Origin of the sequence: Macrococcus sp. PK (genome assembly GCF_022501545.1) — a bacterium.
GTDB lineage: Bacteria > Bacillota > Bacilli > Staphylococcales > Staphylococcaceae > Macrococcoides > Macrococcoides epidermidis.
Genome location: NZ_JAEPRF010000018.1, coordinates 57672 through 114611, shown reverse-complemented (window position 1 = coordinate 114611; position 56940 = coordinate 57672). Strand labels below are relative to the sequence as shown.

59 protein-coding genes and 1 pseudogene (1 of these 60 cut by a window edge) are annotated in these 56940 nt (G+C 33.7%); 16 read left to right on the top strand and 44 right to left on the bottom strand.

Features of this window, described 5'->3' with window-relative positions:
- The first annotated feature begins 286 nt into the window (after positions 1-286).
- Complete coding sequence (locus JJJ02_RS12340; RefSeq protein WP_099581132.1) at positions 287-709, top strand: YgzB family protein; 423 nt, start codon at positions 287-289, stop codon at positions 707-709.
- Positions 710-736: 27 nt separating this feature from the next.
- Here JJJ02_RS12340 and perR read toward each other — a convergent pair whose 3' ends face one another.
- The 3 genes from perR to JJJ02_RS12325 form a co-directional block, all read right to left on the bottom strand.
- Entirely contained in the window at positions 737-1195 is a 459-nt protein-coding gene (gene perR / locus JJJ02_RS12335; RefSeq protein ID WP_096075961.1) for a peroxide-responsive transcriptional repressor PerR, read from the bottom strand.
- A 130-nt stretch (positions 1196-1325) separates the two neighbouring features.
- Positions 1326-2276 (bottom strand): phosphoglycerate dehydrogenase, encoded by a 951-nt coding sequence (locus JJJ02_RS12330; protein WP_240839210.1) that lies wholly within the window; start codon positions 2274-2276, stop codon positions 1326-1328.
- 12 nt (positions 2277-2288) lie between these two features.
- On the bottom strand, positions 2289-2744 hold the full coding sequence (locus tag JJJ02_RS12325; protein WP_099581126.1) for a peroxiredoxin: 456 nt from the start codon (positions 2742-2744) through the stop codon (positions 2289-2291).
- Positions 2745-2824: 80 nt separating this feature from the next.
- Between JJJ02_RS12325 and JJJ02_RS12320 the strand changes: the two genes are divergently transcribed.
- Positions 2825-4123 carry a glutamate-1-semialdehyde 2,1-aminomutase gene (locus JJJ02_RS12320; RefSeq protein WP_240839208.1) on the top strand — a complete coding sequence of 433 codons (1299 nt, stop codon included), beginning with the start codon at positions 2825-2827 and terminating at the stop codon, positions 4121-4123.
- Between the two features lie 54 nt (positions 4124-4177).
- Positions 4178-5263, top strand: coding sequence for an FUSC family protein (locus tag JJJ02_RS12315; protein WP_239243182.1), 1086 nt, complete (start codon positions 4178-4180; stop codon positions 5261-5263).
- 28 nt (positions 5264-5291) lie between these two features.
- Here JJJ02_RS12315 and JJJ02_RS12310 read toward each other — a convergent pair whose 3' ends face one another.
- The 5 genes from JJJ02_RS12310 to mutY form a co-directional block, all read right to left on the bottom strand.
- The gene (locus JJJ02_RS12310) at positions 5292-5897 is read right to left on the bottom strand and encodes a DNA-3-methyladenine glycosylase (RefSeq protein ID WP_240839205.1); all 606 of its coding nucleotides are present in this window, start codon (positions 5895-5897) and stop codon (positions 5292-5294) included.
- Between the two features lie 131 nt (positions 5898-6028).
- Positions 6029-6328 (bottom strand): glutamate synthase-related protein, encoded by a 300-nt coding sequence (locus JJJ02_RS12305; RefSeq protein WP_396614748.1) that lies wholly within the window; start codon positions 6326-6328, stop codon positions 6029-6031.
- A 90-nt stretch (positions 6329-6418) separates the two neighbouring features.
- Entirely contained in the window at positions 6419-8164 is a 1746-nt protein-coding gene (locus JJJ02_RS12300; RefSeq protein ID WP_239243181.1) for an ABC transporter ATP-binding protein, read from the bottom strand.
- Positions 8165-8211: 47 nt separating this feature from the next.
- Positions 8212-8760 carry a nucleoside tri-diphosphate phosphatase gene (gene ntdP / locus JJJ02_RS12295; protein WP_096075953.1) on the bottom strand — a complete coding sequence of 183 codons (549 nt, stop codon included), beginning with the start codon at positions 8758-8760 and terminating at the stop codon, positions 8212-8214.
- Between the two features lie 72 nt (positions 8761-8832).
- A complete protein-coding gene (mutY, locus tag JJJ02_RS12290; RefSeq protein ID WP_111715889.1) occupies positions 8833-9876 on the bottom strand; it encodes an A/G-specific adenine glycosylase in 1044 nt (347 codons plus the stop codon).
- Positions 9877-9972: 96 nt separating this feature from the next.
- On the opposite strand from mutY, the gene JJJ02_RS12285 reads away from it, so the two are divergent.
- A complete protein-coding gene (locus JJJ02_RS12285; protein WP_240839203.1) occupies positions 9973-10965 on the top strand; it encodes a metal-dependent hydrolase in 993 nt (330 codons plus the stop codon).
- Positions 10966-10997: 32 nt separating this feature from the next.
- On the opposite strand, the gene JJJ02_RS12280 is transcribed toward JJJ02_RS12285, so the two are convergent.
- The 8 genes from JJJ02_RS12280 to JJJ02_RS12245 form a co-directional block, all read right to left on the bottom strand.
- On the bottom strand, positions 10998-11861 hold the full coding sequence (locus JJJ02_RS12280; RefSeq protein ID WP_111715886.1) for a hypothetical protein: 864 nt from the start codon (positions 11859-11861) through the stop codon (positions 10998-11000).
- 9 nt (positions 11862-11870) lie between these two features.
- Positions 11871-13403 carry an ATP-binding cassette domain-containing protein gene (locus JJJ02_RS12275; protein ID WP_240839201.1) on the bottom strand — a complete coding sequence of 511 codons (1533 nt, stop codon included), beginning with the start codon at positions 13401-13403 and terminating at the stop codon, positions 11871-11873.
- Between the two features lie 11 nt (positions 13404-13414).
- Entirely contained in the window at positions 13415-13735 is a 321-nt protein-coding gene (locus JJJ02_RS12270) for a YfhH family protein (protein ID WP_240839199.1), read from the bottom strand.
- On the bottom strand, positions 13732-14526 hold the full coding sequence (gene recX / locus JJJ02_RS12265) for a recombination regulator RecX (RefSeq protein WP_239243177.1): 795 nt from the start codon (positions 14524-14526) through the stop codon (positions 13732-13734). Before recX ends, JJJ02_RS12270 begins: the two co-directional genes overlap by 4 nt.
- Positions 14527-14583: 57 nt before the next feature.
- On the bottom strand, positions 14584-15303 hold the full coding sequence (locus JJJ02_RS12260) for a glycosyltransferase (protein ID WP_240839196.1): 720 nt from the start codon (positions 15301-15303) through the stop codon (positions 14584-14586).
- Between the two features lie 314 nt (positions 15304-15617).
- Entirely contained in the window at positions 15618-16136 is a 519-nt protein-coding gene (locus JJJ02_RS12255; RefSeq protein WP_240839214.1) for a type 1 glutamine amidotransferase domain-containing protein, read from the bottom strand.
- Between the two features lie 90 nt (positions 16137-16226).
- The gene (gene rlmD / locus JJJ02_RS12250) at positions 16227-17606 is read right to left on the bottom strand and encodes a 23S rRNA (uracil(1939)-C(5))-methyltransferase RlmD (RefSeq protein ID WP_111715878.1); all 1380 of its coding nucleotides are present in this window, start codon (positions 17604-17606) and stop codon (positions 16227-16229) included.
- Positions 17607-17617: 11 nt separating this feature from the next.
- Positions 17618-17776 (bottom strand): SE1561 family protein, encoded by a 159-nt coding sequence (locus JJJ02_RS12245; RefSeq protein ID WP_096075943.1) that lies wholly within the window; start codon positions 17774-17776, stop codon positions 17618-17620.
- A 134-nt stretch (positions 17777-17910) separates the two neighbouring features.
- Between JJJ02_RS12245 and yfkAB the strand changes: the two genes are divergently transcribed.
- Positions 17911-19035, top strand: a complete 1125-nt coding sequence (gene yfkAB / locus JJJ02_RS12240) for a radical SAM/CxCxxxxC motif protein YfkAB (protein WP_239243175.1) — start codon at positions 17911-17913, stop codon at positions 19033-19035.
- Between the two features lie 129 nt (positions 19036-19164).
- The gene (locus JJJ02_RS12235) at positions 19165-19683 is read left to right on the top strand and encodes a helix-turn-helix domain-containing protein (RefSeq protein WP_239243174.1); all 519 of its coding nucleotides are present in this window, start codon (positions 19165-19167) and stop codon (positions 19681-19683) included.
- 33 nt (positions 19684-19716) lie between these two features.
- On the opposite strand, the gene JJJ02_RS12230 is transcribed toward JJJ02_RS12235, so the two are convergent.
- The 4 genes from JJJ02_RS12230 to JJJ02_RS12215 all read right to left on the bottom strand — a co-directional run bounded on the left by JJJ02_RS12230 (position 19717) and on the right by JJJ02_RS12215 (position 22073).
- Complete coding sequence (locus tag JJJ02_RS12230) at positions 19717-20235, bottom strand: acyl-CoA thioesterase (RefSeq protein WP_111715874.1); 519 nt, start codon at positions 20233-20235, stop codon at positions 19717-19719.
- Between the two features lie 149 nt (positions 20236-20384).
- Positions 20385-20558: a hypothetical protein gene (locus tag JJJ02_RS12225; protein ID WP_165983398.1), complete on the bottom strand. Its 174-nt coding sequence runs from the start codon at positions 20556-20558 to the stop codon at positions 20385-20387.
- A 55-nt stretch (positions 20559-20613) separates the two neighbouring features.
- Positions 20614-21849, bottom strand: coding sequence for an aminopeptidase (locus tag JJJ02_RS12220; RefSeq protein WP_240839194.1), 1236 nt, complete (start codon positions 21847-21849; stop codon positions 20614-20616).
- Between the two features lie 26 nt (positions 21850-21875).
- A complete protein-coding gene (locus JJJ02_RS12215; RefSeq protein WP_133447018.1) occupies positions 21876-22073 on the bottom strand; it encodes a DUF1128 domain-containing protein in 198 nt (65 codons plus the stop codon).
- 181 nt (positions 22074-22254) lie between these two features.
- On the opposite strand from JJJ02_RS12215, the gene JJJ02_RS12210 reads away from it, so the two are divergent.
- Genes JJJ02_RS12210 through JJJ02_RS12200 form a run of 3 tightly spaced genes read left to right on the top strand, consistent with a single transcriptional unit; the run spans position 22255 to position 24214 of the window.
- A complete protein-coding gene (locus tag JJJ02_RS12210; protein WP_096075937.1) occupies positions 22255-22560 on the top strand; it encodes a YtxH domain-containing protein in 306 nt (101 codons plus the stop codon).
- 33 nt (positions 22561-22593) lie between these two features.
- A complete protein-coding gene (locus JJJ02_RS12205) occupies positions 22594-23619 on the top strand; it encodes a YihY/virulence factor BrkB family protein (RefSeq protein WP_239243172.1) in 1026 nt (341 codons plus the stop codon).
- A 22-nt stretch (positions 23620-23641) separates the two neighbouring features.
- A complete protein-coding gene (locus JJJ02_RS12200; RefSeq protein ID WP_111715866.1) occupies positions 23642-24214 on the top strand; it encodes a beta-class carbonic anhydrase in 573 nt (190 codons plus the stop codon).
- Positions 24215-24261: 47 nt separating this feature from the next.
- Here JJJ02_RS12200 and JJJ02_RS12195 read toward each other — a convergent pair whose 3' ends face one another.
- The 5 genes from JJJ02_RS12195 to map form a co-directional block, all read right to left on the bottom strand.
- Positions 24262-24885 carry a response regulator transcription factor gene (locus JJJ02_RS12195; protein ID WP_111715864.1) on the bottom strand — a complete coding sequence of 208 codons (624 nt, stop codon included), beginning with the start codon at positions 24883-24885 and terminating at the stop codon, positions 24262-24264.
- A gap of 1 nt (position 24886) precedes the next feature.
- On the bottom strand, positions 24887-25909 hold the full coding sequence (locus JJJ02_RS12190; RefSeq protein ID WP_111715862.1) for a sensor histidine kinase: 1023 nt from the start codon (positions 25907-25909) through the stop codon (positions 24887-24889).
- Positions 25906-26601 (bottom strand): cell wall-active antibiotics response protein LiaF, encoded by a 696-nt coding sequence (liaF, locus tag JJJ02_RS13480; RefSeq protein WP_240839192.1) that lies wholly within the window; start codon positions 26599-26601, stop codon positions 25906-25908. Before liaF ends, JJJ02_RS12190 begins: the two co-directional genes overlap by 4 nt.
- A gap of 15 nt (positions 26602-26616) precedes the next feature.
- Positions 26617-26967: a hypothetical protein gene (locus tag JJJ02_RS12180; RefSeq protein WP_111715859.1), complete on the bottom strand. Its 351-nt coding sequence runs from the start codon at positions 26965-26967 to the stop codon at positions 26617-26619.
- A 102-nt stretch (positions 26968-27069) separates the two neighbouring features.
- Positions 27070-27825, bottom strand: coding sequence for a type I methionyl aminopeptidase (gene map, locus JJJ02_RS12175; RefSeq protein ID WP_240839190.1), 756 nt, complete (start codon positions 27823-27825; stop codon positions 27070-27072).
- A 167-nt stretch (positions 27826-27992) separates the two neighbouring features.
- Between map and JJJ02_RS12170 the strand changes: the two genes are divergently transcribed.
- Positions 27993-28988: an FUSC family protein gene (locus tag JJJ02_RS12170; protein WP_240839188.1), complete on the top strand. Its 996-nt coding sequence runs from the start codon at positions 27993-27995 to the stop codon at positions 28986-28988.
- Between the two features lie 29 nt (positions 28989-29017).
- On the opposite strand, the gene scdA is transcribed toward JJJ02_RS12170, so the two are convergent.
- From scdA to murT, 4 genes are all read right to left on the bottom strand, one after another.
- Positions 29018-29695, bottom strand: coding sequence for an iron-sulfur cluster repair di-iron protein ScdA (gene scdA / locus JJJ02_RS12165; protein ID WP_240839185.1), 678 nt, complete (start codon positions 29693-29695; stop codon positions 29018-29020).
- Between the two features lie 67 nt (positions 29696-29762).
- Positions 29763-30902 (bottom strand): TIGR04053 family radical SAM/SPASM domain-containing protein, encoded by a 1140-nt coding sequence (locus JJJ02_RS12160; RefSeq protein ID WP_240839212.1) that lies wholly within the window; start codon positions 30900-30902, stop codon positions 29763-29765.
- 173 nt (positions 30903-31075) lie between these two features.
- On the bottom strand, positions 31076-31804 hold the full coding sequence (gene gatD, locus JJJ02_RS12155) for a lipid II isoglutaminyl synthase subunit GatD (protein ID WP_240839183.1): 729 nt from the start codon (positions 31802-31804) through the stop codon (positions 31076-31078).
- A complete protein-coding gene (murT, locus tag JJJ02_RS12150; RefSeq protein ID WP_240839181.1) occupies positions 31797-33116 on the bottom strand; it encodes a lipid II isoglutaminyl synthase subunit MurT in 1320 nt (439 codons plus the stop codon). Before murT ends, gatD begins: the two co-directional genes overlap by 8 nt.
- Positions 33117-33291: 175 nt before the next feature.
- On the opposite strand from murT, the gene JJJ02_RS12145 reads away from it, so the two are divergent.
- The 6 genes and pseudogenes from JJJ02_RS12145 to JJJ02_RS12120 all read left to right on the top strand — a co-directional run bounded on the left by JJJ02_RS12145 (position 33292) and on the right by JJJ02_RS12120 (position 38816).
- A complete protein-coding gene (locus JJJ02_RS12145; protein WP_240839179.1) occupies positions 33292-33795 on the top strand; it encodes a ferritin in 504 nt (167 codons plus the stop codon).
- 64 nt (positions 33796-33859) lie between these two features.
- Positions 33860-34171, top strand: coding sequence for a FeoA family protein (locus JJJ02_RS12140; RefSeq protein ID WP_338066927.1), 312 nt, complete (start codon positions 33860-33862; stop codon positions 34169-34171).
- On the top strand, positions 34164-36158 hold the full coding sequence (feoB, locus tag JJJ02_RS12135) for a ferrous iron transport protein B (protein WP_240839177.1): 1995 nt from the start codon (positions 34164-34166) through the stop codon (positions 36156-36158). The genes JJJ02_RS12140 and feoB overlap by 8 nt, the downstream gene beginning before the upstream one ends.
- An 11-nt stretch (positions 36159-36169) precedes the next feature.
- Entirely contained in the window at positions 36170-36343 is a 174-nt protein-coding gene (locus JJJ02_RS12130; protein WP_099581064.1) for a FeoB-associated Cys-rich membrane protein, read from the top strand.
- A gap of 84 nt (positions 36344-36427) precedes the next feature.
- Positions 36428-37081, top strand: a pseudogene (locus JJJ02_RS12125) (3'-5' exonuclease).
- 436 nt (positions 37082-37517) lie between these two features.
- Entirely contained in the window at positions 37518-38816 is a 1299-nt protein-coding gene (locus JJJ02_RS12120) for an IS1182 family transposase (protein WP_396614717.1), read from the top strand.
- A 102-nt stretch (positions 38817-38918) separates the two neighbouring features.
- Here the strand turns inward: JJJ02_RS12120 and JJJ02_RS12115 are convergent, their stop codons facing one another.
- The 15 genes from JJJ02_RS12115 to JJJ02_RS12045 form a co-directional block, all read right to left on the bottom strand.
- Complete coding sequence (locus JJJ02_RS12115) at positions 38919-39638, bottom strand: LytTR family transcriptional regulator DNA-binding domain-containing protein (protein WP_240839033.1); 720 nt, start codon at positions 39636-39638, stop codon at positions 38919-38921.
- Positions 39638-41389 carry a LytS/YhcK type 5TM receptor domain-containing protein gene (locus JJJ02_RS12110; protein ID WP_240839031.1) on the bottom strand — a complete coding sequence of 584 codons (1752 nt, stop codon included), beginning with the start codon at positions 41387-41389 and terminating at the stop codon, positions 39638-39640. Before JJJ02_RS12110 ends, JJJ02_RS12115 begins: the two co-directional genes overlap by 1 nt.
- A 77-nt stretch (positions 41390-41466) precedes the next feature.
- The gene (locus JJJ02_RS12105; protein WP_240839029.1) at positions 41467-43230 is read right to left on the bottom strand and encodes an acyltransferase family protein; all 1764 of its coding nucleotides are present in this window, start codon (positions 43228-43230) and stop codon (positions 41467-41469) included.
- A 208-nt stretch (positions 43231-43438) separates the two neighbouring features.
- The gene (locus JJJ02_RS12100; protein WP_240839027.1) at positions 43439-44797 is read right to left on the bottom strand and encodes a TcaA second domain-containing protein; all 1359 of its coding nucleotides are present in this window, start codon (positions 44795-44797) and stop codon (positions 43439-43441) included.
- Positions 44798-44814: 17 nt separating this feature from the next.
- Positions 44815-45591, bottom strand: a complete 777-nt coding sequence (locus JJJ02_RS12095) for a hypothetical protein (RefSeq protein WP_240839025.1) — start codon at positions 45589-45591, stop codon at positions 44815-44817.
- Between the two features lie 298 nt (positions 45592-45889).
- Positions 45890-46525, bottom strand: a complete 636-nt coding sequence (locus JJJ02_RS12090) for an FMN-dependent NADH-azoreductase (protein ID WP_240839023.1) — start codon at positions 46523-46525, stop codon at positions 45890-45892.
- Positions 46526-46670: 145 nt separating this feature from the next.
- Positions 46671-47042 carry an iron chaperone gene (locus JJJ02_RS12085; protein ID WP_239242111.1) on the bottom strand — a complete coding sequence of 124 codons (372 nt, stop codon included), beginning with the start codon at positions 47040-47042 and terminating at the stop codon, positions 46671-46673.
- Between the two features lie 18 nt (positions 47043-47060).
- Positions 47061-47732, bottom strand: a complete 672-nt coding sequence (locus tag JJJ02_RS12080) for an ABC transporter ATP-binding protein (RefSeq protein WP_240839022.1) — start codon at positions 47730-47732, stop codon at positions 47061-47063.
- A complete protein-coding gene (locus tag JJJ02_RS12075) occupies positions 47729-48658 on the bottom strand; it encodes an ABC transporter permease (RefSeq protein WP_240839019.1) in 930 nt (309 codons plus the stop codon). The genes JJJ02_RS12080 and JJJ02_RS12075 overlap by 4 nt, the downstream gene beginning before the upstream one ends.
- Positions 48655-49782, bottom strand: coding sequence for an ABC transporter permease (locus tag JJJ02_RS12070; protein ID WP_240839017.1), 1128 nt, complete (start codon positions 49780-49782; stop codon positions 48655-48657). The genes JJJ02_RS12075 and JJJ02_RS12070 overlap by 4 nt, the downstream gene beginning before the upstream one ends.
- Positions 49783-49862: 80 nt before the next feature.
- On the bottom strand, positions 49863-51344 hold the full coding sequence (locus tag JJJ02_RS12065) for a DUF6583 family protein (RefSeq protein WP_240839015.1): 1482 nt from the start codon (positions 51342-51344) through the stop codon (positions 49863-49865).
- A 189-nt stretch (positions 51345-51533) separates the two neighbouring features.
- Positions 51534-52844, bottom strand: coding sequence for an MFS transporter (locus JJJ02_RS12060; protein ID WP_240839013.1), 1311 nt, complete (start codon positions 52842-52844; stop codon positions 51534-51536).
- A gap of 116 nt (positions 52845-52960) precedes the next feature.
- Positions 52961-54844: an FUSC family protein gene (locus JJJ02_RS13475; protein WP_240839004.1), complete on the bottom strand. Its 1884-nt coding sequence runs from the start codon at positions 54842-54844 to the stop codon at positions 52961-52963.
- Between the two features lie 180 nt (positions 54845-55024).
- On the bottom strand, positions 55025-56254 hold the full coding sequence (locus tag JJJ02_RS12050) for a carboxylate--amine ligase (protein ID WP_240839002.1): 1230 nt from the start codon (positions 56252-56254) through the stop codon (positions 55025-55027).
- 174 nt (positions 56255-56428) lie between these two features.
- A protein-coding gene (locus JJJ02_RS12045; RefSeq protein WP_240839000.1) for a YdeI/OmpD-associated family protein crosses the window boundary here: on the bottom strand, positions 56429-56940 show its 3' portion. It continues 85 nt past the right edge of the window; the window shows 512 of its 597 coding nt (coding positions 86-597); its start codon lies off the right edge, out of view; the stop codon is at positions 56429-56431.

Here is a 56940-nt window from a genome sequence, read left to right as displayed (position 1 = left end):
TTTTTCACTTTGTTATTTTCGATGTCTTAAAGCTGTGCATCGCTTGTTTTCAGCGACTTTTATATCTTATCAAGATGGATTACTTTCGTCAATACCTTTTATCAAATTTTTTATCTTTATTTAGTCTTTTAAAGTAAACTATAGTAATTCCTTTGAAGATACAATCTTATCTTAGTACTTATTCCATCAGTTTCTTTTGTTCTTTTATAAAGAAGATATAGTTAAATGAGATAATCATGTATTAATATGATATAATGCTTTTCAGTATTATATAGGAGATGATGGTTTGAAATTATTCAATAAAAAACCTACAAGCAAGATTAATCGCATTCGTTCATGGGCACTCGGCTTAATCTTCCTGGCCATGATCGTTATGTATATCGGTTCTGCAATCTTTTACTTTTACCATAGTCAACTGATCTTTTCTCTGTTCTTATTATTAGGAACGATTCTTTTCTTAATTAGTTTCGTTGTTTATTTCTGGATTGGAATGCTTTCAACAAAGACCATTCAGGTGCGATGTCCAAACTGTGAGCACTATACTAAAATGTTAGGTCGTGCTGATATTTGTGCAAACTGCAACCAGCCACTTACGTTAGATCCTACATTAGAAGGAAAAGAATTTAACGAAGATTATAACAACGCAAGAAAGAGTAAAGTATTAGAAGAAAAAGAAAAACAAGAAACTAATAACGATAGTAACTTGTAGAACATTTAATATCAAAAAAGGAAATCGCTATTTGCGATTTCCTTTTTTGTTCATACATTCTGGACATACACCATAAATCTCCATACGATGATGTGTCACTGCAAAGCTTGTAATATGTTGAGCGATATTCTCTACTTCATCAAGTCTAGGATAGTGGAAATCAGTAATCTTACCACATTCACTACATATAACATGATAGTGGTTATCTGTTTCAAAATCAAAACGACTTGCTGCATCTCCATATGTGAGCTCTTTAACTAAACCGCTGTCTTTAAAAACTTTTAAATTGTTATAGACAGTTGCTACACTCATGTTCGAAAACTGTGGTGATAACGCTTTATATATTTCATCGGCAGTAGGATGACTATTAGATTCGATTAAAAATCTAAGTACTGCCTGTCTTTGCGGTGTTATTCTCACGCCAGTTTTTCGTAAACTTTGAATCGCATCGTCAAGCATATGTTCCATATTCAATTCAGCTGACATCATAACACCCCTTTCCTACTTTATATTAATTCTATTTTACATTCTTTTTTTCAAAAATGTCAAACAGACAATTTCGGGATGTAATGATAGTCCTATGCATCTCGCTTATTTATTGCTGTTATCGATGACCTTAATATCCCTTTGAAACATCGACTTTATTTACAAAATCCGCTTTGTTTTCTATACCAACAGACAAATTCTTCTTAAAGATTTCTGTTGCTCGTCGATTATAATGAACACTGTTTCCAGTGATATGCGGTGTCATAATAACATTGTCTAATGCATAAAGTGGATTTGTCGGTTCAAGTGGTTCATTGTAATACACATCTAAACATGCTTTTCTTATTACTTTATCCTGCAAAGCTTTTATAAGCACTTCTTCTTTTGTTATCGTCCCTCTTCCGACATTTATAAATAAAGCATCCTCACCCATCGCCTGAAAATCATCTATTGCTAGTAAATCTATTGTTTTCTCTGTCTCAGGCAATACATTGATGATAATATCTGACTGAGCAAACGCTTTTTCTCTGTCATTTATTGTATATACTTCATCAAATCCTGCGATACCTCTACCATCTGTATTAAGACCAATCACTTTCATACCGAAAGCTTTTGCGATATGTGCTGCATATTGCGGTATTTCACCCGTTCCGATAAAGGTAATCGTCTGTTCAAATAACTCTTTATGGCGAATCTTTGTTTTATATCCTTTTTCTTGCTGTAGTTCATAGTAAGGAATTACATTTTTATAATCCGTCATAATATAGCTGAATATATACTCAGAAATTTGGATTTTATGCACCCCACGTGCGTTAGTTAATGTTATTCCTTTGTCATTGATAAGGGGTAGTGGCAATTTATTAACACCTGCTGCATACCATGCAATCCATTTTAAGTTTTTCGCTTTATTAATGATTGTTTCATTCAACTTAGAATCATAAGTAATGATGACTTCCATCGTTTGAATATCCTCATCTGTTAAACGATCAAATCCTTCACGCTGGATAAATTGGTGTTCTGGATATTGTTCTCTTAATTCGTCTATCAATTCTTTTAGATCAATCGTAGAAATCACTTTCATAGCTTTCTCTCCTTATCGTAAAACTGACTGAATATCATCCATTTGTTGTTTCACCTTAACACCATCAAAATATGCAATAACTTTGTTATCTTCATCCAGAATAATCGTAGTTCTTACAATACCCATTGCTTCTTTGCCAAATGATTTTTTCAAACGATAAATACCAAGTGCTTCTGAATACTGATAGTTATCATCAACAAGTAAATCAAATTTCAAATTGTGCTTCTTAATAAAATTTGTATGTTTCGTTTTACTGTCCCCACTCACTCCGTAAATTTTTGCACCCAGTTCATTCAAATCTTCCAGATGATCATTAAAATCACAAGCCTGTGTTGTACATGTCGGTGTATTATCTCTCGGATAAAAATATAATACCGTCTTTTGTCCAAGTAACGATTCATTCGTTACAACTTCTCCATTTTGATTTTCCATTGCAAATGCAGGTAAATTATCTCCAATTTTCAACATTTTAATCCTCCTAATCAAATTTTTATTAACTCTATGATAGACTAGTAGACGAAAATACTAAACAAAAAGAGGTTGATAAAATGAATTTTACAAATTCTGAAAAAATACAGCAACGCGCAAATGAAGCAATCTTAGGTGGCGTAAACTCACCATCGCGTTCTTATAAAGCAGTTGGCGGCGGTGCGCCAGTAGTGATGGCACGTGGTGAAGGTGCATACTTCTACGATGTTGATGGTAATAAATATATTGATTACTTAGCAGCATATGGACCTATCATTACAGGACATGCACATCCCCATATTACTGAAGCGATTAAGCGTGCAGCTGAAAATGGTGTATTATATGGCACGCCGACTGAACACGAAGTTGTGTTTGCTGAAATGCTGAAAGAAGCGATTCCTTCTTTAGAAAAGGTCCGTTTCGTAAACTCTGGAACCGAAGCTGTAATGACAACAATCCGAGTAGCACGAGCTTTTACGAAGCGTGATAAGATTATTAAATTCGCCGGTTGTTATCATGGACATTCTGATTTGGTACTTGTTGCTGCAGGTAGTGGTCCATCACAACTCGGTACGCCTGATTCTGCAGGTGTACCAAAAAGTGTTGCACAAGAAGTGATCACTGTTCCATTTAATGATATTGAACAATTTAAAGAAGCCTTCCACCATTTCGGTGATCAGATTGCCGGAGTATTAGTTGAACCGATTGTCGGTAACTTTGGTATCGTTGAACCGAAAGAAGGATTTCTTCAAGCAGTAAATGATATCGCCCATGAACATGGTGCTTTAGTAATCTATGATGAAGTAATTACCGCCTTCCGCTTCATGTATGGTGGTGCTCAGGATCTTCTAGGCGTAAAACCCGACTTAACAGCTTTTGGTAAAGTCATCGGTGGCGGATTACCTATCGGTGCATATGGTGGTCGCCAAGACATTATGGAACATGTGGCACCACTCGGTCCAACATATCAGGCAGGTACGATGGCAGGTAATCCATTAAGTATGCAGGCAGGTATTGCGTTACTTGAAGTCATTAAACAAGATGGTGTCTATGAAGAGCTAGATCGTCTCGGTAAAATATTAGAGGACGGTATGTCAGCGCTTATCGAAAAATATAATATTCGTGCAACAATCAACCGTTTAATGGGAGCAATGACCATTTATTTTACAGATGAAAAAGTTATCAACTATGAACAAGCAGAAAACACTGACGGTGAAGCATTTGCGAAGTTCTTTAAATTGATGCTGAACCAAGGTATTAATTTAGCACCTTCGAAGTATGAAGCATGGTTTATCACAACTGAACATACAGAACAAGATATTCATGAAACATTAAAGGCTGTAGAAAACGCTTTTATGTCAATGACGGTTGAAAAATAATTGAAATTCATGTATAAGTGTACTATCAATCAAATAATGAGGTAGAACTAACAAATGAAATTAGGCGCACGTATTTTTAAAACCGGCATCGCTATCATCATTTCTTTATTTATCGCCCATGCAATTAATGCACCTGGTGCAATCGTAGCTGGTATCTCAGCATTATTTGCTATGCAGCCAAACGTCTATCGATCTTTTAAGACTATCATCGAACAGTTTCAAGGAAATCTAATCGGCGCAGTATTAGCTGTTATTATGGCACATTTATTCGGATTTCATATCGTTATTATCGGTATCACATCAATTATTCTAATTTCTGTATTACAAAAACTAAACTTATCTCATGTAACGGGTCTTGCCGTCGTAACACAGCTCATCATAATGGATCATCAGGATGGTGATTTCTTTTTATCTGCTATTTATCGATTCACTTTTGTTATGATTGGCGTAGTAAGTGCATTTGTCGTGAATACATTATTCCTGCCACCTAAGTTTGAAACGAAGATGTATTATAACTGTTTGAATATCAGTAGCGATATCTTTAAATGGATTCGACTTGAAATTAACGGGTCGACAGAATTTCATGCAGTAAAACATGACATCGATGATATTCGAAGCAGAATCGAAAAAGTGGAAGAGCAATATAACTTATATAAAGAAGAACGTGCATATTCAAAAAAAGGAAGTATTCGTAACATCAGGAAAAAAATTATTTTTAAAGAAATTATTTTAGCGACACGACGTGCACATGATGTTTTACGAAAATTGCATCGCTATGAAAATGATATTATCCATTTACCAGAGGAATTAAAAGTCCAGATTAAATTTGAACTTGATGAATTAATGACGATACACGAGGAAATTTTAATGCGCGTAACTCAAAAAGTTCCAGCCACTAAAATTGATGATAACTACATGATTAACGAAGCATTTAAAGAAAATATTCTTGATGCATTCCTAAAAGAAATAGAACAACAGCAATCACCTGAATATAGTAAAGAACATGTTTTAATTGTTATCGGTACTATTTTCGATTATCGAGACCGATTAGAACATCTCGACCGCATTACACATAGTTTCTATAAATACCATAAAGAAGATAAAAAGATCACGATAGCAAACGAAAATATCGATTATTAAAAAGCAGTCTTTCGACTGCTTTTTTAATTTATGCTTTCCAGCCATTTTTCTCTTCAGGTTTAACGCTGTCTTTTGAAACGTAAGGATTGCCCTTTACAGTAAATCGATATAAATATTCTACTGCTTCTTCTTTATTATCGATACCGATGCGTTTGCTTTCTATTATTTGCGCTGGCACCTTACCTTGAGATAACTGAATAGGTCCTTCATTTAACCGTGTCCCATTATGTAAATCGCGCTTAACACCTAAACTTTGTGTTAATTTTCCTGGACCATCAGTAATATTTACTGCTCTGCCTCGACGCTCAATCATTGTATCAATCCCTTCATCAGGTTCAATCGCTCTTATCAATACCCCTTCTGGTCTTGTAGCATCACGTGTTATAAAATTCATGCAGTGATGTCCATGCATCGTATAGACATATACACCACCGTATTCTCGATACATCATTTCATTTTTCTTCGTACGACGTAACTGGTAAGCATGTGCTGCTTTATCCGCTTCTCCTAAATAGGCTTCTACTTCAGTTATATAGCCGCTTGTAAGCTTGCCGTCTATTTTTGTAGTAATTTTTTTACCGAGTAAATTTTTTGCAGCTAAAAGTGTGTCATCTTTAAGAAATGTTAAATCCATTAATATCACCTCATTCTTCATTTACCCTTACAATATCTTGATATGCAAATTTAATTTAGACTCAATTAAGAAATCATTCTAAAAAATAAAGTAAAAAGCGATAAACCCAAATTGAGTTTATCGCTTTATAATTAAACAGCTTCTTTTAAAGCTTTATACATTCTATTTTCGTACTGTTCACCAGTAATAATCTCACCATTTTCAGTACAATATAATAAGTGTTTCGCTGTAATTTGTGTCGGACTTTCTACACCTAAACCTTTCTCTTTATCCGGATCAGTTGTTGCTACTCCTACAGGACAGTCATTCGTATGACATTGTTGGGCCATATTACATCCGACACGCATCATCATCGCACGTGCAACTTGAACTAAGTCTGCGCCAAGACCAAGTGCAATAACAACAATCAGTATCAAAAGAATTGTATCCACAATCTATTGAATCGTTTGTAACAAGTCCACAAAAAATACCCCCCATGTATGATAGATCTATCATACAATAGAGGGCTCAAACACTCCACACTATTCTGCTTCTAAATGCTGAATTGAATATAAATTATAATAGTGTGAGCGGTTGTTCATTAATTCCTGATGCGTACCAATTTCAACTATCTCACCGTTCTGAATCACAACAATTTTATCTGCATGTGTAATCGTAGATAGTCTATGTGCAACAATCACGGTTGTTCTATCTTTCGATAATGTTTCCAGCGCTTCCTGTATAACCGCTTCACTTTCAAGATCAAGTGCACTTGTCGCTTCATCCAGGATTAATATCGGTGGATTCTTTAGGAATACACGCGAAATAGCAACACGTTGTTTTTGACCACCAGATAATTTAACACCACGTTCACCAACTTCTGTGTCGTAACCATCCGGTAAACTCATGATAAAGTCATGCGCATTCGCAAGTTTTGCTGCATAGATCATTTCTTCTTCTGTCGCATTTGGTTTACCGAGTAATATATTTTCTCTGATTGATTCAGAGAACAGTATATTATCCTGCATGACCATTCCAATCTGTGTTCTTAAGCTTTCTATTGAATAATCTTTTAATGGAGTATGATCAATTTCAATTTCACCGCTAGTCACATCATAGAATCTTGGTATTAAACTGATCATCGTCGACTTTCCGCCACCACTCATACCAACAAACGCTACAGTTTCACCGCTATTGATATCCAGATTGACATGATGCAACACTTCTTCATCATTTTCATTATATTTAAATCCTACATTTTTAAATGTAATGTCACCGTGCTGAACTTTGATATCACGTGCATGCGGTTCATCTTTTATATCATATGGTTCATCAAATAGCTGGAACATACGGTCCATTGAAGCTAAACTTTGTGTCAGCGTCGTTGATGAAGATACTAATCGACGTAGCGGTCCGTATAAACGGTCGAGATAGGCGATAAACGCTGCTAAACTACCTACTGTTAAGTTTCCTTCAATCACGAGATAAGCACCAAACCCTACAACAAGCAGTGGACCGATATCCGTAATCGTATTAATGACCGCGAAACTTTTCGCATTCCATTTCGTATGGTCAGTTGCTTTCTTCAGGAAATTTTTATTGCGTTTATTAAAGCGTTCATTCTCTTCCTCTTCAATTGCAAATGTCTTGATCACAGTCATCCCCTGCACACGTTCATGCAAGAAACCTTGTACTTCTGCTAGAGACTGACTTCGTGCACGCGTTAATTTGCGGAGATTACCAAAGAAGTAATAGATACTAAACATGTAGAATGGGAAGACAATCAATGAAATTAATGTTAATTTCACATCCATCGTAAACATGATTGCAAGTGCGATGATGATTGTAACCAGATCCAGCCAGACATTCATCAATCCCGTAACGATGAAGTCTTTCGTTGACTCTACATCATTAATTACACGTGAAATAACTTCTCCAACTTTATTGTTAGCATAAAATCTGACACTTAGTGCCTGTAAATGTTTATATAGTTTCTTTCTAATATCATACAATATTTTGTTACTTGTCCACTGTGCTAAATATTGTCTATAATATTCTACCGGTGGACGGATGACAACGAAGATAAATCCAAAGATTAATATTGCATTCATCAATGCTGACTTTTTCTCTTCAATTGTCAGGGCACCATTACTGATGACATCATCAATCACATATTTAATCAGTAATGGAATCAGTAAAGGTATACCAAACTTCAGAATTCCGATGGCAATGGTTAAAATAATCAACATCCAGTATGGTTTAACAAACTGCATATACCGTTTTATCATATAAAAACTCCCTTAACAAAATTAAATCAACCTAATGATAGGTTGATTTAATCTTTCATTCTTTTCTGGAAATGAAAACGCTCTTGCCAGACCTTTATGAAATCCGGCGCAAATGGTCCCTTTTTCCTCTCAATCCATTGCTGCAAAATATCAACGTTTCGCCTTAGGATTTCATCAATCTCTTTTGGATAGTTCATCTGTTTCATATGCTGTTCATATTCATCTTCATCCAATAAGTGATACTTACCATTAGGATAGACTTTAATATCTAAATCATAATCAATGTATTTAATGGCTTCTGTATCGTAAATAAATGGTGATGATAAGTTGCAGTAATAATACACACCATCTTCTCTAAACATACAAATGACATTAAACCAATACTCTGAATGAAAATACACGATAGCTGGTTCTCTTGTAACCCATGTTCTACCGTCACTTTCAGTTACAAGTGTGCGATTATTACCCCCAATGATAACATGATTCGTCCCTTTTAAAATCGTTGTTTCAGACCAGACTCTGTGGATTTTCCCATTATGTTTATAACTTTGTATCTGCACATTCTGGCCTTCATTTGGTATGGATTCTTTGACCATATTCCACACCACCTATAATTTATAATATTTGCATTTTAAATTATAACACAATAAAGGCCTCAATAAACGAAATTAAACTTGATGATTGTTATCAATATAATAATTAAAGATTTTAGTCATCGATACCGGAAAATTATATAAATTTTTATCTTCAACTGAAATGAGTTGATAGTTTTCAGGTATGATATCTTTTGTATGTGCAATATATACTTCCAGCTGCCATTCCAGATGTGTAAATTGATGCTTCGTCTTAACGATTGGTGTGTCTTCAATAAACAATGACATATCCATTTTTTCTTCAATATCACTGACATGTGTATCTATTTCAAACATCGGAAACTGCCACATCGAAGCAAGTAATCCTGTTTCAGGTCGCTGTTCAATAATGATTTGTCCATCCTTTTGGATGATCAGAACTTTATATTGCTGAACAGTTTTCTTAACTTTTTTCAACTTAACTGGTAAATTCAATACACTTCCTTCTTCAAAAGCCTCGCAGTGACTTTGAACGGGACAAAGCATACATAAAGGGGCTTTCGGAGTGCACACCGTTGCTCCCAGTTCCATCAATGCTTCATTGAAGTCACCTGCTGCTTCCGGCATCACTTCCATTACTTTCGATTCAAAATGACGTCGTGCTTTTGAATTAGATATATCAAAATGATCATTATCGAGTCTTGCAAATACACGATATACATTGCCATCCACTGCCGGTAGTGGATGATTAAATGCAATACTCATCACTGCGCCCTGTGTATATGGACCAACACCTTTTAATGAGAGGAATGTAGTCGGGTCATTTGGTACTTCACTATTGTAATGTTCTTTTACATCACGAATTGCCTGATGGAAATTTCTAATGCGTGAATAATAGCCCAAACCTTCCCAATATTTCGCGACATCTTCAATCGGTGTTTCAGCGAGTATATCAATATTCGGGAATCGCTCGATAAATCTTGTGTAATAGGCACGAACAGTATTAACTTGTGTTTGTTGCAGCATGACTTCAGACACCCATATTTTATATGGGTCTTTCGTCTCACGCCACGGCATCTGTCTTTTATTCTGTTCAAACCAGTTTAATAAATCTTTACTAAACGTTGTTTTATGTTTCATAACAACCAACTTTCTAAATTTATTGTTAATTCGATTATTTTCGTTCATGCTTCTATGAAATTTCGCTTATAATAGTATATGAAAGGGATGATTCATATGGATACAGCTACTCATGTCGTTATGGGCGTTGCACTTGCAGGATTATCAACGATTGATCCGGCAGTTACAACAATGTACCCTGCAATCGTAACAACAGTAATGGTCGGAAGTCAGATTCCTGACATTGATACAGTGTTAAAATTTAAAAATAATGCCGTCTATATCAATAACCATAGAGGTATTACACATTCAATTCCATTTACATTGATGTGGCCAATCCTCATCACAATATTAGTGAGTTTTATCTTTAAAGAAAGTCAATATTTCCATATATGGTTATGGGCACAAATTGCTGTCTTTCTGCACGTATTTGTCGATATTTTTAATTCTTATGGGACACAGGCACTTAGACCGCTGACGAAGAAATGGATTCAAATTGGCATTATCAATACATTTGATCCTATCATTTTCTTATTGCATATTGGTGCAATCACTTTGTGGTACTTTGGTGGCAATCCCGTTTATATCTTTACAAGCTTAATTATTATACTAGTAATCTACTATATCATTAGACGTATACTTCAACAATCGATTAAACGTGCAGCCATCAAATTGATACCGAAAGACGAAAGCATTATCAAAACTTTCGTTGCACCTACGATACGTTTCTTTGAATGGCGTGTCGCCATTCAGACAAACACACATGATTATATTGGTCGTAGCTATAAGCGTTCGGTTAACTTTAATGATCGCTTTAAACGCGTACCTTTTCCTGAAGCAAAATATATGCAGGATGCAAAGAATGACCCTAATTTTAAAGCTTTCATTAATTTCAGCTCAATTTACCGCTGGACAGTTACAAAAACAGAAACTGGCTATGAACTGCGTTTTATTGATTTACGTTATTTAAAGAAAGGACACTATTCATTTGTAGCCATATTAGGACTAGATAAAGATTACAAGGTAACTCATAGTTATACCGGATGGGTGTTCTCTGAAGATAAATTACAAAAAAAATTATTACGTGGCCGCGTAAAAATAATAGAGTAAAAGATACAGGACTGCATCTTTTACTCTATTTTTTACTTTTTATTTTTTATTTTGCTGAAGTTAATATTTTTTACGTTCAGTTTATTGTCTTTATGCTTAAAGTTATCCTCATTAACGGACATCACAGATTTATTGACATTGATTTCATCCTTTAGAATTTTGTAAAGATAGCTAAACCACATGTAGATTAATATTAGTTCGAAAAGGAAGATCATCTGGCTCGGTAAATTAAGAAAAGGTGTTGTTCCTAATACAACAGACTCTTCAATACCATTCACTACAAAGTAAAATGGATTAAGCTTTAATATGTTTACAACAAATTCAGGTAAATCTGATGGAATCCATAAAATAGGCACACTAATAAAAATAACTGCTAAAATGCCTATGATAATCCAGCGCATATTACGAATTAAATGTGATGTTAAAGCAAGTAACGTACATATTGGCATCAATAATAAAAATGTTAATAATGAAAAGTACAATATACACAGAAAGCTTGTATCCATCTCTACTTTGTTTGTCGCTGAAATAAGCAACAACATCAATAAAGATAATATAAACAACAAGAAAAAATTAATAATCTGAACCGTCGTTAATACGTATGTCGGTGTATTTGTAATATTTAACATAAATCCTCTTGTCTGTAACATCTTCATAGAAAAATATACGGAACATGCAATCCAGAAGAATACTAAATAACCAGAAAGCGACCATACTTTGGATAATTTTTCAATCGGCAGACTTTCGGTAATATTAAGCAACAAGAAAGTCGCAGCGATTAATAGTAAGTTAATCAATAACCAGATAGAATAAAGCTTTTGGTTATAGTAAATCTCAATTAAAGCATTTTTAATTGTATGTGGAATATATTTGATTGTGTTTAATAATTCATTCATGATTCACACCTACATTTGAATATATAGCCATTCATTCTTCGAAAAGTCTGCAATGCCATATCCCTCTCCAATTTTTACGATCCATTCATCTGTTTGAATGCCAAATTTCTTTTTTAAACCCGCTGCATTTTCTATCGGAAAACTAATGCCGTTCATATGATTCGTATCGTTAAAATGCAGATTAATTTTATTCTTTGTTAATTTAACTTTATATCTATCTTTTGTTTCCGGATACAACTCTTCATTGATTGTTGCATGACTTTTGCCTAAGTACCCATTAAAGAATTCTCTAAAGTTAACATAATTGCCATACATATAATCTTCAAGCTCACTATACGTATGCTCATCATACAATGCAGCTGGATTGATATAAGTAATATCTTTTTTATTCACATCCATTGCGCTGCCTGCAAAATCTACTCTATAAACCTTTTCGTTCAAGCCGGAGATCGTTAGTACTGTATTGCCTGGTAACTTAACATCTTTAGATTTATTTGTAAGCTTCGTTTCCTTATTTGTTACACCGAATGCATATTTATCGATATATTCTTTCTTCGGTTTTTCGACGATACTATTTTCTTCAGTAGCAGTAATTTTACTTGGTACACCGATATTATTCAGTAATAATACGAACATTAGGGCAATACCAAACAATATTAGTGCACTCGTTGTAAGCAGCTTTTGTAGGCTTTCATCTACAATAAACCCACCATAACGTTTGATACGACTTAATTTATCTCCTTCATCATGATCAAGAGATCTGCCCATCTTATAATTCAAATCAAACAGTTCTCTTTCACTCTCATTACGACAACTATTATATTCTTTAATATATGTATGATATAGTGGAATAATTTCAGCTGGCGTACCAGACTTCCTCACCTGTCCATGACTCATCCAGGTAATATAATTTGCTTTGGAATTAATAAAGTCAATATCTGACTCAATTAATACGATTGATTTGCCTTCCTTAACAAGTAAATCAATCACCATGCCAAATTTCTCTTTAAAAACATCATCAAGATGTTGATATAAATCATCAAATATAATAACTTCCGGTTTTAAAAAATATGCTAATGCTATCATTAACTTAGAGCGGTCAGATGTCGTTAAATCATTCGTTGATTTTTTCTCATGATCTTTTAAATCACTAAATTCCAGTACATGTTTACGCTTTTCATTAAATGAATTTAATGGAAGATTATACGATAAGAAGATAGATTCAATCAGTTGCTTAACTGATGATTCCCCATCAAGAATATGGTTATGACTCGCTAAAAAGGTCGGATGATCGTTTTTTACACGTCCTTCATTTGGTTCAACAACTTTCGATATTAATTTACCGATGACAGATTTCCCAGAGTTGGGTAGTCCGATTAAACCTAAAATTTCTCCTTTGTATAGATGAATCGTAACATCTTTTACTTCAACATGATGATTTTTAGATTCCGGCATAATAATATCTCTAAACTTTGAGAATCCGCTGACATGACGGAAGTATTTTGTTACATTTACCAGTCTTACTAAAATATTATTTGACATTTTTATTCTCCTTAAGCATCAAGCTGTAACAGTGCCAAAGGTATCCCTTCTTCATCTAATTGGGAACCTAATCTGAATCCCCACGCAAATACGCCTTTAATGTGCTCAACTTTAAAGTATTCTTTTTGATTTCCAATCAGTTGATATACTTTACCGATTTCAATCTTTTTTGTATCAACCATATAGCTCTCTGCAATCAAAGCTTTACGCATCCAGACTTCATATTCATTTACAATCCCCATCGTTTCAGCTTTTCTTGCTTTTTCACGATAAGTACCGACAATCTCACGTAGTTCATGTTCATTCATTTCGATTAATTTTTTCTCATTCACTCGAGTCCACTATCCTTTAAACGTTCTATTATTATATCGTATTCAAAACCTTTTCTCATCATGCTTTGTATGACTTTTTGCTTCAGTTCAAAACCTTCATGTTTACGCGCTAAACGATTAACTTCTTTTTCAAGATTTTTTTGTAGTGCGTCTTCGTTTGTTTCTATTTTAACATTTTTTAAAGCATCATTTGCAATATCCAAATTATAACCTTTTTGAATCAGAGTTTGCATTATTTTTTGCTGAATCATACGTGCAGATTGCTTTTTTTCGTACTTTCTTGTTATTTTAGCGGCAATTTTATCTATTCTTTCTTTGGTAACTTCAGTTTCGAATTGATATGAATAATTATCGATTAAATTTTGCTCTACACCAAGTTCCTTTAATTTCTGAGCAAAGATAACCGGACCTTTATCAGTCGTATTTAGCATTGTATTCATAAAGCTAATACAATAATCTTCGTGATTGATATAACCATTTACCTTACAATACTCGATTGCTTTATCAATTGCCTGTGGATTTACTTCTAACTTCATCAAGTAATCTCGTACTTCTTTTTCTGTGCGCTTCTTATATGATAAATATTGAATGGCTTTATTGATCGCTACACGATATCCATCATATTCACCGATTTTAATCAGCATTTCGTCTGTAAGTATTAAATCTTTCTTCAGATTAAAATGAACGTAAGTAGCAGCATCAATACCTGCGAAAAATTCACCATTGATATATAAGTTAAAGCGTTCTTTATTATTTTTCTGTACTTCTATTTTGGTGATTTTTTTCTCCATCATAAAACCTCCATAAAAATAACGCTAAATGAATATTTAGCGTTAACCTTATACATATTATAACCCACTTACAGCTTCATTATATTGCGTTTGATCAATAAATTTCTGATCCAGCATCTTTTGTAGTGTTTCTTTTGTACGTGTCTTTAAAGCAGTGTCTGATTGATAAGCTTCTGGATGGTATACAGATGGTGCGTTAATACTGCTTGCCAGCAAGGCACTTTGGAGTACTGTTATTTGAGGGTAATATTGATTTTCTTTATGTGTACTGACATTAAAATCTGCGTTCGCAGCACTTTCAATATTATAATGATTATTTCCAAAATAGATGGAATTCAAATAATAACTCATAATCTGATCTTTTGTGAAGTTATTCTCTATACGTTTAGCGACTACAACTTCCTTAATCTTTCGTGAAATAGACTTTTCATTATTAAAGAAGTACGTCTTCGCAAGTTGCTGGGTGATAGAACTCCCACCTTGTGAAGCTTCTCCGTTTTTAATGGACACTAGTATTGCACGTCCAGTTCCAAACCAATCGACACCATCATGTGAATTGAAGCGTTTATCTTCAACTGCGATAAATGCATTTTTGACAAAAGGCTGCATATCTTGTGTGGCAACATAAGTTTCCTGTTGCTCAATTGTACGAAGTTCACCGATATCGACTTGAAAGCCTTTATATACATTAAAACCGACATATAACGTTATTAATAGTAATGGAATTAGCAGAATTGAAAAACAACCACAGCCGCATCCACGTTTCTTTCTTCTCAAAACTGATGCACCTCTTTTCTTAATTTCATCTTACCACCACGGTTAAAAGTTTGGAATTAAAAGAAGCAGGATGTGTATAAAATCAGTCCTGGGATGTATGAGGTGATGTTGGTGTCTTTCCTAGCGATATTATAGGTTTGTCGCTAGCATCTCTTTGTTTTCGGTTCTTTTTCGGTACTTGCTAGCGATATTTTACGTTTGTCGCTAGCATCTTTATGATTTCGATTCTTTTTCGGTACTTGCTAGCGATATTCTAGGTTTGTCGCTAACTCAAAAAACCAGCTGACATTTGTCAGCTGGTTAAGTAAACTAATTTATTTTAATAATGCTAATGATTCACGGTTAAAATCTTCTAAGTCATCAGGTGTACGTGATGTTACGATATTGCTATCTACAACAACTGATTCGTCTACTACTGTTGCACCAGCATTTTCTAAATCTTTACGTACAGATAAATAACTTGTTAACTTTTTACCTTTTAATAAATCTGTATCGATTAATAACTGTGGTCCGTGACAGATGGCGAATACAGGTTTTTCGTTTGAAACGAATGCTTTTGTAAATTCACCGAATCGTCCTTGCTCATCTCCACGTAACATATCAGGTGAGAAGCCACCAGGGATAAGTAACGCATCGAAGTCTTCAGGTTTTACATCGCTGATTGCTTTGTCGACTTGAACTTTTGTATCTTCAGATTTACCTTTTACTGTGCTACCCGCTTCTTTACCGATAACAGTAATTTCATGTCCTTCTTTTTCAAAGGCCTCAACCGGGCTCGTAAATTCTACATCTTCAAATAAATTGTCTAATACTACTGCGATTTTCTTAGTTATAATATAAATTCCTCCTAAAATCGTTATAGTATTATTTACCCGTCTTAAAAATGATAAAACATCCATAGCAAATTACTATGGATGTAACTGTTATTTCCCTAACTTTCTTTTTCGTACAAGTCTCACAACTGCTTCTACTTGCGCTGTTTGTGGGAACATATCCACCGGCTGAATGTACTCAACCTGGAACGCTTTCGTTAAATGCGCTAAGTCTTTTGCCAATGTCGAAGGGTTACAGCTTGTATAGACGAATGTCTTCGGTTTGATTTCATTGATTAATTTAATGGTTTCTTCAGATAATCCTGTTCTTGGCGGATCCACTGTTATTACATCTGGATAGAAGCCTTCTTCAATCCATTCATTTAATTTCTCTGATGCATCACCAATTTCAAACTTACAGTTATCTTTATTGTTTGCTGTAGCATTATAGATAGCATTTACGATTCCATCTTCATTCGTATCCATTCCACGCACTTCTTTCGCGTTATCTGCTAACCATATACCAATCGTACCTGTTCCACAGAATGCATCAACAACATTTTCTTTGCCTGTCAATCCTGCCGCACGTTCTACTTCTTTGTAAAGTACAACGGTTTGTTTCGGATTTAACTGGAAGAAGCTTTCTGCTGATAAGTCATACACGTGATCTTGTAACGTTTCACGAATCGTCTCATCACCAGCAATAACGATTGTCTCATTTCCCATTACAATCGATGTCTTCTCTTTATTGATGTTTATTGCAACACCTTTAACACCAGGTAAACGCATCACACGTTCTGCTAACAAGTCCTGCTTCTTTAAATCACGCGTATTGGTTACGAAGACTACTTGTAAGTCCCCAGTCGCAAGTGCTACACGGGTAATAATATGTCGAACTCCAACATCACGCGACGGATTTTTACAAACTTCTATATTCAGCTCACTCATAATCTTCTTGATTTCATTAGTCGTCTTCATCGTACGATCATCTTGTACGATACATTCATGTAAATCAATCAAAGTATTAGAATGCTCTTTATATAGTCCTGCACGAATTTTTCGTCCTGATTTCTCCACTGGGAATTGATTTTTATTTCGATAACCAAATGGATTAGCCATGCCTAAAGTGTCTCTAATTGAATCAAGCTTAACGTGAGGTGCGTATTTAGTAATAGCATCTTCAACGATTTGTTTCTTATATTTCAATTGTCCATTATATGACAGATGCTGTAATTGACATCCACCACATAAATCAAATACATTACACGGTGGTTTCACGCGCTCTCTTGATTTTTCACGAATCTTTACCATCTTCGCTTCTAAATATTTATGATTTATATCTGTAACTTGTGCCACGATTACTTCGCCCGGTAATGCCCCTTTAACAAATGTAATCTTCCTTTTAAAATAACCTATTCCCTCGCCGTTTATACCGAGTCTTTTAATTGTTAAAGGAAACTGCTGACCGATCTTTACTTGTATATCTGCCATAACTTATCTCCTTATTGTTGAATAGATTTTACTTTCTGTTCTAACTGATCAAGTAACGCTAACCATTCATCGATATCATGAATATCTGTTGTCTCAGGGTCTACTGAATCAATCGTCTCCATAAAATCATTTAATTTTACTTTAATTTCTTCTAAAGAATCTTTAGTCATAATGTGCTCCTTTTTTATTCTATGAATGTATTCATTATGTAACAGATTCCTTAAACTTTCAATGTATTTATTATTGACAAACATTCTCACACGTTCATAATAGAAAAAGACGATTACTGGAAAGAAGGCTAAAAATGATACATTTGAAAGACAAAATTTCAATTCACAATGATCCTTGGGAAGCATATAACGACGTTGAAAAATATGGTGAAACGAAACTTTCAAACATTGAATTTACAACGACCACTTTATGCAATATGCGTTGTGCACATTGCGCTGTCGGTTATACATTGCAATTAAAAGATCCGGATACGATTGATATGAAGACCATTTTCAAACGTCTGGATGAAGTTGAACATCTCTCTACTTTAAGTGTTACAGGCGGAGAGCCGATGTTCTCAAAGAAATCAATCAAAGAGACTGTTATTCCAATATTAAAATATGCTCAGGACCGTGGTATCTATACACAGATGAATTCGAATTTAACGATTAATTACGATCGATATGAACCAATTATTGACTTGGTTGATGTCATGCATATTTCTCATAACTGGGGTACAATCGATGAATTTGCAGAAGTTGGTTTCCACGTAATGGATAAGAAACCCCCACTTGCTGCACGTTATAAGCTCTATGAACAGATGATTGAGAATTCGCGCAAATTATCTGAAGCAGGCATGTTCGTCTCAGCTGAGACGATGCTGAATAAAAGCACGCTACCTTATCTTGAAAAGATTCATCATGAAATCGTAAATGATATGAAATGTGCACGTCATGAAGTACATCCGATGTACCCATCTGACTTTGCAAGTGACTTAAATGTATTAACAACTGAAGAAACGAAAGCTGCAATCAGAAAGCTTCTTTCATTTAGAGATCAGGAAACCTGGATGTTATTTGGAACGTTACCTATTCTTCCTTGTTCATTTGATAAAGATGATTTATTATTCCTGGAAGAAGTAAATAAAGCTAAAAATGTTACGGTTCGTAACGATCCGGATGGTCGATCTAGATTAAATGTCAACGTATTTACAGGTGACGTAATTGTAACCGACTTTGGCGATGAGACGGGCACAATTGAAAATATTATTACGACGCCACTTCAAGATATCTATGATAAGTGGAAGGTAAGTGCACTCAATCAATCCCTAAACTGCCACTGTCCAAAAGTGAAATGTTTAGGACCGAATCTACTCGTTAAAAATATGTATTATCCGAATGTTGATTTTAAAGCAAATGAAATTAGGATGAATCAATAATGATATCCCATCAAGACCCACTCTGGGTCTTTTTTTATTAATAATTAGTTTTTTTGAAATATTCTTATTATTCGATGCTAATTTTCATGTATAATGATATATAAAGTATATTTTAGGGGTGTTATTCATATGACAATCGGGGAAAAGATAAGAGAAATTCGAAAGAAGCAGAATAAAACTTTAAAATACATATCGGATGAAACTGGCGTTTCTATCGCTTTTCTTTCACAGTTGGAAACGAATAAATGTAGCGCAACGATGGCATCACTTAGAAAGATTGCAGATGCATTAGAGATTCATCCAAGTTATTTCTTCCATACAACAACTGTTGAAAAGACAGAAGTTGATGCTCCAGAACTTACTAAGTCATTTACATATCAAAACTTATCAAACGGCGTACCTGGCGCATTTACACCGATTCGCGTTGTATTACAGCCTGGTGCAAGTCAGGATGATTCAAGTCAACATGCTGGTGTTGAATTTATTTACTGTATCAAAGGAACTTTGACACTTACGGTTGGTACGAAACGTTTAGAATTACAGCCTGGCGCATCTTATATGTTTGATGCGCACGAACCTCATTACTGGTACAACTTTACTGATGAAGCTGTTGAATTTCTTGTAGTGAATGAGATACACAAACAATAAAACGAATTCGGAAATCAATCCGGATTCGTTTTTCTATACTTCAATATTTTTCTCAAAGAAATTTAATAGTTCTTTACTTTTATCTCTTCTGCTTTTACGAAATTCTGCACGTTCTTTCCCTGTTTCATTCAGCCAAACTTGATCTTCTGTCTCTGCAATGACTTCAGGTACAATAACCGGTTTATTATCTTCATCCAGTGCTACAAAAGTCAGGAAACTAATCGCAGCTAACTGTTTTGTCTGCTGAATTACATTTTCTGAAATGACTTGCACACATACTTCCAGAGATGATGTACCTGTATAGGTTACGACCGCTTCGAGTGTCACTACTTCACCAGGACGTATCGGCTTTAAAAAGTCAACTGAATCTGTACTTGCCGTTACTACTGAACGCGCACAATGCCGTGTTGCCGCAATGCTTGCCACATCATCAATTAAAGCCATGAGTTTTCCGCCGAATAATGTATTATGATGGTTCGTATCAGTCGGAAAGATTTGTTTCGTCTTAACTGTCTTTGATGCATTCATCGTCTTTTTTAATCGTTCTGTCATCGTCATACCTCTATTCTATTACTTTATGTAATGATTAAAGTTTAATTTAGTATATGCATGATTTGATTCTGTTATGCGCTAGCAGTATTCTTTCTTTGTCGCTAGCACAAAAAATAAAAAGAGATAGAAATCTATCTCTTTAAAAGTTATTAATGTAAATCGTCTGCAAAAACTTTCTTTTCTAAAGCTTCTTCAGGTGTATCAATAATATCTGATTCTCTAGAATCAAATGCATTGATTAACGTCATCATAATAAATCCACCGAAAGTAAAGATCACAAATAAGAATGCGATAACTACTAACCACATCATAGGAACTGACATGACCATCCTCCTCTTATATCAATAATAATATAATCATATCACTTTATTTTAAAAATTAAAACGCCCAATTTCCATTTACAAAGATTGCTTCTTCTTGTCCGTCTGCTGTAATACCTGAAATATTCATTTCAGCAGAACCAATCATAAAGTCTTCATGTGTAATGGAATTGTTTAAACCGTGTGCTGCCAGCTCTTCATCGTTCATTTCCTTACCACCTTCGATACAGAAAGGATAGGCAGAACCTAATGCTAAGTGACAAGATGCATTTTCATCAAATAAAGTATTATAGTAAAGAATCTTTGAATTTGAAATTGGTGAATCATGTGGAACTAATGCGACTTCACCTAATCTTTTTGCATTTTCATCTGAGTTTAATAATCCTTCTAAAATGTCTTTACCAACTTTCGCATCAAAGTCAACTACGACACCGTCTTTAAATGTTAAAGTAAATTCATCGATAATATTGCCACCGTAGCTTAACGGTAATGTGCTGGATACTGTACCATTAACTTCATCTTTATGAGGTACCGTAAATACTTCTTCAGTCGGCATATTGGCCATGAATGACGTTCCATCTTTATTGATACTAGAAGCACCACTCCAAATATGTCCTTTCGGAAGTCCAACTTTTAAGTCAGTTCCTGGTGCTGTATAATGCAATGCCACATAAGCTTTTTGGTTTAAGTAGTCTGCTTTAGCATGCAGATTATCATTATGTTCAACCCACGCCTGAACAGGATCTGCTTCATTCATACGTACAGATTCTAATATAGCATCTAATAATTTATCGAACGCTTCAGCTTCCTCTAATTCAGGGAATACTAATTGCGCCCATGCTGGTGATGGATATGCTGCAACTGTCCAAGAGAACTGGTCTGACTGCATCATCTTCATATATTCTTTAAATCCAGCGCCATAAGCTTTCATATTAGCTGCTACTTTCGCAGGATCTGCATCTTTTAAATTTTCAGGACTTGAAGAAATTAATGCTAATTGTGCTGCATAGTCTCTCGCGTAATCCATACGCTCATCGATTAAATATTGTGGTACTTTTTCAAATGCAGACTGATCACGATACTGGAAGTTTAATTGTGCCAGACGGTCATCACCATAAGATACTTTAACATCACTTGATCCTGCTTTATAAGCTTCTTCTACGATTAAATGAACAAAATCTTTTGCGTCAACTGTTGCACGAATAAATACACGTTGGTCCTTTTGAACGTTCATTCCGACTTTGACAAGTAATTCAGCGTATTTTTGTAATTTTTCTTCTTTGTTGTAGCTCATGTGTTATCCCCTTTTCTGTATAAATATTATTTTCTTAGTTGCCCTAATGCATCTGTTAACGCACTCATCTCACTTGGAGAAAAGCTGTCTCTTTTTGTTACCATCTCATGTATCTCTCTTAATTCATCAATTTTGTTATCGTCAATAGATTCAGGCTTTATTACACCGACATTTACTAATTTTAACTTTTGAATGATTTCATTTACCATTTGTTCTTTATTCATCATTAGCACCTTCTCTTTCAAATTTCATACAAATTCTATTTTATCAAACTATTCAAAAAATGAATAATATAAAATTTTTGTATTTTTGATATTTCTTTGTTTATCAATCTCTGCAAATGGCTATATAATAATTAATAGGTGTGAAACACACCATTTCTTACAATATAGGAGGAGAACAATTATGAATAACAAATTAATCCCTGCAACAATTGCTGGTGCTATTATCGGTGCCGCAGTATCAATGATTGATAAAAAGACACGTAGTTCGGTTAAAAATCAAGTACAATCAACAAAACAAAACGGTATCACACCAGCTCCATCTACAAAAGCGAAAGCTAAAAATTTAAAAGATGAGTTATTATACTGGAAAGAAACAATCGATGAAATCCGTCGTAATAACCCAGAATTAGAACGTGCTATTTTAGATGCAAAAGATACATTTATTCAAAAGCGTAACCAAAAGAAAATCTCTGGACCAAACGGATAATTGCTTAAATCAATTTAATAATGAGGTGGAAATATGTCGAAAGCTAAAAAAAGCACCTCTAAATTTCTGACTCAGGCCGCTAAAGGTCCTGAGTCTAATAATTTGGAGGCTGAAGACAAAAACAAATTGTCGAACAAAGATGAGTATTATGTAAACAGTCAACGTTTTAAATCAAAACAAGCAAAAAAAGAAAATGAGACATTGTATGTTTCTAAAATTAACAAACCTGCAAAGTATAAGCATGACGGTAATTTCTTAAACAAATTATTATTTAGAATTGGTAAAGATGACGCTGCTGGTTTATCAGCACAACTTGCTTATTATTTCCTACTGTCTTTATTCCCAATGTTAATCTTCTTATTAACATTAATACCGTTATTTAATGTATCTCCTGATACTATCACTAATATGATTGCAAAGAACGCACCAGGAGAAACTTCAAAGATGATTACAGAAGTTGTTACTGATGTCATGAAAAATGCAAACGGCGGCTTACTATCATTCGGTTTAATCGCTGCACTTTGGTCAGCATCTAATGGAATGACTGCGTTAATGAATGCTTTCAATGTATCATATGAAGTTGAAGATGCCCGTAATCCAATCGTTGCTAAATTATTAAGTGTATTATTTACTCTAGTTATGGTTGTTGTATTTGGTATTGCGCTTGCATTACCAGTATTCGGTGAACAAATCGGTAACTATTTATTCGGTCAGTTCGGTTTAGAATCGCAATTTAAATGGGTTTTCTCTTTAATTAAAGTAGTACTTCCATTAATCATTACATTTATCGTGTTTGTAACACTTTATGCAATTGCACCAAATGTAAAATTAAAGTTTAAATCTGTAATTCCAGGTGCATTATTTGCGACAATTGCATGGATTGGCGCAAGTTTCTTATTCGGTTATTATGTAAGTAACTTTGGTAACTACTCTAAAACATACGGTAGTATCGGAGGGGTTATCGTCTTAATGTTATGGTTATATTTAACTGGATTTATCATTATTATCGGAGCTCAAATTAATGCTATAATACATGAGAAGAAATTATCATCTCAGTAATAATAGTGAAAGAGGGATTACATTGACTTTATTATCTAGTATGCTTGAATACAACAAAAATTTTGTAGAGAACAAAGATTATGAGCAGTATGTGACTTCTAAAGTCCCTGCTATGAAAGCTGTATTGTTAACGTGTATGGATACAAGATTACAGGAGTTATCTACTAAAGCACTTGGCTTAAAAAATGGTGATGTTAAGACTGTTAAAAATGCCGGTGCTACAATTACTCATCCTTATGGATCTACAATGCGTAGCTTACTTGTCGGTATCTATGCATTAGGTGCTGAAGAAATCATTATTATGGGTCATAAAGATTGTGGTATGGGCGCCCTTGACGTTGAAAAAGTTAAATCAACGATGAAAGATCGCGGTATCAAACAAGAAGTGATGGATACTATCATTCATTCTGGTATTGATGTCGATCACTTCCTTGGTGGATTTAACGATGTTTATGAAAACGTCCAAGAAAACGTTAAACTCGTATACAACCACCCACTATTCGATCGCTCAGTACCTGTGCACGGCCTCGTAATCGAACCGCATACAGGTGAAGTAGAATTACTTGTTAATGGATATGATCATGTAGAAAAATAACCTTTTAAAAAAGAGTGAAATGCTAATTACAGCATTTCACTCTTCTTTTATTCAATTAAATCATGCTGAAATGCATAGATGACTGCCTGTGTTCTATCCTGTACTTCTAATTTACTCAAAATATTACTCACATGCGTCTTAACTGTTTTAATTGTAATATGGCTTGCATCAGCAATTTCCTGATTAGAATAACCTTTTGCAATGAGTAAAAGAATCTCTTTTTCTCGTTCAGTAAGCATTTCATGCAGTTCAGCTTTTTGATTCAGACGATATCTCATCTTCGCCATTACTTCTTTTTCAAATACAGATTCACCGGCATAAGTTTTATATATCGCATCACGAATTTCTTCAGCGCTGCTTGTTTTAAGAATATAACTGTCTACACCAGCATCTAAAGCGCGATAAACTTCCTTGTCTTCGATAAAACTTGTCAACATAATCACTTTTACTTCAGGCATCCTGGCTTTAATTTGCATGGTTGCTTCAATGCCATCCATTTCATCCATTACCATGTCCATCAATACAATATCGGGAGACAGCGTTAAGGTCTTTTCAATCCCTTCTTTGCCGTTACTCGCTTCTCCAACAATTTCGATATGCTCCTGCATTGATAAATAACTTGAAATACCGATTCTAACCATTTCATGGTCATCTACAAATAAAATGCGCATGTTATTCCTCCTTGATTGGGACTTTTACTTCTATGCGAGTGCCTGACTGTGGTGCTGAAATAACATGACAAGTACCACCAATCTCTAAGGCTCTTTCTTTCATCGTATGTAAACCGTATCTTGTATCATCTATTTGATTAATATCAAAGCCTAGACCATCATCTGTCACTCTCAATATAACACGGTTACCCGTTTTAAATAATTCAATCGTAATATGCTCTGCTTTAGCATGTCGTAACGTATTGGATATTGATTCCTGAGCAATTCGAAAAAGATGATCTTCTACACCTTTTTCAAGTTTAATCTCTTCAATATCCGCATTGATATTTAATGGTATCTTTTGTTTCAATTCTTTAATAAGCTGAATTAATCCTTGTTCTAACGTTTTGTTTTTTAAACCGACTGGTCTTAAATGTAATAGCAACGCTCTCATTTCTAATTGTGATTCATGAAGCATTTTCTCTAATAGATTAAGTTGTTTGCTTACCTGTTCAGCATGATTTGCTGATTTTAAAGCAGATAGCATCATGCTTGCCGCAAAAAGCTGCTGACTTACCGAGTCATGTAATTCTCTTGCAAGTCGCTGACGCTCCTCTTCTACAATTTGCTTCACCGTCTCTTCGTTTAATGTATGAACATCATTGATTACAAGCTGATTTTGACGTTTAACGTCTTCGATGATTGTACTTACATGTTCTAAAGTTTTCATGATTTCAATAACTTCTAAATCTTGATTTAAATTATCCAGTGTAATCTTCTCTCCGTCACCAAGACGCGATATCATTTCCTGAATATCTGAGTACTGCTCATTTTGGCGATATGCAAGGATCGAACCCATAATAATACAGGCGAGTATTACGATCACATTTAAAAAAAGTATAGCCGGAACGCCAACGATCTGTGTGTAAAACATACCTTGAAAATAGATGATATTTACAAAAATACGGTCAAGCACGAAAAATATTACGGCAAGACTATAAGTAAGTATCAATAAAGAACCAATCATTCTCGTATAGTTATTCATCGGTACTGCACCTCTAAATCTCCGACGATTGATGATACAAAAAGTTTGATCACTACTTTATTAGGATATGCATCTGATTCGTAAGTCAAACGTTCATTTCGTGCCTTCTTAGTATACGCATCCTGAATATTAAGTTGGCCATACATCGTTGTATAATCTACTTTTACCTGGTAGTGATAAGGTACAGTAATAGTCGTTTTACCAATCATATTGCGCACAACTACAATATTAATCTCTTTTAGATTTGCTGCCTGACTTAAATCAATATTTAAATCACCAATCGCATGTTGCAGATTGATATCTTCAAATTTATACACTTTGTCTGGTGTTGACTGAAAGCTAAACAAAGATTGTTTATTGATGATCATCTTATTATTTTCTGTCTGGATGACTTTCATCGGTTGACGTTTATAGATAATATATCTGATTGCAACGATAATAATGAAACTAAACAAGACGATTAAAGTATATGGATTAGATAGTAAACCAAACATCAACATGATTAATCCAATCCACAAAATGATAAGCCCGCGCAGATTTTCTTTCATGTTCTGGCTTAAGTAAATCAGTGCAATTGCTACAACAATAACAAGCAGCATCCCAATTTTAACAAAGAATATGTAATACAGGTTCGATAACAGTATCAATGTAAAAAAGATGATTAATAACTCTGAACTAACAATTTGTTTCACATATACACTTCCTCTTTATTTTACATTGGATAATAATAATATTTCATATTGTATATTTCTTTTTTCTTCTTCTAAGTTTAACAGTAATGATTCAATTTCATCAATATCATTATCAATCGTATTAAGTTTATTAATCAAAGGTTGACGATTGTTCTTTAAATGTTCTGTCGGTTTAATTTCATATGTTTCAAGTACAGATTGTAATTGTTCCTTTTCAGATGTTAACTGCATCATTTCATTTTGTTTTATATTTTTTAATCCATTAATATCGGCTAATCGTTTATAGGCAGATGCCGTTCTAAAGTACATAAAGTTCTGAACGCAGGCTTTGACAGTATTGTTTAAGTAATGTTTTATCTTTTGCATATTCATACCCCATTCGTTCCGTAGTATCACCATTATAAAAAAAATTCCACAAACATATAAGCGTCTGTGGAATGATTATTGACTACAACTAAAGTAGTATGATTAATCTTCTAATTTTGTAAGTAGCAATGGACCATCTTTTGTAACGACTAGTGTATGTTCGATTTGTGCGACAAAACTTCTATCTTTCGTCTCAAATGCCCACTCATCTTTACCGTCAGAAACAATTGTTGCTTTAGACGAGATGAAAGGTTCAACAGCTAATACCATACCTTCTTTTAACAAAGTTTTATCCATTGGATCATAGTAATTCATAATATGCTTTGGTTCTTCATGTAAACTTTTACCGATACCATGTCCAGTTAGGTTTTTAATAACTGTTAAGCCACTTTTACGTGCTGTCGCGTTTACTGCACGTCCGATATTACTTAGTTTCGCACCAGGTTTAATCTTCGTCATCGCTTCATTAAATGCCATTTCAGCACAATCCACTACTTTTTGTTTCATAGGGTCATTTACTTCACCTACAACAAATGAAATACCTGTATCTGCATAATAGCCATCTTTACATGCAGATACATCGACATTTACTAAATCTCCGTCATTGATAACACGTGGTCCCGGAATACCATGTGCTACCTCTTCATTTACACTAATACATGTGTATCCTGGGAAGTCATATTCAGTGATTGGCGCTGATTTAGCACCGTGCACCTCAAATAATTCTTTGGCAATATTATCAAGCTGTTTAGTTGTCATACCAGGTTTCGCCTGTTTCTTAAGTTCATCACGTATAAGTGCTACAATACGTCCAATTTCTTTAAGTCCTTGTAAATCTTTTTCTGATGTTACGATCATGTTTATCTCTTCTTTCAATTAAATTTATGCATATGATATGCGTAAATATCGATTAATTTCATACGAAGGTATTGATTAATTTGATTAATAACCATATCATATATTCGTCACTGTTTATTATAACAAAGATTATGCAGTATACTACTTTTAAAAATTGGAATGATGAAATGAAAATAAAATGGACGAAAAAATTAATCGGTGCCCGCACGATTAAAACCGGGCTTGCAACCTTTTTAACTGCAGTAATATGTCAATTTTTTAATTTACCGCCGATATTTGCTGTAATTACTTCAATCGTATCGATAGAACCGACAGCACGCGCTTCTTTGAAGAAAGCATTTATCAGATTTCCTGCTTCTATACTCGGGGCATTTATCGCTGTAATGAGTACATACTTTTTAGGAGATAGTGCGTTAAGTTATAGTATTGCGGCAACACTGACTTTGTTTGTTTGCTATAAACTTAAGTTATATGATGGCATGCTTGTTGCCAGTCTTACTGCAGTAGCTATGGTGCCTAATATTCATCAGGATTTTGCATTTAACTTCTTTTCACGACTAGCAACGACAACTATCGGTTTAACAACAGCTACTGTCGTCAATTTCTTTGTATTACCACCAAAGTATCATACGCAGATCGCGAGTCTTATGGATATATTGGAATCAAAGTTAATGGCGATGCTTGTAAGGCGTTCGACTGAAATCAATGCTAACCTTGCTGATTTAAGCGGCACTTTGCCGATGATGGAGCAAACAAATAAATTAATCGCAAAGATTGATACTTTACTGGCATATGAAAAAGAGGAATTGCATTTTCATAAAAATTTAGAAATTGAGTACGAATTGACTAAGTTACGTCATCGACTTGATGTTAACCGTCTCATTCAGCTGCATATTAATCATATGATACTCATTCCAAATGGGACGACCTTTGAAATGACAATAGAAGAAAAGAAAGCACTCAATGAACTTATGAAAGCATTTGAATCATTCGGTAAAGATCGCACTTACCATCCAGACAAATCATCGCTGAGTTTACTTAAAAATAGCGTGAAGCATTTAACTGAATTTGATGATAATCAAATGAAAAGTCATTACATTTATGAACTGCTGATGATCAATAGATTACTTGGTGATCATCCAAACAAAAAGAAACAAGTCTAATTACGACTTGTTTCTTTTTATTTGATTATCTATTTAATTCTTTCAAACAATACGTTATTTTCCAGATGTACATGCTGGAAAGTATCACGTTCAAGCATTGCTAAACGTTGATATACCACTCTAAATGTACCACAAGCATCCATCGGTGGTGTAAAGTCGGACGTCATTTCACGCATGCGTTTTAAAATATTACCTGCACCGTCATGTTCTGTTTCAAGTTCAGCAATATGAGGTGCAAGTTTAGTCTTTAAATCTTCTGTCGGATTGTTTGTATATTCGATGACAAGTGGAAATACATTGTCATCTTCATCTTTAGTGTGATCTAATAATTCATCACGTAGCTTCAGTGTGAGTTCTTTTAGTTCTATTAGATGTGGATGACGTTCACCATGCACTTTTGCTACTTTTGTTACATAAGGCATTAAGTTCTTAAATTCTTCTGCAAGTGGTTTATGATATTTATTTTGAATGTAATTGATAAGCGCTGCATTATCTAAATACTGTACATCAAGCGTTCCATCACCACCATTATCTAAAGCGTTAATTTCTTCTAACAATGCATCAAGTGGCTTACTTTTTTCGTTGATAGCCTCTGATAACGGGATATTACCTCCACAGCAGAAATCGATACGATTACTTCTAAAAATATCTGCTGATTTAGGCGATTGTTTTACGATATCTGAAACGAGCATTTCTTTAGTGATCATGTTTTTTCCTCCGATTAATTTTAATTTTTGTTTATTGATTCATTTTATATAAGCATTTTTACTTTTTTTAATTAACTGCTTTCAGCTTTCGTTGTTGCTGTATCCAGGCTTTTGGCTGATAAACACAATAAGGTTCTGACGCCATTAAATCTCCTGTTACGGCATACGCACGACTTCTTGAACCCCCACATACATATCTGAATTCACACATGCCACATTTACCTTTGAATAAATCAGGGTTACGTAAGTTTTGTAATACTGGAGAATTTACGTATATTTCACTGAGTGGTTTTTGTCGGATGTTTCCACATGAAACAGGAAGCAGTCCACTCGGATAAACGTGTCCTAAATGTGATACAAATACAAAGCCATTACCATCATTGACGCCTTTAGGGGCACGACCCAATCCATCAATTGTATTGATATCCATCGTTGTTAAACTGTCTTCATATTTAATTGCATCAAACGTCCCAGCTTTTTTCATTTCACGAATCTGTTCCTGAAGCACGACACGTCTATAATGTTGCGCAGAAGTCGTCTTAATGCCAAATGAAGCTGTCTTACGTAATTTGTTTAAGAAACGAAATACTTCTTCGTGCTGAGCTGGACTAACCATATCACTTTCTTTTCCGCGACCCGTAGGAACTAAGAAAAATACTGACCAAAGTACACATCCTAAATCTTCAACCATCTGAGCCATCTCTTCTAAATAATCGATATTATAACGACTAATCACCGTGTTAATTTGTAATGGCATCTTTAATTCTTTTAAATATTGAATTGCGTTCATCGTTAAATCGAAGCTACCTTCAGTCCCTCGGAAATGATCGTGGATTTGTTTATTCGGTCCATCTATACTGAATGCCCAACGAGATAAACCGACATCTTTTGCACGCTGCATATTTTCTTTTGTGACATTTGGAGTGGCACTTGGTGTCATAGAAACGCGAACGCCTTTTTCAACGGCATAAGCTGACAATTCGAAAATATCTTCTCTCATCAAAGGATCTCCACCAGTGAATACAAGCATCGGTCCGTTCATCTGTGCAATATCATCAATCAATGCTTTACCCTCATCCGTCGTTAGTTCATATGGATTGCGATTAATTTGTGCTTCAGCTCTACAATGCAGGCAATGTAGTTCACAAGCACGTGTTACTTCCCAGATGACGATAAATGGTTTCTCGTTATAATCTATCAAACAAATCCCTCCCCGAACTTATAAGTCGATTATACACCTAAAAGATATATTTTAAATACATCTTTAAAAGAGTTTGATAATTTGTCACAAGATTGTTAGGCGGTTCTCTCTATGAATCGGCTCAAATCAATATAAACGGGGCGATTCCACAACAGAATCGCCCCATAACAATTTCATATTTATTTCTTGTCTTCCATTAATCGCTTTACAATAACTTGTTTCGCCGCTTCTTCCACACTATTATCGAGGCGCATTTCAGGAAATGCCATACCGATACGTTCACAAGATTGTTTCAGAAGATAATCAGTAATCTCATGGTTTTTAGGTAAGATCGGTCCGTGTAAATACGTTCCTAATAAATTCTTGTAATGAATGCCTTCTTTTTTATCTGTGTCGTTATTACCATAACCACTGACAACATGACCTAACGTATTGTAATCATGATATGTTCTCCCACCATGATTTTCAAATCCAACGATTTGACCGAATGTTTCAGATTCAATCACGATATTTCCTGTTAAACGGTCTTTCTTAGATTCAGTATAGAAATCTAAAATATGCAGCCCTTTTAATTCCTGGCCATCTGGCGTAATATATTTTTCACCTAAAAATTGATAACCACCACAGATGGTTAGTGCTGGCATACCGTCTTCAATTGCTGCTTTAAAATCATCTTTAACACGGAATAGATCATCAGTTGCAATCTTTTGTTCACGGTCACTCCCTCCACCGATAAACAATATATCTGCATCGCTGATCTTAATGCCTTGTGTCGTATTAATATCTGTAACATTCACTTCCAGTCCGCGCCATTTGGCACGTTGTTTCAAAGCAATAATATTTCCGATATCACCATATAAATTTAACTTATCCGGCATAAAGTGAAATACTTCGATAGCTCTATTCATTTCCTTTACCTCCTTCAAAGAATTGATTTAATGCCTGATGCATCGGTTCTAAAGATGTATAGTTTGGAATACATACTGTGTACTCAGGTCGTTTTAGTATTGTATGTGTCGCTTCCTTTATATTTTGATTCACATGAATTTCAGCATCAATTTCAGCATACTTCAATCGCAATGCAATCTCTTCAGCTCTATTTCCTGTACACATAATATAAGGTATATTTTGACGTGCTAACTTTTCGAAATCAGCATCCCAAATCCACGAAATGTCTCGTCCATCTGCACCATTATCATTTAATGCGATTAGATAGGATTTCTCACCTTCAATTTTTTCACCGACGGATAAGCTTGCATTCAATCCAGCTGGGTTCTTCGCTAAATTGATAATGGCTTGTTTGTTTCCTTTTTCGAAGTTTTGCATACGCCCATTATCGCTTGTGTAGGTTAAAAATCCTTTTTCAATCGATTTGTCATTTAATCCGAGTTCACGTAAAACTGCGTATGCTGCAATGATATTGAAGACATTAAAATCGCCTGCAATCTTCATATTAAATGTATGCCCGTTAATCGTTGGATTTAAGAATGGTGTCTCAGTTAATGCTTCTACTTCATATTTCGGTGTATTTCTATTAAAGCCACACGTACAAGAATAATGTCCAATCTGATTATAATGAATCCAATCATAATGGAGCATTTTACCGCAATTTGGACAGTATTTACTTTCAATCATTGAACTTTCTTCAAAGTTATGAATATGATTTTTCATACCATAATATGTCACTTTATTACTCGCAATCTTTAAACGTGAAACAAACGGATCATCTGCATTTAAGATGAGTTCTATCCCTCGTCCTTTTATGTTTTCAGCGATTCTATCGACTAATATATCTATTTCACCAAAACGATCCATCTGATCACGGAAGAAATTCGTAAACACCATCTTTGTCGGAGTCATTTCTTTTAGTACACGTGGAATAGAGCCTTCATCGATCTCAATAATCGCTAATTTTGTATCTTTTGAAGATTGTACGATGAAACTTGATGTAATACCAGCAGCCATATTGGCACCTTCTGTATTATGAATAATGCTAATATTATTTTGTTTCAATGTATGTCCGATTAAATTACTTGTCGTCGTCTTCCCGTTTGTTCCTGAAATAAAGACCACTTCATCAACTTCGGCACTTAGTTTCTTTAATATTTGCGGATCAATTTTACGCGCAATCTGACCTGGCAAATCTGTTCCGCGTTTACCTGCCATAATGCTTAAACGTCGTGCAGCTTTCGCTAAATTTTTTGCAGCAAATTTTTTCATAGTAACCTCCTAATTTCAACAATTTATTATATCACTTCATAAATAATTAGTATAAATATTTGTTGCGAATAAAAAAATGTATGGATGAAAATCTATTAATTACCAATGATATTATTATCTAATCTTTTTACATTATATTATAATGAATTTATCTTAGAAAATGGAGGGAATATCTATGTTATCAACAGAATTGACTGCCGCATTAAATAAACAGATGAACGAGGAATTCGCAGCAGCACATGCATACATGGCAATGGCTGCATATTGTGCTAAAGAAAGTTATGACGGGTTTGCTAACTTTTATGAACAGCAAGCTGCTGAGGAAAGATTCCATGGTACAAAAATCTATAATTATTTAAATGACCGCGATCAACATGCCAAGTTCTCAGAAATCCCTGCACCAAAGACAGAATTTTCAAGTGTGTTAGATACCTTTGAAGCAGGACTTGCACAAGAACAACAAGTGACTGCAAACTTTTACAATTTAGCGGAACTTGCTAAGAATGATAAGGAATTCTCAACGATTTCGTTCTTAAACTGGTTCTTAGACGAACAGGTTGAGGAAGAAGCGATGTTTAAAAAGCACATTGATTACATCAGACGCATTAAAGACGATGCAAATGCATTATATTTATATGAGAAAGAACTCGGTAAACGTAACTTCAATGAAGAAGAATAATCAGTTATGCTCTACACCTCTTATGAGGTGTTTTTATTTTGTCAAAATTAGGGTAATCCCCTACTTGTATTATATAAAATGGCGTGATAAGCTATTCGTAAATGATAATCAATATCAATCAATTAAAGAAGGTGTCATAATGATTCATGTCGCAAACGCTACACTCGGCACAACATATAAAATAAAATCGATGCTATTTGACAATGCGATGGTGATGCATCGATTACATGCATTAGGTTTCACTGAAGGTAGTGAAATTAAAGTGCGACAAAAAAGTTTATTTAAAGGTCCCTGCACTTTAGATATCAATGGTCAACATGTTTGTATCCGCAATTGTGATGCTTGTAAAATCATGCTGGAGCAAGTTCATGAATAGTAGAGCATTCTGTATACTAGGTAATCCAAATGTAGGGAAAACTTCACTGTTTAATGCACTGACAGGCAGTTATGAGTATGTCGGTAACTGGAGCGGAGTCACTGTTGAGAAAAAGATGGGTACTTTAAAGAATAAGACAGGTAATCTTATTGATTTACCTGGCATCTATGATTTGTTACCTCTTTCTAAAGATGAAACAGTGGTAACAAATTTTTTATTGAATGAACATTTTGAAGGTATGATTAATATAATCGATGCCGCACAACTGAAACGTAATCTACTGTTAACTGTCCAGCTTATGGAATACGGTGCACCGATGATGATTGGATTAAATATGGTCGATGTTGCAACAAAACGTGGTATCCATATTAACATTGATTTATTAATGAGAAAGTTGAAGACACCGATTATCCCAGTTGTCGCACGAACAGGTAGAGGTTCAACAGATGTGTTACATGCACTGGATGATACATTATCTGCTAACCGTCCGCTTAAAATAACGTATGATGCACCGATTGAATCTGCAATAGCAACAGTTATTCAAATATTACCTGATAATTTATCAATTGAGCGAAAACGTTATCGTTTCCTTGCTATTCAATTTTTATTGGGTAATCCGGTTGTTGAATCTTATCTGGATCAGGATACGCTTAAACAACTGATACCGATTAGAAACCAATTGGAAAATGAACTCACTACAAGTGTTAAATCACGTATCCATCACGCACGTATACAGTTCATTGAGCAAGTACTAACTGATGTTATCACATATCCTGATGAAGATAAGCAATTTCTTACAGAACGTCTAGATCGTATTGTGACGCATCGCATATTTGGTATACCGATATTTTTATTTTTAATGTGGCTCATCTTCCAGACGACGTTTACATGGATTGGTACCCCACTTTCAGATCAACTTGACAGTTTCTTTGCCGGTCCATTAACGGATACTGTAAAAAATGTAATGCAATCACTTGGTGTTATGCCTTTCCTACAAGATTTAGTGACGGATGGTATTATTGCTGGGGTTGGTGGTGTATTAGTATTTGTACCGCAAATCTTTGTCTTATTCTTCTTTATTTCTTTGCTTGAAGACTCAGGATATATGGCGCGTATCGCTGTCATTATGGACCGAGTGATGGAGATGTTTGGACTAAACGGTAAATCATTTATTCCTATGATTATTGGTTTCGGCTGTAATGTTCCTGGGATTATGGCCGCTAGAAGCATTGAAGAAGAAAAAGAAAGACTTACAACCATACTTATTGCACCGTTTATGTCATGTTCCGCAAGATTACCGGTATACGCATTATTTGCTGGTGTATTCTTTAAAGAACATCAGGCTCTTGTGGTACTCAGCCTTTATTTAATCGGTATCATCGTAGCGTTAATGGTAAGCTTTATTTTATCGAAGACAGTGCTCAAAAACGATACTTCCATCTTTATTGTAGAGCTGCCGCCTTATCGTCTCCCTTCACTTAAAACACTGTGGAGAAGTACATGGGAAAAAGGAAAAGGATTTGTTAAGAAAGCAGGTACATTTATCTTTGGTGGGTCTGTGCTTATCTGGCTACTTAATTATGCAGGACCAGGAGGATTAAATGTAGATGTTGATGACAGTTTCCTAGCGATGATTGGAGGATTTATTGCACCACTGCTAATTCCACTTGGATTCAGTTCATGGCAGGCAGGCGCAACACTTATTCCGGGATTTCTAGCAAAAGAAGTTATCGTAAGTGCGATGGCCATTATCTATGCAGTAAAAGACGATGCCCTCGTCTCTATGATCCACGCACAGTTTACACCGCTTACTGCGTATGCATTTATGCTTTTTATATTACTTTATATACCATGTCTATCAACAGTTGCTGCAATACGTAAAGAAACGTCATCATGGAAATGGACTTTTATAGCGATGCTATATCCTATCGCGACTGCATATTTATTAACGATGGCTGTATATCAAATCGGCAGATTATTTCTTTAGGAGGAAAGCTTATGTCAATACTTATCAACGTATTACTGTTCGTTCTAATATTTGGATATGCAACTTATACGCTTTATAAGTTCTTTAAGAAATCTAAAGCCGGTAAGTGCAACAGTTGTGATCTAAACGACAGCTGTGGTTGTGATAATCTGCATCAAATTAATTTTGATAATGTGAAGAAGTAACTAGATTGCCTATTAGGCAGTCTAGTTATTTTTTTGCGTAATACATGTTAAAATACATCATAATTATTAATCGAGGTAAACGATATGAATTCATTTATAGCATTAGATTTTGAAACAGCTAATGGGAATCCCGCTTCAATTTGTAGCGTCGGTATGGTAAAAGTCATCGATAATATGATGACTGAAACTTTTTATACATTAGTAAATCCTGAAACTTATTTTAGCGCATCTAACATTCAGGTCCATGGTATACATGAAGATGACGTTCAGGACGCACCAACCTTTGAACATGTTTATCCATATATGCTCGATTTTATCGGTGATCTTCCGGTCGTAGCACATTTCGCGCAATTTGACATGAAAGTATTACATGCTTCTATAAAAAAATATCATTTCGATATGCCGACACTGCCATATTTCTGTTCGGTCATTATGGCGAGAGATACGATAAAGAATCATAGCTATAGTTTAAAGAATATGATGGCCTATTATAAACTGGATTTCCACGGGCATCATCATGCCTTAAATGATGCTAAGGCATGTGCAATGATTACAGTAAGATTGCTGAAACATTATACAGACCTTGAAGAATACTTTTCAACGAAACGCCGAAAAAAATATATCAAAAGCATTTCGACTACTACGAAAAACCAAAGCATGTCACGCTATCACCGCGAATTAAACAMYAWMAAMWSWASTWCMGNASKAMWKRASARMMRWCAWCMKWWWWANYRATAANASARATTSCAAYWAYAGRAAYACNYSAYAAWASAARWANNAAYWWAKWRTSCAGWAKAKCSTTSNANTRAMRKWSSTAATWAWMCAGANRWTAYCRANNAGGMARAYATAKTAANNAKAKRAMKMCAAARGNNACYRATMMRTCTWMTRAWWWASMRGRTRYTGKYSRRAWTRWKAWWRMTWYAGGANNMACKAKMTTAMTMTTANSWKYKASSAKRWAKTWCANNAKANTKRTTGCNNYTWKWAKMARWMAATAWNAAAANAMAYGRCTAYYTCWWWTGAGNTAGYCRTKTCAGACTGTAGACAAAGTCTCCTTCGGAGATGAAGTTTACAGTCTTTTTTTGATAAAATATAGATATATCATTGAACGGTGGTGTTTTACTTGATTAAGAGAAGTAAGTCTGAAGATATTAATATCATTCGCAGTCAATTTGAAATGTATTCATTAGAAGACCTTGTACCAGAAAATCATCTTCTAAGAAAAGTTGATAAAGTATTCGATTTATCCTTTGTATATGATTTAGTAGAAGAAAAGTATTCTACAGATAATGGCCGTCCAAGTATTGATCCGGTTGTATTAATAAAAATTGTATTAATACAACATCTTTTTGGTATCAAATCAATGCGTCAGACAATTAAAGAGATTGAAACTAATTTTGCGTACAAATGGTATCTCGGTTTAGGCGTTAACGATAAAGTACCTCATTTTTCTACCTTCGGTAAGAACTATTCTAGAAGATTTTATGATAATCAGATTTTCGAAGAAATCTTTTCTCGTATTCTCAAAATTGCTATAGATAATAACTTCGTAGATAATACTTCACTATTTATTGATTCAACGCATATTAAGGCCAATGCCAACAAGAAGAAATTTATTAAACAAGAAATACAGAAGACTGCTAAATATTATGAACAAGAGCTTATTGAAGATATCAATTCTATTAGAGAGTCTGAAGAAAAAAAGCCTTTAGCTTCAAGAAAGGAGGAGAATCTTAAAGTAATAAAAATAAGTAATAATGATCCCGATGCTGGTTACTATGTTAAAAGTGAAAGAGAAAAACAATTTGCCTATAGTGCGCATACATGCTGCGATAAGTATGGTTATATCGTTGATTTTCATTTAACTCCTGGTAATGTTCATGATAGTACACAGTTAGTACCTATGATTGACAGGCTGGAAAGTAAAAAACTACTACCGAGATATGTTGCTGTGGATTCTGGATATAAAACACCTCATAATGCTAAGTATTTATTAGATAAAGAAATTCTACCAGCTATGCCATATAAACGTCCCATGGGTCCGAAGGACTTAATGAATAAAAATGAATTTTTATATGACGAATACTATGATTGTTATATTTGCCCTAATAATCAAATGTTGAAATATCAAAGAACAGACAGCGATGGTTACCGTTTGTATATTTCTAATCCAAATAAATGTAAGGATTGTCCTTTACTTAATAAATGTACTAAGAGTAAAGAACAGAAAAAAATCGTTACGAGACATATATGGCAACAATATCTTGATATTGTTGATGACTTGAGATTCATAGATACTATAAAAGCTATATATAAATTGCGTAGTCAAACAATAGAAAGACGTTTTGCTGATGCTAAAGAACAGCATGGTTTGCGATGGACTAAGTACAAAGGAATTCAAAAAGTCACCATGGAGACCACGCTTATTTTCGCATGCATGAATTTAAAGAAATTAGCAAATTATCTAGCAGGTTAAGCTGGATATTTTGCTAATTTCTTTAAAATAACAATATTTTTCGAAGAAAAAAGACAAACTCACTTTTAGAATTGTGAGTTTGTCTTCAATCTGAGGCTAAAATTATTTTAGCCCTATCTCATGTTTAAACTGCTTAATATATGATCTGGATACTTGTAGTTTCACATCTTTTGTTAACTTTACCTGATATGTGTTATTAAACCATTGTTCTGCTGATTTTATGTGGTTTTTATTAATAATATTTGAACGATGTATACGTATAAAGATATCTTCTGGCATTTTTTTCTCAAAAGCACTAAGCGGTTCATTAATCGTATATTCATTTTTTAAAGTGATGATATGTAACTTTCCTTCTTCAACGTACAATGCAATGATATCAAGCGTATTAATTACATATATTTTATCGTCTATCTGAATTGAAAGAGTTCCCGTGGACTGTTTCGTTCCTTCTGTATGATCTTTTTCTACGCTACTTCGAGCTTTTTCAAGTGCAACTTTTATTCTTTTCATTTCGAAAGGCTTTAATACATAATCGAGTGCATTTAATTCAAATGCTTTCACCGCAAAAGTATCATGTGCTGTTGCAAATACGATCAATGGTGGGGTTTTCATTCTATTAATCTTCTGTGCTAAATCAAGTCCGCTTTCATTGATGAGATTAATATCTAAAAATAATAAGTCATACGTATCTGCAAGTAGGGCTGTCAACGTTTCTTCAACCGAATCCGCTTCTTCTATATCGTGACTGTCATCAATCTTATTGATGAGATACATCAATTCATTGCGTGCTAACGGTTCATCATCGACGACTAATATTTTCATTATAATAACTCCTCTCTTTCATAAGGGATATGCGTGTAAAATTTCGTTCCATGCGCTCCAGTGATAAATTTCAATTTCGCATCACGATTATATAGTCCCACTAAACGCTTATTTAAATTTTCCAGTGCACTACCGGTACCAGATGTAGAGTTTACTTCAATAATTCCTATTTTATCTCTTTTATCCTTTGGAATACCATTTCCATTATCTTCTACAGAAATTTCAATTTCATCGATATCTTTTCTTACGACGACATCGATATTATTACCTGTTTTACGATTATGGAATGCGTGCTTAATCGCATTTTCCACAAGTATCTGAATGATAAATGGCGGTACTTGTGCATTGACACAATCTTCTGCTACATCGAAATGAATATTGAAGCGATTTGGAAATCTCGCCTGCTCTAAAGATAAATAAGCTTCGACTTGTTGAATTTCTTTCTCTATCGTAATGGTATTTTGTCTTGCACCTTGTAAATTAGATCTGAAAAAATTGCTCAAATTCAATAATAATTCACGCGCTTTTTCACTGTCTACCCGTATAAGCGCTGAAATTGTATTCATCGCATTAAAGAAGAAGTGTGGATTAACTTGAGCCTGCAAAGATTTAATTTCAGCATCTTTTAACAGCTTACTTTGCATTTCAATTTCACCTAATTCAATTTGACTAGAGAAGATATCCGCTAAACCTTCTGCCAAACGGCGTTCTACGTATGTAAGCTTCTTACTATCTGTAAAATATAGTTTCAAAGTGCCTACCACTTCCTGATTAACGTATAACGGAATAACAATGGCACCTTCTAACGGACAACCTGGATGCGTACAACCAATTTCTTCTGTTGTATGTGCTTCTTTTATCTCACCTGAGCGTATGACCTCTTTTGAAAGGTCTGTAATAATTTTCTTTTTCGGAACGTGATGATCGCTTGCTGCTCCAACATGCGCTAATATATCCGTTTTATTTGTGATTGAAACGGCAGACACTTTCATCAAATCTTTAATAATTTGAGCCGCTTCAGTTGCACTTGATTCATTTAATCCTAATCTGAAATAAGGTAAAGTTTGATTGGCTAGATTTAATACTTCATGTGTCTGTACAGCTTTCATATGCTGTTCTTGTTGTAATGTTGAAATAATAATAGATAAAAATATTGCAGTACCTAAACTGTTAATGAGTGTCATCGGTAAAATAATAAATGATACTAAATCCAGAGCATTATCAAAATTTGAAGCAAAGCTGATAATACATATCATTTGAATGAGCTCCATAACAATTCCAATAATCATCCCCTGAACAATCGTAGGATATTGATCGTTCTTTCTCGCTCTATGCCCAAAATAACCGGAGACTAAGCCGATAATAATTGAAGATATAACGTAAGTATATGCATCAACACCTCCAATTAAATATCTGGAAATTCCAGATACGATTCCTACAGTAAAACCGACAATCGGACCACCTACAAGTCCTGCTACACTAATTGTTAGTACACGTGTGTTGGCAATTGCAGCATCATCTGAGATTGTCCTGAATATTTGGCTGGATACTACATGATTATCTCGTATCTCAACACCCGTAAAGTTAGAGACAACAGCAAATAGACCAAAGATGATAATCAACTGTATTTGTGAAGATAATTTTTCGCGTTCGCTCATCACCATTTTAAAATGGGATATGTTCATTAATATATAGGCTACAAGTATAATTAATCCCACACGTTCAAGTAATAAAATAAATAATTCTAACATGAGTGTCCTCCTTATTCATCCACATTATAACCATAATCAAAACAAAAAGGATAGGTTTCCCTATCCTTATGATACATCTATTTTTCGACAACCTTTATAATTTCATCTGTAACCACTTTAACCATCGCTTTTATACCTGGGTATTCAAGGTGAATACCATCTGAGGCAAAATATTCAGGATGTCCCTGTGAAACTTTATACCAATCTATAATGTGTATATTTTTATATTTTTTTGAAAATCGATACATCTCTGCATTAACATGTGCTTCATAATCTTTCGGTACACGGGCAGTGACTAAAAATACTTGCGCTTTATCAAACTTTTTAAGGATCGTATTCATCTGGATATCCTCAAAATCACCATTTGTACCTAAATAGAGAACAACAACGGCATCTTTTCTATTAAAATCTGTATATTTATCTGCCACTGGAATTGCCTTATAAATATTACGACCAACTTCACCATCAATTGTCGCATTCGGGAATACTTTTCTAATTTGATAATCAATATCGACAAGTACTGAATCGCCAATAAAAAGTGGTGCGTAAGGATAAACTTGCGTAATTTCAGGCGTTGGTTCTGACGCATCATCTATTTGCAAAGGTGAAATGCGTTTTATAGCTGGTGCAATTGATTTTGTTTGTGTAACTACAATCTTTTCATTATTTTGCGACTCTGCTTTCACAGTTTTAATTAAATATGGTGTTGAAACCAGTAAATATAAACTTAGCAATAATGTTATAAATGCTTTTAATGATTTCACATCTACAAAAGCTTTTAACCCTTTTTTTCTAAATGGCTGTTCAATCAATTGATAACTGAATATCGCCATAATCATTGTAAGAATGATAGAAATCACATGTACATACCATGGTATCTGTCCTTGTATAAAATGAGATTGCATCAACACGATAATAGGGTAGTGCCATAAATATAAACTATATGAATATCGACCAATCCACGTTAACACAGGTAAACTTAAAAATTTCGACATCCATGTATTAGGGTGAACACTAGACATAATAAATAACAAAGTGAATATTCCTAAGATGTATAAGCCACCTTGAAATACTGATGCACTATGCTCTGTAAACAGAAAGAATGATCGTACTAAAAAGATTGCGCCAACTAATCCTATCATTTCGATAACCCAAACGATTACTTTTGGTGGATTTTTCTTCAATTTATAGGCTGGCCATATCAGTGCCAGCATTGCACCTAACAATAATGTCTGAAGGCGAGTATCAGTGCCAAAATATATACGTGAAATGCTCTTTGAAGGGTCATACAACATCCACATTATAGTCATAGAAACCAATGACACAATTAAAAATACAATAAATATATTAGATTTTTTCTTAAAAACTTTAAATAACATCAATAAAATGAAGGGGAATAAGAGATAAAATTGCTCTTCGATAGCTAGAGACCACAAATGTTTCAATGGACGCGGTTCGAGGCTCTGAAAATAATCCAGACCATCAAAAATGTACCACCAATTTGAAACATATAATAACGCTGCATACATATCTTTTTTCATTTGAAACAACAACGCTCGATCAAAGAAAATAATATACTGTATGACGATAAACATCATAAACAAAACTGGAGGTAATAGACGTTTAATACGTTTATACCAGAAATGGGCTAAGTTGATAGATTGATTCGCTTCGTATTCTTTAATTAGCAATGTGGTAATCAAATATCCTGAAATAATAAAAAATGTATCTACACCTAGAAATCCTCCTGGCAACCATTTCGGATTAAGATGAAATATGATAATCGCAATCACTGCAATTGCACGCATGCCGTCTAAACCAGGAAAGTATTGTTTATTCATTGTAAAACTGACCACCTTTTTAACATAAACGTAACATAAATGAAATACTTTATTAATAATACAATTATTTCTATAAATTTACAACCCAAATTATGTTGTAATATGTTTAAATTTGTCATATTTTCAACTTTCACTATAACATATTTTCACTCCAACCAAAAAAACTACAGCCCTAATATTTTAAATAAAAGGACTGTAGCAATGACGTTTAATCATTAATATTACCATTTCTGATAATTTCGCCGTCTTCATCATATTCTATTATCGTACCATCTTTATATACATCAAACGAACCGACAATCTCTCCATTTTCATCGAATATACCAAAGCCATATTTACCATTTTCATAAACTGGCGTTCTATATTCATAACGACCATAATCAAAACCTACACCACTCCATGTTTCAGCTAAACTTTGAACGTTCTCTCTTGTTACAGTAATTTGTTCTGATGCATCTTCTTCATCTGACGTTCTGACGATAATCGTTTCTTTTGCAGGTTCTTGTGTAAGTTCACTCGTATCAAATATTAAATCAATATCCGCTGGATTGTCACTAGATGCTGATGGCGTTTCAATTTCTTTATTTGTGACTAATGTTTGGTTGCCCGCTTCTCCTTCAGCATAAATCTTCAGTTTTTTTCCAGCTAAAAATGGACCAAATACATTGTCACCGTTCACATCAAAATCCATTTCTTCATTATTAACATAGACCATCACTGAATCTTTATCTACAGCTTCTGGAATTTCAACATTTGTTTTGATATAAGCCACATCAAAACTTTCTTGAGCATCATCACTTTCTGACATATTGATCAGCAGTTTACCTTGAACTTCACCATTTATCGCAGTTTTTGTTGCGTCTAATTCATAATTGCCAAGCGGAAAATTTCCTAATCTTTCTCTTGAATTTAATGTCGGTGTATAGTCCTGCTCCTCACCATTCACTTTGATCACAATCTTTTTACCATCTTTTCCGGTTAAATAAATCGGTACTTCCGGAACTTTAAATGAGAAATTTTTAAACATACCAAATTTCTTTTTGTCTGATGCAATTTGTATTGCATCTTTACCACCTACATTGACCATACTGTCAGGCTGTTTATTATCGATCATTTGTTCTGTCGTAGTAACAAGTTTTTCACCAAACTTTTCTGTATCACCACTTGCGGCAATATAATGAGCAAAAGCTTCTGCTTCACTTTCTGACAAATTCTTATCACCGACACTTAAAATAGATGATAATTTATTATAATCTTTATCTATTAATGCCTGTTTTATTTCTTCAGATTGATTAACTGGTGAAAATTTATGTTCAAAGAACTTATACAAACCAAATAGTAATGCAAGTAAAGCAAGTAATCCGATTAGTAAAGGTAATCTTGACTTCCCTTTACTTTTTTTAACTGGTTTTTCTACAGGCTGCTTCTGCTTTCTTTCATAAACTAATTTCTCATCACTAGGCACACGTCTCTCCTGGACAGCATCTTCCGGAAACTTCGTTCCACAATTCGTACATACTTTAACGTGATCTTTTACTTCTGCGCCACAATTTCTACAAATTTTCATTGGATTCCCTCTAATCTTTATAATTTAAATGTATTATCTAACAAATGTCTTAAATTTAATTGTGGACGTTCACGTGCGTCTATTACCTCAATAATTTCTCTGTTCGATTTGGGTTGATGGTAATGTACATAACAGTTAATCATGCCACTTTGATTCTTCTCTTTTTCATTTAACCACTTATTTAATTCCTGCTGATTCATAAAAATGCCTTCAATGCCATTTGATTGTTCAGTGACATATTCAGATTTCGAATCAATTTTTACACACATTGCATAATAATCATAACTTGAAAATATTTCATCATTGCCTTTGTGCCAGGCAGATACGCGTTTTGGATTAATTTCTTCTGTAGTATTAAGAAACTCATAATCTCTTGATGTACTGACATATACTGTGTACGTCTGATTGTTTAACTTGCAAGTTAGAACGTTATATTTCAAATGTATAAATTCAATGTTAGGATGCGACTTTATCAACTTTTCTTTTACAAAATTTATCATTTCAGTTCGTTTAAAAGAACGAGATTTTGTTTTCGTATCTCCGTGGAGATTATTAACATAATGCATCGCTTTTTGTTCGTTAGAAACATTAAAATCAAATTGTTCATTTTTTAACTGCTGATAAACAGAAATAATATCCATCTTGTCGGCACTTGTTAAGAATTCGACTTCATCGATTGATCCATTTGTAAATATTATCGCTCGTGCAATACTTTGTTTGTAATCATCCTCATAAATTTCAGGTAAACTTTGTTGTAACGACTTCAACTTCAAATAGAGTTCTATTGTCCTCATTGACTCACCTCTTAATTGGTAATATATATTATTAATAGCGTTTTTATCCTTAATATAATTATACCACCCATAAATTAAATGTGGAATAACACTCGAATACCGTTAATTTTAGTTATTTTGATAATTTATTGAATTATTTTCAAAATAATTAACACCTTAATTGCAATTAAAAGCTAAAATAATAATTGTAAATTAAAAATAATTAATAAAATTAAAAATAATTAATAAAATTAAAAACCACCGATTCAAAGGAATCGGTGACTTTAATTTAGTAATTATTATTAAAATTTCTTTTAAATTAGAAAGTTTTTGCTAAAATTTCAGCTTTTTCAATTGCTGCATCTTTGATTGATTCTGCTTGTTCTGGTTGTGCGTTATGACCTTCAATGATAATTTCTTCAACGCTTGGAATACCGAAGAAACCTAAAATTGTTTGTAAGTAACGGTTACCCATTTCGAAGTTTGCTGCTGGACCTTCTGAATAGTAACCACCACGTGCTTGAACGATAACCGCTTTCTTATCTGTAAGTAATCCAACTGGACCTTCAGCAGTGTATTTGAATGCTTTTCCAGCTACTGCTACTGCATCAATATAAGCTTTAACAATTGCCGGGAATGACAAGTTCCACATTGGCGTAACGAATACATATTTGTCTGCCGCAGCAAATTCGTCACTTAATTCATTTAAACGTGCAACTTTTTGTTGCTCAGTTTCAGTTAAAGTTTCGAAAGCTTCTCCTGATTGTAATTTACCCCAACCAGCAAATACTTCTTTATCAATTAGCGGGATAAATGTTTCATATAAATCAATATGTTTAACTTCGTGATCTGGATGAGCTGTTTTGTAACTTTCAATAAATGCTTTCCCTGTAGCCATTGAGAATGAAACTGTTTCATCATTAGGATGTCCTGTAATGTATAATACTTTAGTCATGTGTAAAAACTCTTCTTTCGTGTGTTTTTTAGTTTAATTTTTATACTCGATATAATTATTATATTATATTTTGTAAATTAGTCAACTAGAATGTTTATTCATTCAAAATAAAAACCAAGGAAAATATTCCTCGGTTCTTACTACATTATTTTCTCCAGAAAGTATCAACATCTTTTTTATCTTCTATATTATACTTAATCATTGCTTTCAATAAATCATAATCGATTTCCTGGTCCCACTTTACTTTGAAAAGACCTGCAGTTTGAGCGTATCCAGCTTCTGCTATCTTATCTTTAAAATGCGCCATCGTTTGATTTTCCGGTGCTATTGAAATATGCGCTTTTGCTGTACTGACACCCAGTATAAACGTGCCGTGATCTGAATACATCGGTGTATTCCATTTATATTCACGTTGTAATTCCGGAAAATTTGTCTCAATCCATTCAAATAAATCCTGAATCTTACCGAGATGATTGATGTTTGTTAGTTTGTCAAAGAACGGCTCAAATTTATGCATAACTACCTCCATAATCATTTATTTTAATTGTAGCATATCTTCAAATGTCCAGTCTTTATCAGTCAGTACCTGTTTATAAAATGGATCTTTGCCAATTAATTTTATATGATCTCCAATCGCCTCAACTTCATCTAAGTGATGCGTCGTTAAAATAATGAGTTTACTTTGTTTCAGCTGATTAATCAGTCGATGAATGTCATATCTCGATTTCAAATCAATACCAACAGTAGGTTCATCCAAAATAATTATATCTGGATTTCCAAGTAAGCCGATTAACATGTTCACTTTACGTTTCGTCCCTCCAGATAGTGATTGAACTTTCGCCTTATCTTCGCGAATATTTAAAGCATCTTTATAAGTATTTAATAGATTATCATCGATAGGAGAAGAATACAAACCTTTAAAGAACTTTATATTATCACGCACTGATAAATGTTCAAATAAAGCGATGTCCTGAGGTATGTAGCCTAAACCATTCTTTAAAGATTTATGACTTAGGTCCTCACCAAAATAAATAATTTCTCCTGCATCTTGCGTTTCCAGCTTTGCAATCATTCGTAACAATGTTGATTTCCCAGCGCCATTCTCACCTAACAGGATTGTTACAGCCCTATCTTCAAAAGTTGTGTTCAACTGATTAAAAATTTCTTTTTTCCCATATCGCTTAGTTAAGTTTTTAACTTCTATCATATACTTCCTCCTATCGATAACAGCATATAGACGGTCACAATCATCAATGTGAAAGTAGTCGTCATAAATAGACGATGACTTGTTGTATTGACTTTAAAGAGTAATAAACTTAATACGAATTCATAAATAAGTGTGAATAACAAGCATACAAAATAAAACTTTATACTCATCATTTGATTCATGAACAATGCTGCAAAGATAATTGATAACATGATTATGAAAACGTGAACCATGATATACGTTATATGTAAATAATACTTTGTCTTGTCAAACATATACATGCGTTCAAGTGCTGCGTCCTGCTTTAAATGATAATGAAGTATCACTTGTATAGATGATACAAATAAAATAAGCGCGAATATTGTACTTAAAGAAATTGATTCATCTTGTGATTTTGAAACTACAATTTGTTTCATACGACTTTCCGGTGTTTTCTGATAATACATCTTCTTAACTTCTTCAATATTTACTTGCTTCTCTTTATCAATATGATATTTCACGATATAAGGAATCTGAGCTTCAAATAATGTTTTACTTACTATTTCCTGGGCAATAGCCCCAATAAAATCATCACGATAATAAAGTATAATCGTATCTCTTAAAGATTGTTGCTTTAATGCTTCATTAAAACCTTCAGGAATTGATAAACTTAACACCGCTTCTTTAGTTTTCACATGATCTTCTATAAAACTTTCTTCATCACCAATTATTTTAACAGTCATATCATGATTGCTTTTAAGCATGGCAATCAACGCCTCTGATGATTGAGAATGATCTAAGTCCTGCACAGCTATCGGCATTTTAAACACTGCATTCATTTTTTGTTGCACTATAAAACAAGTGAGTAGTATACCAGCAATCAGCAATGACAATAATAAATATGATTTCCATTGTTTTTGCACTACGAGGTATAAGATAGATTTCATCGTCTATACCTCCATATCAGTTGTAACATCAATAGACTTATCAATATAATACATATCCAATAGAACAGAATAGGAGTCTTTATAAAATAGTTATTCAATATCAATTCCAGTACTTTATTAAAAATATGACTAAACGGTTGATGATACAATATACCGCCTAATACATCCTTAAAATATATCGAAGGGATTGTTGCTCCGGAAAATAAAATGATAAGACCCGTTATCATTACTTTAAGAATCAATTGAAACGATTCATTATTAACGAGTTCAATAAGCATCATCACCACAAATATCATTATGAGATATAAGAATAAAATAATTAAAAGCGGTATTAGGTTATAACTTTCAAAAGATACATCTAAGTATTTTAATAAAACATACAATACTACTGCAGAAAATAAAAGTGTATACCATAAACTTATTAACCCGCGTGTCAATGTTAGTTTTTCATATGAAAAGTGAAACATTGATAGACGTTCTTTCAAAGCATGCGCCTGATTCATCTTCAAAATATTAAACAGTGATAAAAACAATACATAAACACTGATAAAATAAACTGAAATAGTATAATACTGATAGTTATCATAAAGTTTAACCGACTGCTCATCAAAGGCACCATTACGATTCAGACCCGTAAAAAGCATATCCGTCATCATCATTAACATCGCATCATCACTTGACTCAGGATATAATGCTTTATACGCTCCAGCGCCACCGATAGAAAGCATCAAACGACTATATACGGAATCCGTTAACTGATAGATGATAATACTCTCAAGCGATGTTTTATCGTATGTGTAAACAGAAATCGGTAATGCGCCTTGCTTGTAAAATGCCTCAGTCATTCCTTGATCGAACACGAAATAACCATCTAGATGATGATGCTTTAATTCATTATTGGCCTTAGTCGCTTCAAACTGCTTTAATTCAATATCGTTACCCATACTCTTTCCATCGCCAATTGCATCTAATATCAACTTCGTTTCTCTAGATTCATCTTCATCTACTAATCCAATCGAAAACTTATCGTCTTCCTGACTTTTCATCACAGATAATCCTATGAGTGTCGCAAACAATACAAAAAACAATACTAATATATAGACCAGTAAATACCACTTTTTCATAAGAAAAGAGTGATAAATGCTGAACAGTTGTAGTTTCACATTTATCACCCCTTATTTTTAATCAATAACCATTAACTTTATTAATTTAAATCTTTAGAAACGTCTTCAAAAATTTTATTAAAGTTCTCACTGATATCATCCTGCAATTGTTGAAGGTCACTATCAGACATTGTGCTTAAGTCTTTAGCACCGTCAGATTTCACTTTCACATCTTGCTTTAATTTTGTCACAGCATCAAGCATCAATTTAACCGGTTCATTTTGAACATTTACAGTAAATTCTGCTTTTTGCTTTTGTTCATTGTTCCCGATATCTGTTACTAAATCATTTGTATAATTTAATTTTAAATCTTGTCCAACTAATTGAGATAAATCGATTGTTCCTTTGTCAGTACGTTTATCACCATCTGTTTTAGAATCATTTACAAATGATATTTCTCTTGCACCATCTTGATTAATGACAATTTTGTAATCATCTTTATAATTTTCATCTTTTTTAGTTGAATCCCCTGTTAACACGAATGCATCTGGAGCATCTTTAGCAGAACCTTTGACCTCTAGTTTTAAATTGTCATCAACTTTTGTTAAAGCATCTAATTTAACTTCTTCTTCATTACTTGTCATCACCAAATTGCGTTTCATAATTTGTTTACCATCAACAAAGATTGTTGAGATTACTTTTGGAAACTCAGATTCTTTTTGATCTTTCACTTCTTTTAGTGCTTTATCTAACTCTTTATCGTAGTCTACACCTTGTGCTTGTTTTGTAAATAAATCTTTTAATTCTTTATCATCTTTTGCTTGTTCTAACATTGCAACGATGATTTTCTTTGTATCTTTTGGTTGTAACGTCATCGTTAATTTCTCTAAATTCTTCTCTTCATCAAAGATTTTCACTTTTTCTTTATCTTTTTTAAATTGATCGTCTTTGACATTATCAGCGAATGTTTTACTGTAACGCTCAATAATTTTATTCATATCTTCCTGAGAAAGTTGTGCGCCGCCTAAAAGGTTATTCAAGTTTAATGAATCATTTGTCATACCTTCAACTGAAGTTGGATCTCCAGTTAATTTTTCAAAAGTATCTTTAATTTTATCATTCGGAATGCTTAAGACATCATTTAACACTGGGGCAGAAAGGTATTGATTTTTGTTATCTGCCTGCCACGCAAACTCACCAAGTTTATTATCAGCAATCGTAGGTGTGATGCTTAAATTTGATAATTTATCTTTACTATTATGTGCTACATCAAATACGATATTTGATGAATCAATTACTGATTTTGAAATACCCATTTGTGATACAAATGCTTCCGGAATATCTGCACCTAACTTCATATTTACTGCATAATTATCATCCTGCATTTTCTCTTGGAATTTTGTTTCATTTTCAAAACGCTCATTGAAATAATCTTGCAACGACTCCATTGATTCTTTTTCACTTAAAAGATACGCATTTTTCGGTGTGTTCGTTAAAAAGTAATACGCCGCTGCTCCCCCGCCACCGACTAATAATACAAGTGCTGCTATGATTCCTAAGATCAACCCTTTTGACTTTTTCATACCATATCCTCCACTTTTGTATTTAATATCTCGCTCAATTTCATCATATCAAAATAGAAATCATTACGGAATACTTTTCACAAAATTAACCATAAATAATATTATTTACGAAAATTAGTTTACTTAGTAATGAAATTATGTAAAAACCACTTTGAATAAACATATTACAGTTAAAGATTAAATTTCATACTACATTCTTTCGTTACCTGCATTACTTAATCGAATTACTTTGAAATGTAATAGATAAGCACCAAGAGCCATCACAAATAAAGATAAAATAGCAATACGACTTGCTAACGGTCCATAATCTTTTAATAGTAGAGTAATCGTTCCATAAACAAAAGGTCCAAAAACTGCAGATAATTTACCACTCATTGAGAATAAACCAAAGAATTGTCCTTCGTGAGCTTCCGGTGAGAGTTCTATGATAAGCGTTCTAGAGATAACCCAGATAGAACCCATTGCAATTCCGAAAAGAATCGCACAAATATAAAATGCCGACTTAGGTAAAGGAATACTTGCAATAATAAGCGCAATCATTAATACTAGCGCGACATAATGCAACGCTTTTAAAGAACCTATTCTTTTAGCAATGTATCCAAATACAAAGGCACCTATTACACTGAAAATCGTTGCTATCATAAATATTTTAATAAATTCACTTGAAGTAAACCCTACTACAGTAGTGGCATACGGTTGCATCATACTTATGGCAGTCGCCAAAGCATCATTTAAGAAGAAATAAACAATTAAGAATACATATATTGCCGGTTCGTTCTTAGCAAGCTTATAAGTTTCTAAGACTTCTTTATAGCCTGATGTTAAGCTTGATTGAGATACATGTTGTTTCATCGTCTTTTTATTGCCATCTTTACCAAAGATAAAAATAGGTATGCTAAATACTAAAAATAAAATAGCGGTTGGAATAAACGTCTTTCCAGCATCTTCAGTACCTACAAAAGCCATTATCGTAAGCACACCAAATAATGTTCCCATATAGCCTAACGCTACTCCAAACCCAGATAATACTGAGTGATCTTCTTTTGGTGCTAAACTACTCATCATTGCATCGTAAAATACAAGACTCGAATTATACATAAATTTCGCAATCGTAAATAAGATAATAATCAGCAAAAATGAAACTGGAATGCCTAACATCTGTTGTTTAATATCCGCTTCATAAATATAGCCCATCAGAAAAGTACAAATAAACACTACTACAGTGAAGATGATAACCCATTGTTTCTTCTTTTGCGTTCTATCAATATATACTCCGTAAATCGGACTTAATACAATGAGAAGCAATGCTGCTACACTTGCTGAATAAGCAATCCAGGTTGATGATACCTGCTCAGTTACAGGATCAACGCCAAACTGTTCTGTTACAAATTGCGGAAAAAACAATGTCACGATATTTGCACTAAAAATTGTATTACTGAAATCATAGAGTGCCCAGCTAAAAATAGGTAACGACAATAATAGTTTAAGATCTTTCTTCATTAGTTGCTCCTTATGATATGTAATACTCATAGTTTAGCGATTGTTTTATGCAAATACCATAAATTTTCTGTTTCATTATTGTAAAGAAAAAGAAGTGAAGCAATATATTAAACCCTTCATTTAACTTTAAAATCCTGTAAATCCATTAATGCATAATGAATTTGATGATACCTCTCTAGTGGCTTTAAATCAATAAGTGAATGGTTAGTACCTCGTTCAAAGTATTTCGCGCAATTTTCAAAAGCAAGTAAATATTGTCCCATCATTTCATTATCTATTACAAACTGAGCGTCATCTTTGATAACACGCTGTAAAGAAAAATTAATTTGTTCTAATAAGTGAATGGCTGGATAATAATGTAGCACCTGTTGTTTATTATTAGAAATTTCACCATATGCATTTGTATAAGTCATTCTGACATTCGCGACATTTAAATAAAGTTTAAACATATCTTGATAACGATCTCGTATTGCATAATGATTCTGTGAAAAAAGATAATGGAAAGTTGCTGCCTCTACGTGAATTAAATCTGCAATGAACTTCGGAAGCTTCTCACTTGCAGTTGTTCTACCAAGAGTTAGCACACCAAGAACTGCAATGATGACCCCTATAACAACATCTATTATCCTTAAATATGCAAAAGAATATGAAATATGCCCAGCTGCGATACCTGACATAAGCAACACTTGTGTTGTAATTGAAATCATTGCGAGTGCATAGTTTGATCCAACAAAAACTTCATTGATACCTCCAGCTATAGCAATAATAATCGCTACAATAAGTAAATCAGGATTTATACTGATAATTATAGCTGCCACTATGATCCCTAAGAGTGTGCCGATAAATCTGGCACCAGCGCGTTGCAGACTTGTGACAGTTGTATTACCGATTAGTATTGAATGTACAGTCAAAGCCACCCAGTACGGGCGATCGATATGAAATAATAATGCTATGAATATGGCTAAACCCATTATCACAGCATATTTTATTGTCATCATGAATACACTTGATTCTGGTGTGATATTTGATAATAATCTACGCATGAAATATGGGCGACTATTCTCACTTTTATAGTTAATCTGTTCGACCGGTGCAAAAAGAATTTCTTCTACTTTATACAAATTGTTTTCCAAATTTCTAAATTCTTCTGAAAGTTTAACTGCTTTATTCCAACTTGGTTTGGTCGTCTTATCGTCTGTTACCATATCAACGATATAATTCATCATTTCTATTAAAATACCTGGGATAGGACGAATATTCTTTAAATGTAAATCTAATATTTCTGAATAAATCCCCTCAGCCAAGTGATGTAATAATAAAGTACGTTCATATTCTCCACCATCTTTACTGAAAGCAGGACGCGCTGCATAAAGCGCATCGTTTGAAGCCATTAAGGAGCGCACTGCTGTCTTATGTGCTTCATTAAAAGCAACGTTATCATAGAATGCTTTTAATAACTTTTGCAGCATAAGATAATCACTAATTACAATTTCACGTTCATAATTTCTATCAAATAACTTACTATGTATTGAAATAACTACAATTGTAATTAGACCACCTATTACAACCAGCACCGCTCGATTTAAAAATAATTCTGGTGCATGTGGCATAATTGACGATAGTCCATATGCCACTAAAAAGAAAGTAGAACTAGGACCTTTAATTTCGAGCGCATTACATACGTAATACGGTATTACTGTAAATCCAAATAATAAAAAACCGAATAAAACCATATTACCAGCCGTAATCGTACCGAGAGCCATTGCAAAAGCTAATGTTAAAGTGGCAATCGTTACTGTTTTTAATTTAGATTGTAAAGTTCCGCCAAATACATAGATATTAGATAATGTTCCAAGTGATATCAACAATCCTAATGGTAAATTATCAATGAAATAACCATATATCATAGGTATTAACATCAATATAAATTGAATGACGCCTTTCGAAACATTAATCTTATCGATATCAACATATATTAATGATTTGTAATAATGATACACTTATGCTCACCTGACTTAGTTTTATTTTTATACGATAACATTTTAACATGGAATATTTTTTTATAATGTTTATAACAATCATTTGAGTTCATATAAAGGTATAAAGATATAGGTATAATATAAACAGATAATAAGATAAAAAAATAAAAGACAAATAAAAAAATAACCACTATAAAGTGATTATTTCTGTTCTTTATACCACTCACTATTTTTATACTTCAGATGATACTTGGCATTTCTCATCATCAGATAAGCTTTACGCTTTACAGAACGATCTTTTGCATAAAATAATGGATTATAATATTGATGTTTGTGAATAAGTTGTTTAATTTCTTTACGTAATGATTTTTGTTTTACGTATTTTAATATAATATCTTTAGGTACTACCGTAAATAAATGTGTTGTATCTAAATATTTCACTGGATGGGATTGATTTAAAATTAAATCTTCTACATAACATCTCGCAATTGAATACCCTGTTTCTTTGACGTAAGAACTTGAACGGCCGGCACGTAAATTAACCTCGAAAAACTTGTATTTACCATCTCGATGATCATATTTTAAATCAAAGTTAGCAAATCCGGTATAATGCATACCTTCCATCATCTTAATCACTTTATCCATCAAATCTTTATCATATCTTGAAATGAGTGCTGTATAATTACCGATAGCTGTCATTGCAGGTTCTTGTAACAATACTTGTGCTAATGTAATCACTTGCGCTTTTCCATTTGAATCACCGTAATAAACGATATCCCACAAGTCCTGATCGCTTCCTTCAATAAATTCCTGAATAATAATATCCTCACGATAGCCATTATTATGAAGTAATTCAATCGTCTCATTAATTCCATCGTAATCATCAAGGACATAAATTTTCTGTTTCCCTTTAAACTTTAAATTAAAGTAAGCTGTGCCATCATCAACTTTAATAATTGCTGGGAATCTAATAGGTTCATTAAATGTTTCGATGGTAGCTAAATTAAAGTGGTATGTCGTAGGAATATCAATACCGTATGAAGCAACCGTCTCATAGAAATGTTTCTTATAATATAATTGGTTAAATAAATCTTGTGTCGGAAAATTAAAGGTAAAATCTTCTCTCAATTTTGCTTCATGTTTAATTAGCATCTTAACATATTCATCTGTCGTTGCGACAAGCAATAGTTTACGATTTTTCTTACGATATTTCTTTGCAATGCGCTCAAATGTTTCGATGAAAACTTTGTCATCATAAATCATTTTATCGATATAGTAATCGCTAATAAGACTAGAGAATTTTGTGAACGATAAATAGTCAGCTGCCACGATAACTGACTTTTTCTTATAATCTTTATGAAAACTTGCTGCTGCAGCATACGCATGTATGTTTGCACCCAAAATTATTGGGATAAAGTTAAATTTAGCCATGTTCATTATCCTTTATATAGTAGTTTTGTTCCAGACTTTCCAAGTTGCTTAATTCATTATATTTTTGTATGGTAATGAATGCAAGTATACATTCACCAAGTATTGTTAAAATACAAATATTTTCTTTAACATATTATAACATTATATTTTTAAAGCACATGACATTATTATTTGTTATCGTTCTAATAACCCTTTTCCCTGATAAATTTTCTCAGCATACTTTTCTATACGATTCCTTTTCGTCTCACTGCGTTTCGCTTTATTAATTTCAATGACGTACGCACGTTGGCGACCAGGTGTTAATTTATAAAACGCTTCTCTTAAACGTTCGTTCTCTTTAAATGCTTCTTCTAATTCGATAGGAATTTCTAATGGTCCATGTTCTTTTTTAGGAGGTTTTATCCCTGTTTTCTCAACTCGAATTGCTTCTTTAATATAAAAACGTATCATATCTGCTTTTTCTTCAATCTCTTCTACTGACGAAAAGCGTAGTTGACGATCAACTTGAACATGTTCCGTTTGTTGAATTAAAAGATTGTATTTATCTTCAAGCATTACTCCTTTATGAAATAATATAGCAACATATGATTTAAAGCCATGTATCAGTAACACATTTTTATCTTTCATTGTATAACAAGGATGCATCCATTTATAATCTTCTTCAAGATCAAATTCTCTTATAATCG

What these genes read in the sequence shown, in the direction of transcription:
- JJJ02_RS12225 (WP_165983398.1), bottom strand. Translation starts at nt 20,558, where the DNA reads ATGTCAGTTCCTATGATGTGGTTAGTAGTTATCGCATTCTTATTTGTG.
- JJJ02_RS12065 (WP_240839015.1), bottom strand. Translation starts at nt 51,344, where the DNA reads ATGAAAAAGTCAAAAGGGTTGATCTTAGGAATCATAGCAGCACTTGTA.
- yfkAB (WP_239243175.1), top strand. Translation starts at nt 17,911, where the DNA reads ATGATACATTTGAAAGACAAAATTTCAATTCACAATGATCCTTGGGAA.
- JJJ02_RS12075 (WP_240839019.1), bottom strand. Translation starts at nt 48,658, where the DNA reads ATGAAATCTATCTTATACCTCGTAGTGCAAAAACAATGGAAATCATAT.
- JJJ02_RS12085 (WP_239242111.1), bottom strand. Translation starts at nt 47,042, where the DNA reads ATGCATAAATTTGAGCCGTTCTTTGACAAACTAACAAACATCAATCAT.
- JJJ02_RS12170 (WP_240839188.1), top strand. Translation starts at nt 27,993, where the DNA reads ATGAAAATAAAATGGACGAAAAAATTAATCGGTGCCCGCACGATTAAA.
- JJJ02_RS12275 (WP_240839201.1), bottom strand. Translation starts at nt 13,403, where the DNA reads ATGTCAAATAATATTTTAGTAAGACTGGTAAATGTAACAAAATACTTC.
- rlmD (WP_111715878.1), bottom strand. Translation starts at nt 17,606, where the DNA reads ATGGCAGATATACAAGTAAAGATCGGTCAGCAGTTTCCTTTAACAATT.
- JJJ02_RS12090 (WP_240839023.1), bottom strand. Translation starts at nt 46,525, where the DNA reads ATGACTAAAGTATTATACATTACAGGACATCCTAATGATGAAACAGTT.
- JJJ02_RS12235 (WP_239243174.1), top strand. Translation starts at nt 19,165, where the DNA reads ATGACAATCGGGGAAAAGATAAGAGAAATTCGAAAGAAGCAGAATAAA.
- murT (WP_240839181.1), bottom strand. Translation starts at nt 33,116, where the DNA reads ATGAAAAAATTTGCTGCAAAAAATTTAGCGAAAGCTGCACGACGTTTA.
- JJJ02_RS12060 (WP_240839013.1), bottom strand. Translation starts at nt 52,844, where the DNA reads ATGAAGAAAGATCTTAAACTATTATTGTCGTTACCTATTTTTAGCTGG.
- mutY (WP_111715889.1), bottom strand. Translation starts at nt 9,876, where the DNA reads ATGAAACATAAAACAACGTTTAGTAAAGATTTATTAAACTGGTTTGAA.
- JJJ02_RS12130 (WP_099581064.1), top strand. Translation starts at nt 36,170, where the DNA reads ATGTCAATACTTATCAACGTATTACTGTTCGTTCTAATATTTGGATAT.
- JJJ02_RS12120 (WP_396614717.1), top strand. Translation starts at nt 37,518, where the DNA reads ATGTATTCATTAGAAGACCTTGTACCAGAAAATCATCTTCTAAGAAAA.
- JJJ02_RS12100 (WP_240839027.1), bottom strand. Translation starts at nt 44,797, where the DNA reads ATGAAAATTTGTAGAAATTGTGGCGCAGAAGTAAAAGATCACGTTAAA.
- JJJ02_RS12110 (WP_240839031.1), bottom strand. Translation starts at nt 41,389, where the DNA reads ATGTTAGAATTATTTATTTTATTACTTGAACGTGTGGGATTAATTATA.
- JJJ02_RS12310 (WP_240839205.1), bottom strand. Translation starts at nt 5,897, where the DNA reads ATGGATTTAACATTTCTTAAAGATGACACACTTTTAGCTGCAAAAAAT.
- map (WP_240839190.1), bottom strand. Translation starts at nt 27,825, where the DNA reads ATGATCGTAACATCAGAAAAAGATTTACAAGGACTTAAAGAAATTGGA.
- perR (WP_096075961.1), bottom strand. Translation starts at nt 1,195, where the DNA reads ATGTCAGCTGAATTGAATATGGAACATATGCTTGACGATGCGATTCAA.
- JJJ02_RS12205 (WP_239243172.1), top strand. Translation starts at nt 22,594, where the DNA reads ATGTCGAAAGCTAAAAAAAGCACCTCTAAATTTCTGACTCAGGCCGCT.
- scdA (WP_240839185.1), bottom strand. Translation starts at nt 29,695, where the DNA reads ATGATCACTAAAGAAATGCTCGTTTCAGATATCGTAAAACAATCGCCT.
- JJJ02_RS12230 (WP_111715874.1), bottom strand. Translation starts at nt 20,235, where the DNA reads ATGACAGAACGATTAAAAAAGACGATGAATGCATCAAAGACAGTTAAG.
- JJJ02_RS12180 (WP_111715859.1), bottom strand. Translation starts at nt 26,967, where the DNA reads ATGCAAAAGATAAAACATTACTTAAACAATACTGTCAAAGCCTGCGTT.
- gatD (WP_240839183.1), bottom strand. Translation starts at nt 31,804, where the DNA reads ATGAATAGAGCTATCGAAGTATTTCACTTTATGCCGGATAAGTTAAAT.
- JJJ02_RS12220 (WP_240839194.1), bottom strand. Translation starts at nt 21,849, where the DNA reads ATGAGCTACAACAAAGAAGAAAAATTACAAAAATACGCTGAATTACTT.
- JJJ02_RS12245 (WP_096075943.1), bottom strand. Translation starts at nt 17,776, where the DNA reads ATGACTAAAGATTCTTTAGAAGAAATTAAAGTAAAATTAAATGATTTT.
- JJJ02_RS12330 (WP_240839210.1), bottom strand. Translation starts at nt 2,276, where the DNA reads ATGAAAGTGATTTCTACGATTGATCTAAAAGAATTGATAGACGAATTA.
- feoB (WP_240839177.1), top strand. Translation starts at nt 34,164, where the DNA reads ATGAATAGTAGAGCATTCTGTATACTAGGTAATCCAAATGTAGGGAAA.
- recX (WP_239243177.1), bottom strand. Translation starts at nt 14,526, where the DNA reads ATGGAGAAAAAAATCACCAAAATAGAAGTACAGAAAAATAATAAAGAA.
- JJJ02_RS12190 (WP_111715862.1), bottom strand. Translation starts at nt 25,909, where the DNA reads ATGAATAACTATACGAGAATGATTGGTTCTTTATTGATACTTACTTAT.
- JJJ02_RS12080 (WP_240839022.1), bottom strand. Translation starts at nt 47,732, where the DNA reads ATGATAGAAGTTAAAAACTTAACTAAGCGATATGGGAAAAAAGAAATT.
- JJJ02_RS12210 (WP_096075937.1), top strand. Translation starts at nt 22,255, where the DNA reads ATGAATAACAAATTAATCCCTGCAACAATTGCTGGTGCTATTATCGGT.
- JJJ02_RS12195 (WP_111715864.1), bottom strand. Translation starts at nt 24,885, where the DNA reads ATGCGCATTTTATTTGTAGATGACCATGAAATGGTTAGAATCGGTATT.
- JJJ02_RS12280 (WP_111715886.1), bottom strand. Translation starts at nt 11,861, where the DNA reads ATGAATGAATTATTAAACACAATCAAATATATTCCACATACAATTAAA.
- JJJ02_RS12320 (WP_240839208.1), top strand. Translation starts at nt 2,825, where the DNA reads ATGAATTTTACAAATTCTGAAAAAATACAGCAACGCGCAAATGAAGCA.
- JJJ02_RS12325 (WP_099581126.1), bottom strand. Translation starts at nt 2,744, where the DNA reads ATGTTGAAAATTGGAGATAATTTACCTGCATTTGCAATGGAAAATCAA.
- JJJ02_RS12115 (WP_240839033.1), bottom strand. Translation starts at nt 39,638, where the DNA reads ATGAAAATATTAGTCGTCGATGATGAACCGTTAGCACGCAATGAATTG.
- JJJ02_RS12285 (WP_240839203.1), top strand. Translation starts at nt 9,973, where the DNA reads ATGGATACAGCTACTCATGTCGTTATGGGCGTTGCACTTGCAGGATTA.
- JJJ02_RS12050 (WP_240839002.1), bottom strand. Translation starts at nt 56,254, where the DNA reads ATGGCTAAATTTAACTTTATCCCAATAATTTTGGGTGCAAACATACAT.
- ntdP (WP_096075953.1), bottom strand. Translation starts at nt 8,760, where the DNA reads ATGGTCAAAGAATCCATACCAAATGAAGGCCAGAATGTGCAGATACAA.
- JJJ02_RS12095 (WP_240839025.1), bottom strand. Translation starts at nt 45,591, where the DNA reads ATGAGGACAATAGAACTCTATTTGAAGTTGAAGTCGTTACAACAAAGT.
- JJJ02_RS12070 (WP_240839017.1), bottom strand. Translation starts at nt 49,782, where the DNA reads ATGAAAAAGTGGTATTTACTGGTCTATATATTAGTATTGTTTTTTGTA.
- JJJ02_RS12105 (WP_240839029.1), bottom strand. Translation starts at nt 43,230, where the DNA reads ATGAATAAACAATACTTTCCTGGTTTAGACGGCATGCGTGCAATTGCA.
- JJJ02_RS12145 (WP_240839179.1), top strand. Translation starts at nt 33,292, where the DNA reads ATGTTATCAACAGAATTGACTGCCGCATTAAATAAACAGATGAACGAG.
- JJJ02_RS12315 (WP_239243182.1), top strand. Translation starts at nt 4,178, where the DNA reads ATGAAATTAGGCGCACGTATTTTTAAAACCGGCATCGCTATCATCATT.
- JJJ02_RS12215 (WP_133447018.1), bottom strand. Translation starts at nt 22,073, where the DNA reads ATGAATAAAGAACAAATGGTAAATGAAATCATTCAAAAGTTAAAATTA.
- JJJ02_RS12300 (WP_239243181.1), bottom strand. Translation starts at nt 8,164, where the DNA reads ATGATAAAACGGTATATGCAGTTTGTTAAACCATACTGGATGTTGATT.